This window comes from Kitasatospora sp. NPDC028055, assembly GCF_040637885.1.
Classification (GTDB): Bacteria; Actinomycetota; Actinomycetes; order Streptomycetales; family Streptomycetaceae; genus Kitasatospora.
The window spans coordinates 115,344-171,065 of the sequence record NZ_JBEZXE010000013.1 but is presented as its reverse complement, the minus strand read 5'-3'; the positions used below and the strand labels follow the sequence as shown (position 1 = coordinate 171,065).

Here is a 55,722-nt window from a genome sequence, read left to right as displayed (position 1 = left end):
AGCTTACGCATGTAACTTTACGGCCGTAGCCAGCGCCACCGTCATCACTGAGCCGAACGGAGCACACCGTGAACAACACCGTCGTCACCCACGCCACCGAGGTCGTCCTGCCGGGCGAGGTCGAGCCGAGCGGCCTTCGGCTGCGCACCCGCGACCTCCCGCCGCCGAGCGCCGGCCACGTTCTGCTCCGGATGGACGCCACCGGGGTCTCCTTCGCCGAGCAGCAGATGCGTCGCGGCAAGTACTACGACCAGCCGCCGTTCCCCTTCGTGCCCGGTTACGACGTGGTCGGCACCGTGGTCGCCGCAGGCCCGGGCACCGACCCCGCGATGGTCGGGCGCCGCTTCGCCGCCGTCACCAAGACCGGCGCCTGGGCCAGCCATCTGCTGCTCGACGCCGCCGACCTCGTCCCGGTGCCGGACGGCGTGACGGCCGCCGACGCGGAGACCGTCGTGGTCAACGGCGTGACGGCCTGGCAGATGCTGCACCGGACCGCGAAGGTGCGCCGGGGAGGCACGATCGTCGTACTCGGCGCCAACGGTGGTGTCGGCTCGACCCTGGTCCAACTCGCCCGGCACGCCGGGATCGCGGTGATCGGCACGGCCTCCGCGCGGCACCACGACACCGTTCGCGCCCTGGGGGCGACCCCGGTCGACTACCGCGACCCCGACCTCTACCGGCGCATCCGGGAGCTCGCGCCGGACGGCGTCGACGCGGTGTTCGACCACGTCGGCGGCGCGGGGCTGGAGCAGTCGTGGTCGCTGCTGCGCCGCGGCGGAGTCCTGGTGTCCTACGGAACCGCCGCCACCAAGGACGAGGCCGGCAACTCCCAGCTCCCGGTGTTGTAGCTGTTCGCCCGGCTGGCGCTGTGGAACGGCCTGCCCAACGGCCGGTCCGCGCACTTCTACAACTTCTGGGCGGGCCGGCGCCGCCCGGAGGCCTTCCGGGCCCGTCTGCGCGAGGACCTCACCCAGGTGCTGTCCCTGCTGGACGACGGCACGCTCAGCGCGCAGATCGCCGCCGAGTTCCCGCTCGACGAGGCCGCGGCCGCGCTCGCCCTGGCCGAGTCGCGCACCGTGGCGGGCAAGGTCGTCATCGTCCGCTGACCGGGCTCGGCTCTGCACCGGCCCGGCCAGGCCCGGCCAGGCCCGCCGTCGGTCAGGCGGTGTCGGCGGAGGCCGCCGCGATGCGGGCCTCGATCTCCGCCAGGATCGGCCGGTAGGCGTCCTCGTAGGTGCGCATCCGGTCCAGGCACTCGGCGAACAGCCGCCGGGAGCGGGACCTCCGGTGGGGCATCAGGTCGTAGCGGCGCAGGCGCACCGAGCGCATGTCGACCATGAACCCGGGCCGGCAGCGCACGCCGTGCGCGTGCCGGACGGTCTCCTCGGCCTCGCGCAGCAGGCTCAGGTAGGCGTCGTGGCCGGCCTTCCAGCGGGCGGCCTCCTCCGGGGTGCCGGGCACCTCGACGCCGCGCACGGGCGGCGCGACCGGGTCGACGACGTCGTAGAGGGTGAACTCCAGCCCCTCGGGGGCCTGGGCCCAGGACATCACCCGCCACGGCCACGGGATCAGGGTGTAGGTGCGCTGCTGTACGCGGATCACGCGGTTCCCCCCGGTGTCGGTGCGCATCGGTCCGGCGGCCCGGGCCTGCTGCCCGGGGCCTGGCATCAGCGTAGGGGAGAGAGCTTCGGCTTGAGGGCTACCACCGCCGGGCTGCGCTCCAGACCATCGGGGCCGCCGTGCTTGCCCCTGCCGGCGAGGTCCCGCCGACTCGCAGCCCCGAGGTGGTCAGCACTGTCCACCGCGCAGTCGCGGCCTTGAGCCCGGCCTCCTTCGAGGGGCTTGACCCCCAGACCCGGGACCGGCTCCGCCAGGAACTCCGGGAGACCCGTACGGCGTTGCTCGCGCTGGAGGACTCGCTGAGCTGACAGAGCGGTACCTCCGAGGCCCCGCCTTCCCTGTCCAGGGAGGGCGGGGCCTCTCTGCGTTCCCGGGTCCGTCGGCGCGGTTGTTAACCGGCGCGGCTCAACGGTTGCGAAGGAGTGAGGCGACCTTGAAGAACATCGCACTGATCGGCCGGGCGAGATCCGGCAAGGACACGACGGCCGGGGTCCTGGCCGAGTCCGCCGACTTCCGCACCCGAATCCGCGAAGCCCTGGAGGCCACCGAATGACCCTGCGCGAGCGCTTCGACGCGATCGACCGCACCTCTACCGCGATCGAGAACGTCCTCTTCATCTACGCCCCCGTGCCGGACCCGCTGACGCCGGACGAGCGCGAGGCCGACGAGCAGGCCGCGAACGCCCGCGTCGAGGCCGAGGTGCCCGGCTTCACGGACACCCTGCCCTCGCTCACCGCCGCAGGCTGACAACCCGCCACTTCCAGTGTGACTGTGCACCGTAGATGGCCAGGGTTTTCGCGCTACCCGGCCAGTTGAGGGCGGGAGGACCCGAGCTCCTGGCCGACCGCATCCTCCTCCTGTGGCAGCGGGTCAGCGCGGCCTCTCAGGATCTGCTCCCGGCCCAGGGCTTCACCGGGGTTCCTGGGCCGGGGTGCGCGGAGTGGGATGGGCTACTCGCCGAATTGGTCGAATGCGTTGTCGAGGTCGGCGGCGACGGCGTTGGCGTCGCGGCTCTCGATGCGGTACCTGGGCATGAAGTAGACGAGTTCGCCGTCCTTGAAGAGGGCGAAGGAGGGGTCGGAGGGCGGGAGGTCCTCGAGGTAGGAGCGCATCCGGGCCGTCGCCTCCGGATCCTGCTCGGCGAAGACCGTGAGCAACTGGTCGGGGCGGTGGTCGGGGTTCTCCAGGGCGAGGCGCACGCCGGGCCGGGCGATGGCCGCCGCACATCCACTCACGGAGTTGATGGCCACCAGGGTGACACCGGTCTCGGCCTTCTTCATCGCGCTGTCCACGGCTTCGGCGGTGACCAGGTCGGTGAAGCCGATCTTGGTCAGCTCCTCCTTGAACGCCTTGACCATCTGCGGTGGGTACGGCATGCCCACTCCTCACTGAGAGAGAACGTCTGGTGGCTCAGCGTATCGAGGTATGGCTCGGTTGGATGGACGGTCCGGAGACTGTGTCTGGCTGGTGGCGGGGGTGGCTCAGAGCGTCCGCCAGTAGGTCACCGGATGCGGGGGCTTCGAGGGCGAGTGTCCCAGCGGTAGCAGGTCCAGGCGCGTCGGATCAGGCAGCGGACAGTGATGATGACGCTGGCCAGGGCAATGAAGAACTCGACGGAGGCTCTTCGCCGCTCGGTGCAGCGGCGGAGCTTGCCGAAGTTGTTCATCCAGGAATTCGTGCGCTCAACCACCCAGCGCCCGCCGGCCTGGATCGGGGTCTTCGGGCCGAGCCTGGCGATCTTGCCGGTGATCCGCCGGGTGTCGAGGTCTTGGCGGACCATGCTGTAGTCGTAGCCTGCGTCCAGGCTCAGGCGTGGGTCCGCGGGCAGCGGCCCTAAAGCTGCTTCCAGGGCGGCGAAGCGGTCGAGGGTGGCGGGCAGCAGGGTGTGGTCGCGGGTATTGGCCGGTGCCGGGTCGGTGACCAGTGGTATGCCGTGTCTGTCCGTCAACTGCGAGCGTTTCATGCCGAGTTTGGCCCGGTCGGCGGGGATTTTGCCGGCGCACTCGCCGCCTGACGGCGCCTTGGTGATGCAGCCGTCGGCGGACAGGTGGCCGAGTTCGAGGCCGATCATCCGGTCGTAGCTGGCGAGGACGAGCAGGCGCAGGGTCTCCATCACGCCGGTGGCGATCCACTCGTCACGGCGGCGGCGCAGGGTGGTGGCGGAGCACAGGTGGTCGGCCACTCGTTCGTATCCGCAGCCGAAGACCAGGACCTGCACCAGGCGGTCGAAGACCAGGGCGTCGCTGATGCGCGGGTTGTGGCAGCCCAGCGGGTGCCGGTCCTCGCGGACAGGCAACAGGGCGAGGAATTGGCTGCGGATCGGGTCGAGAATGCGTGATGGGACGGCATGCACGGATCCCCCGGTGATCATGAAGCGTAGAGAACTCCATGATCGGGCAGGCCGTGCCTGCTCTGCTGCTACCGCCCACCACGCCTCCTGGCGGACGCCCTTGGCAAGAGCGATGATCGGTCGTGGCGACGGACCCGCGAGGGCGGTTTGCCGTCGGGGGGGCTGAGTAGTCCCCACGCGCTCGGCCGAGAATTGACAGTTCGCTACTTGCTACTACTGGGTTCTCTGGTACGTCTGACCGAAACGGTCGAAACCTGACAGGGCGCGCATGCCCCACGCCTCCGAATTTGCGTTAGAACGCACTCCAACTCCTAGGTTCCGAAGCATGCGATACATCAAACTCGGAACGACCGGTCTGGAAGTCTCCGCCATCGCCCTCGGCTGCATGAGCTTCGGCGAGCCGGACCGGGGCGGCGAGCCCTGGTCACTGGGCGCGGACGCCAGCCGGGAGATCATCAAGCAGGCCCTCGAGGGCGGCGTCAACTTCCTCGACACGGCCAATGGGTACAGCGCCGGAAGCAGCGAGGAGATCGTCGGTCAGGCGGTCAAGGACTTCACCCGGCGCGAGGAGGTCGTTCTCTCCACCAAGGTCTGGATGCGGATGCGCCCCGGCCCGAACGGCGCCGGGCTGTCCCGCAAGGCGATCTTCGCCGAGCTCGACGCCTCCCTGAAGCGGTTGGGGACCGACTACATCGACCTCTACCAGATCCACCGCTGGGACTACGACACCCCGATCGAGGAAACCCTCGAAGCGCTGCACGACGCGGTCAAGTCCGGGAAGGTCCGCTACATCGGAGCCTCTTCCATGTACGCCTGGCAGTTCGCCAAGGCCCTGTACCTGGCTGACCTGAACGGCTGGACCCGGTTCGTGTCGATGCAGGACCACTACAACCTCATCCACCGGGAAGCAGAGCGGGAGATGCTCCCGCTCTGCGCCGACCAGGGCATCGGCGTGATCCCGTGGAGCCCACTGGCGCGGGGCAGGCTGACGCGGGTCCGGGAGACCGCCACGGCGCGTGCCGAGACCGACGAGGGCGGCAGGATCCTCTACCGCGACGGGGACAAGGCAGTGGCCGAGCGCGTCCACGAGATCGCGGGCAAGCGGGGTCTGTCCCCGGCCCAGGTCGCCCTGGCCTGGGTCATGCGCAACCCGGCGGTGACCTCGCCCATCGTCGGGGTCACCAAGCCGGCCCAGCTGGCCGACGCGGTCGCCGCGGTGGACGTCGAACTCGACGAAGACGAGGCCGCCTACTTGGAGGAGCCCTACCAGCCGCACGAGGCCGCCTACTTGGAGGAGTCCTTCTACAAGTCGCGCCCTGTGGCGGGCTCCCGGTAGTCCGGGCTACCGTCAGGCCTTCGACGAGTCCTTGGCCTCGGCCTTCTGGGTCCGGCGGTGCTTGCGGGCGGTCGCGCGCAACTGCATAATCTGCCCGCAGCGCGGCGCCCCGCTCGCCGGGCCAGGGTGGCCGGGCGGGCGGGGCGCAGTGGTGGGCAGCGTCAGTGCCCGGTGCGGTGGTGGCGGATCTCGTCGAATCCTTCGTGGAGAAGGAGGGTGCGAGCGGAGCGGGCCATGCGGCCCTGCCTGCTGCCAGCACCCGCAGCACCTACTGGCGGACGCCCTTAGCGAAGTCCCGAGGGAACGGGTTTCACCGACCGTGGCGACCAGGCAGCCGGAGATTGCGGTTATCGGGACAATCGTGCCGCTCGTTGCCCCGGGAGCTGGGGCTCCTGAGCGACGCCCGGACTGGCCAACAAGCTGGGAAAGACTGGCCAGCTGGCCTGCCGAAGTGGCCAACTGCGAAGCAAAGTCACATCCAGGCCCGCCCCCGTCCGGGGTGGGCCTTGTGCATTCCCCGGAACAGAAACGAGAGCCCATGTCCGAATCCAGACCTGGGCGGTCGGCATGGCCGCCGAGGCCGCTGTCACCGACCTTGAGGTGGTCCAGCGCATCGCCGCCCGCGACCGCCAGGCCGCCGTTGACTTCCTGACCTACGCGGCAAAGCGCTGTACCAAGGTCCGCGCCGACGTCGGCTCGCTGGTGCACGACTACTTCGAGCTTCGGCTGCGCGGCGAAGAGGTGCCCTACCCGCACCACGACGTCGAGCCGTACGTGCCGCACATCGAGGCGTGGCTCGACCGGTACCAGCCGGAGCTGCTGTTCGCGGAGGACGTGGCCTGGTCGCGGGAGCACGAGTACGCGGGCAGCCTCGACTTCATGGTGAAGATCGGGGGGAAGACGGTCCTGGGCGACCTGAAGACCTCCAAGTCGGTGAACACCTCGGTCGCCGCGTAGCTCGCGGCCTACGCCCACGCGGACGACCTGATCACGGTGGACCGCAAGATCCAGGCGTTCCCGAAGGTGGATGCCGGGGCGGTGCTGCACATCACCCCGGCCCGAGCCGAGTTCCGCCCGGTGAAGATCGATCGCCCCGTGTTCGACCGGTTCCTGACCCTGCGCCGTCGCTCCACCGACGACCAGGCATCGGACGCCGGGATCATCGGCCGCGTCGCCCGGTCCAACGAGGCCGGCCGTCGGTGGGCCTGGCCTGCCGCGCAGGGTGCCGCTTCGAGGACATCGTCGCGGGGATGGACCTGCTGCCCCGAAACCTGTTCAACGTGGACCCGCAGGGCCTGGTCGCCGTCACCGTGGCCCGCCCGGAGCCCGTCTCCCCGTACCTGACGGCGTACGCCATCGACAGCCTGACCACCCCCTACGAGCCCGACCGGCCGTCGCTGACGCTGCCGCCGGGCGAGGCTGTGGCCGCCGGGCTGGGGATCGTCGATGAAACCTCCATAGGGATTGGGGGAGTTCGCGCTTCTGGGCGGTGTTGAGTGCTTGAATCGGCGCGAGGTGTGGTTCGTGGGCTCGGGCCTCTCGGTTGGCGGGCCCTTCGTAGGCGGATGCATAAACCGGCGCTTTCGTCGATCGATCCTGAGTGGGACGGCTCCTTCGGCCCAATCCGCTCCGTGCCAGGCTGTCAGCACCCCTCTTCCGCCAGGCGGCGGAACGTGAAACATCAGATTCTCGCCACATCAGTCATTCGGGCAGAAACTATCTCGCTTCGTCGGTTCGGCCGTTGGCCATGATGACTGTCAACACCACTCAACGAAAGGCTAGTTGGAAATGGCTGATTGGGTGAAGTTCGCTGGTGGCCTCTCCGCCATCTCGGCGGGGTCCCGCACCACGGTGTGGGGTGTGAACGGCGCGAGCGCCATCTTCCGGTACACCAACAACGACGCCAACCCGTGGATCAAGATCCCCGGAGCGCTGAGCGACATCGGCGCGGGCGCCGACGGCACCGTGTGGGGCGTCAACAGCGGCAACCAGGTCTTCCGGTACATCGGGGACCAGGACAGCTCGAACCCGTGGAGGAGCGTCAGCGGCAGCCTCAAGCGCATCGCGGTGGGCTCCCGGACGAACGTGTGGGGCGTCGACCCCGCCGGCAGCATCTACAGGTACACCAACAACGACGCCGGCGGCACCAACACCTGGGTCAAGATCGCCGGCACCGCCATCGACATCGCCGCCGGGGCCGATGGCAACGCGTGGCACATCAACGCTGCCGGCGAGATCTACCGCTACATCGGCGACCAGCCGAGCTGACCCATCCTGGCAAGGCCGCGCGTGTCCCTGACCGAGGTCGACCAGACACCCGCACCTCCCCGGCCAGGCTCCATGCGGACCACGCCGGAGTAACAGCACAACAACATCGCCCGCCCCGCACCGGCCTCGGTGCGGGGCGGGTTCGTCTTGATGTGAGCTCGTAGGAGGAACAGCACAGCACAAGTTGACAGAAGCGCCGCCTACAACGACCAAGGGAGCCGCACCGGTCGTGGTCGCGACCGGCGTGGTCGCCGTTCCCGGGCCCCGCCGGCCGGCTGCGTTGATTCAGCCTGTGGGGATGCCGACCTGCTCGCGTTCGAGGGCGGCGCGCAGGGTGGCCAGGGCCCCGGCCGCCGAGGACAGCGCGGCGGCGTCGAGGGTGTCCGAGAGCAGTTCGGCCAGGCCCTCGGTGACGGTCCGCTCCGCCGCCTCGACGAGCCGGGTGCCCTCCTCGGTCAGGACCAGCAGCGAGGACCGGCGGTCCGCCGGGTTCGGCCGGCGGGCGGCCCACCCCTGCTTCTCCAGGCGGTCGATGCCCTTGCTGGTCGCCCCGACCCCGATGGCGAACTCGGCGGCGAGGTCGGCCACCCGGCACCCTGGGTGGCGGTGCAGGTAGCCCAGGAACTCGTACTGCGAGGTGACGATCCCGTGCCGCTCGCGGAGCCGGTCGTTGAGGGCGTTGTACAGCCGCGTCTCGCACCGCACCAGGTCGGCGAAGAACCCGGCGAGGCCGGCTGCGGCGGGGGCGCCGTTCAATGTATCTTCCACGGCATATAGTGTACGGGAAGCTACTCAGGCAGGAGTGTGCCCATGAGCAGGGAGCAGCGCAGCCAGGTCGACGCGATGCTGCGGCAGTCGGCGTCGACCGGGCCGCGGTCGGTGGAGGAGATCCGGGCCGGCTTCCGGGCCCTGATGGCGGGAATGATCGTGCCCCACGACGCCATCCGCACCGAGCCGACCACCCTCGGCGGCCGGCCGGCCCTGCGGGTCCGGCCCAAAGGCCCGGAGGGAAGCGGTCCGGCGGGCGGCTCGGATCGTGCTTCCGAGGGCGGGACGGAGGGCGGGGCCGGGGACGGGACGCAGGGCGGGGACGGGACGCAGGGCGGGTCGGGGGCGACGATCCTGTACTTCCACGGCGGCGGCTGGGTCTTCGGCTCCCCCGAGACCGCCCTCTCGCTGACCGGGAACCTGGTGGCCAGGACCGGTGTCGGGGCGTACTCGCCGGACTACCGGCTGGCCCCCGAACACCCCTTCCCGGCCGCCGTCGAGGACTGCCTGAGCGCCTACCGGGCCCTCCTCGACCGGGGCGGGGACCCGGCCGCCATCGTCTTCGCGGGCGACTCCGCCGGCGGTGGACTCGCCGTCACCACCTGCCTCGCCGCCCGGGACGCGGGCCTGCCGCTGCCCGCCGCCCTGCTGCTCCTCTCCCCGGGCCTCGACGCCACCCGGAGCGGCGAGAGCATCCGGACCAAGGAGGGCATCGACCCGATCTTCACCCGCGCCGCCCTCGACCGCACCGGAGCCATGTACCTGGGCGGGGCCGACCCCCGGCAGCCGCTGCTCAGCCCCGTCCTGCACGCCGACCTGACCGGCTTCCCCCCGATGCTGATCCAGGTCGGCGCCAACGAACTGCTGCTGGACGACTCCACGCGCCTGGCCGCGCGGGCCCGCGAGGCGGGCGTGGACGTCATCCTCGACGTCACCGCCGACGCTCCGCACGTGTTCCAGTCCTTCGCCGGCGTCCTCGACGAGGCGGACGAGGCGCTCGACCGCGCCGCCCTCTTCCTGCGCCAGCGGCTCCGGGCCGGCCGGGCCGGAGGTGCCGCGCGGGCCTTGGCCGAGTAGGCGCTCCGGCCCCGGTCGAGCAGGCGCGGGTCGGGGCTGGGGTCAGACCGCGGCCCCGGCCCGTGACAGGCGCAGCAGGTAGGCGCCGGAGGCGGCGGCCAGCAGAGCCATGCAGGCGGCGAACACCAGGCCGGCGTGGGCCAGGCCGAGCGGCCCGGTGAGCAGCCCGACGCCGATCACCGGGATCGAGATGCCGAAGTAGCCGACCACGAAGAGGGCCGAGAGCGCCCCGCCGCGGTGCTCCGCCGGGCTCGCGGCGGCGACCTCGCCCACCGCGCCGCGCAGCCCCATGCCCTGCCCGACGCCGCCCACCAGCGCGGCCGACACCAGCAGCGCCAGGACGGCCCACGCCAGCGAACCCGCCAGCAGCGCCAGACCGGCGATCAGCACCAGGCAGCCCAGCGGCACGGCCCGTGCGGTGCCCAGTCGGGGGACGAGCAGCTGACCGAGGGTCGAGGCCAGGAAGGCGGACGAGACGATCAGGCCGACCAGTGCGCGGTTGTGCACGTCCAGCCCCTCGGCGAGGAAGGCCGGGGCGACGGAGGTGAACAGCCCCAGCAGGGAGAACCCGGCGAAGGCCGCGATCCCGGCCGCCAGGAAAACCCGCCGCACCTCCGGGGGCAGGCTGGGCCGGACCGGCCGGGCGGTGCGCAGCGGACGGGCGCCGACCACCGTCTCCGGCAGCCGCAGCAGCACGCCGAAGGCGGCGGCCAGCAGCACCAGGTGTGCTACGAAGGGCAGCACCAAGGGGTGCGGCGCGTACTGGGAGAGCAGCCCCGCCACCAGCGGGCCGCAGCCCAGGCCGCCCATGTTGGCGGCCGTCGCGACGAAGCCCGCGCGCCCCCGGCGCCCCGGCGGTGCCAGCTCCAGCACGTACGCCGTGGCGGTGCCGGTGAACACCCCCGCCGACAGCCCCGACAGCAGCCGCCCCAGGCAGAGCAGCAGCACGCTGTCCGCGGCCAGGAACACGACTGCGCTCAGGGCCGCGCTGACCAGTCCGCACAACAGCACGGGCCGGCGCCCGACGCTGTCGGACACGTTCCCGACCAGCAGCAGCACCCCGATCACCGCGAAGGCGTACACGGCGAACACCACCGTCACCGTCAGTTCGGAGAAGCCGATCCGCTCCTGGTAGAGCCCGTAGAGCGGGGTGGGCAGGGTGGTCCCGGTCATGCAGACCGCGAAGGCGAAGGCGGCGAGCAGGTAACCCGCCCCGCCGACGACGGGACCGGCAGTGCGATGATCAGTCACCAACCCACGATAGGCACCCGGACGGTACGGGCCCACGGCATGCGGGCGCACACTGGGCCGACCGGCCGTACGGCGTGGGTGCCGCTTCCGCTGCGGTCGCCTCCGGCGCCGCCGTTGACCCGCCGGCCCCGTGCGGGGCGGGCGACTGGTGTCGCGGTGAGGCGAGGGAGTGCTCAGAGCTTGTCGGCCGCGCGGACCCGGTGGAGGTGGATCAGCACGTCGTAGCTGCCGCCGAGGGCGAGGGTGGGCAGCGGGGTGCTGGTGAAGGTCGTGCCGGCGTCGTAGGTGGGGCGGGCGGTGTCGAGCCAGGTGCGGGCGGCGGGCGGGGCCTGGCGCAGGTCGAGGTAGTAGTCGCGGGGGCGGACCCGGTCGAGGAGGTACTCGTTCATGCCGAGGGTGGCCGGCGGCACGGTGGTGCTGCGCCAGTCGTCGGCGAAGGCGTCGGCCTCGGTGAGGAAGGAGCCGCTGCCGAAGGTGAAGCCGATGCCGACGTAGCCGGCGCCGAGCGCCTCGCGCAGGTGGGCGCCCTGCGGCGTGGGGTAGAGGACCGGGTCGCCGGACCGGTAACCGACGTGGCCGTTGTGCGCCGAGAGCAGCACCTTGCCGCCGTGGCGGCGCTGCCACCACAGGGTGTTGTCGGCCATCGCCCGGTCGCGGAGCACCTGGGCGGCGACGACGGAGGTGCTGTCGTCGACCTGCATGATGGTGAAGGCGAAGGTCCGGGCGATGTTGCGGGCGTGCTGGACGGCCCACTCGTAGTCCGCGTCGCCGTCCCGGCCGGCGGCGGTGACCAGGTCCAGCGCCTGCTGGGCCAGGTCCGCGTTGCGCCGTCGCTCGGGCAGCGGGGTGCGGCTGAGGTAGCCGATGGCGTCGGTGAACGGCCGCAGGGCGGCGTAGGACTGCTCGACGCTCGCCAGCGAGGCGGGGGCGGCCTTCCGCAGGTAGGCGGTGACCTCGGCGAAGGGCTGCTCGCCGATCGCGGGGAAGCCGAGGTCGGTGCCCACGAAGTGCACCGGGTGCTGCGGGCCGCTCCGGTTGTACGCCCGCATCCAGCTGATGAGGTCGGCGAACTCCCGCCGCTGCCAGGGCGATCCGGCCATCACCCGGCGCACCAGCGTACGGGCGTCGCCGTCGCCCTGGCCCTGCACGAACGCGTCGATCAGCAGGCCTGCCGACCAACTGGCCTCCAGGGCGAAGGTGGTGAAGCCCTTCTCCTCGACCAGGTAGCGGAACACCCGGTGCTTCATGGTGAAGAACTCGTGCGAGCCGTGGGTGGCCTCGCCCAGGCCGACCACCCGGGCGTCGCCGATCATCGCGCCCAGCGCCCGCAGCCCGGCGGCCGGGGCGTCGGGCTCGGTGGAGCGCAACGGGTGGGCGATCCGGTCGAGTTCGGCGGAGACCGCCGAGGTCTGCGGGACCGGCCGGGAGGCCGTCGGGCCGGCGGCTGCGGTGGTGGCCGCCGCAGCGGTAGCGGTGGTGGCCGTCGCCGGGATGAGCAGGGCGGCGGTCGCCGTCGCCGTGGTGGCGGTCAGCAGGGTCCGTCGGTCGATCGGGGTCCGGGTCACGGTCATGATGGCTACTCCACGGCTCGTCGGTTCAACTCGTCCGGCGGTGTGGGCCGGTGAGAGAATCCTCTGCCGAGGAGGGGGTGGGGCGCGCTGGGGAGGGCCGCCAGGTTCTCCGGGGGGCAGACCCCACCCGCCCAGGCCCCTTGGGGGCACCTGGACGGTTCCCCTGGGGCCACCTGGACGGACGGGCGGGCTGCTGGTAGGCGGGGGGGCGGGGGCGGCCCGCCCTGGTTCGGGTGCTCCGGGTGCGGGTGCGGGTGCGGGTGCGGGTGCTTCGGGTGCTTCGGGTGCGCCCGGTGCTCCGGGTCAGCCGAGCCGGTCGGCGCGGTGGGTGGGGCGGCCGTCCAGGAGGGTGAGCAGCACCGGGACCTCGGCCAGCTCGGTGGCGGGGGTGGCCAGGGGGTCGGCGGCGAGGACGGTGAGGTCGGCCCGGTGGCCGACCGCGATCCGGCCCGCGAGCTGTTCCTCGCCCGCCGCGAAGGCCGGGTTGACGGTCATCGCGCGCAGCGCCTCCAGGGCGGTGAGGGCCTGGCCGGGGTTGTGCGGGGGCTGGCCGAGGTCGCGGGTGGGGCGGCGGTGGCGGGCCCCCGCCATGACGCCCAGCGGGGGGTAGGGGGCGATCGGCCAGTCGGAGCCGAGGACGACGGTGGCGCCCGCGTCCCAGAGGTCGCGGCAGCGCCAGGCCCGGTCGGCGCGCTCCTCGCCCAGGCGGCGGGACCAGTTGTCGGTGTGGTCGGCGCGGGTGAAGTCGCAGCAGTGGGTGGGCTGCATGGAGGCGATCACGCCCAGCTCGGCGAAGCGGTGCAGCATCTCGTCCGGGACGGTCTCGATGTGTTCGATCCGGTGTCGGACGGGGATGGTGGTCGGGACGGTCGGCGTGGCGGTCGCGGTGGCCGTCGAGGTGGCCTGCTCGACGGAGTCGAGGGCGTGGCGGACGGCGGCGTCGCCGATGGCGTGGGTGGCCGTCGGCACGCCGGCGCGGTGCAGCTGCCCGATCACCTGGGTGTAGTGCGCCGGGTCGGGCCAGAAGGCGTGGGTGGACTCGCCGTGGCAGTCCGGGCGTTCCAGCCAGGCGGTGCCGTTGTCGATCGTGCCGTCCATGAACAGCTTGACGCCGTCCACCCGCCACAACTTTCCACTGCGGCCCTGGAGTTCGACCAGCGCGTCCAGCCCGTCCTGGTCCACGCCGGGCTGGCACCAGGGGGCGACCCGCAGGCGCAGCGGCAGGTCGCCCGCCTCGTCGAGCTCGGCGTAGAGGGCGAGGCTGTCGCCGCCCGCGTCCATCGCGTGGCCGCCGGTGAGGCCGTTCGCGGCCATGGCGCGCAGGGCGGCGGCCAGGCGCTCCCGGCGCTCGGCGCGGGTGGGTTGCGGGGCGGCGCGTTCGACCAGTTCGCAGGCCGCGTCCTCCAGCAGCAGGCCGGTGGGGCGGCCGGCGGCGTCGCAGACCACCTCGGCGGCCTGGGCGAAGGTGCGCGGACCGTCCACACCGGCCAGTTCCAGGGCGCGCGGGCTGGCGAGCATGGAGTGGGCGTCGAAGAGCTGGAGCAGTGCGGGGACGCCGTCGAGGACGGGGGCGAGGACGGCGGACCCGACCGGGCGGTCGCCGAAGGCGTTCGGGTCCAGGCCCCAGGCGTGCAGCCAGGCGCCCGGGGCGAGGCGCTCGACCTCGGCGGCGAGGGCAGCGCGGACGGACGGCAGGTCGGTGCAGCCGGAGAGGTCCAGGCTGTGGGTGAGTTCGGCGCCGGTGACCGGGTGGAGGTGGCCGTCGACCAGGCCGGGGGTGACCACGGCGCCCTTGAGGTCGATCACCGTCGTTGCGGCGTCGGCGAGTTCGCGGATCGTCTGGTCGTCGCCCAGCGCGGCGATCCGGCCGTCGACCACGGCGAGCGCGGTCTGCGGGAGGAAGCCGCCGGACGCGGGGTCGAGCAGTCGGGCGGAGAGGAGGACCAGGGAGGTTCGCACGTCGACTCCAGCGGTGGTGCGGGGTGGGGGAGGGGTGGAGCGTGGGAGGGGGAGGTGGGGTCAGGACTGCTCTTCGGTGCCGGATCCGGGCTCGGTGGTGGGGGATCCGGGTTCGGCGGTGGCGGGTTCCGGCTCGGTGGCGAGGGCCAGCGTGCCGTCCGCCAGGCCGAGTTCGCGTTCGGCGGTGGCGGCGGCCAGCCGGATGACGGCCGAGGGGTGGTTGCCCAGGCCGGTGTTGGCGTGGGAGGCGAGGCCGTCGATCACCACCAGGATGCGGATGGCCGTGAGGTCCGGGTCCTCGGTGCGGAACTCGCCCCGTTCGACGCCCGCCCGGACGGCGCCGGTGAGCCGACCCCGCCACAGCGACTCCTGGCCGAGTACGCGCTCGCGCAGGACGGGACGGTAGCGGCTGAGGTGGCGGGCGTTGAGCCAGAGGCGGCTCATGTCGTCGTACGCCGGGCCGGTGGTGCGGGCGAAGAAACGGGCGAGGTGGTTGAGCGAGGAGCCGTCCGGCGGGTCGGCGGGCAGCAGCGACTCCAGTTCGGCGGTGGCGGCGCTGCCGAAGGCCTCGGCGACCAAGTCCTCCACGGCCGGGAAGTAGTGGCTGATCAGGCCGGGTCTGACGTCGAGTTGCTCGGCGATCCGACGCAGGGTGATGCACTCCAGGCCCTCGGTGAGGGCGACGGTGGCTGCGGCCTCGACGATCTCCGCGCGGCGGTCGTCGGGGGACTTCCGGATCCGTTTGCGCTGAACGCTTGACGTCATGTGCCGGATGCTATTGAGTGTGCGACCAATAAGCAAGCAGGTGGGCACGACACCCCCACGGAGGGCCCCCAATGGCGTCCACGCTCCCGGACCACCCCCAGTCCGACTCCCCCACCGGACCACCGCTCCCCCAGTCCGCGCAGTCCGCGCAGTCCCCACAGGACCGGGCCGGGCGGGTCGAGGTCCACGGCATCGACCACATCCCCGAGACGGAACGGAGGGGTCGCGCCCGTGAACTCTTCGCGGTCTGGGCGGCGGCCAGCGTCAACTACCTCAACCTGGTGGTCGGCGGCGCCCTGGTGCTGAGCGGGCTCAGCCTCTGGGAGGCCTTCGCGGTGGTCGTGGTCGGCAACCTGTTCTGGCTGGGCACCGGACTGCTGGCCGTCTCCGGACCGGCCGCCGGCGCGCCCAGCGAGGTGATCACGCGGGCGTTGTACGGCGTCCGGGGCAACCGGGTGAACAACGCAGTCACCGGGTGGATGATCTCCGTCTGCTACTTCGCGCTGAACCTCGCGGCGGCCGCCGTCGCGGCGTTCTCCCTCGCCGAGCAGGTCGGGATCACCCCGAATACCCCGATAAAGATCGCCATCGTGATCGCGATCGTGGTGCTCACGCTGACCATCAGCGTGTACGGGCACGCCATGATCGTGCGGCTCTACCTGCCGATCACGCTGGTCCTCGCCGCCGCCTTCGCCGTCGTCGGATACGCGATCCTCCGGCATGCCGACTTCGGCTGGAGCCAGCCCCAGCCCCAGCCCCAGCCGCTCAGCGGCAGCGGGATGTGGGCGGCCGTCCTGGCCGGAGTCACCCTCATTGCCTCCGGGCCGCTCTCGTACACCACCAGCGCCGACTTCTCCCGCTACCTGCCGGCCGACACCTCCCCGCGTGCCGTGCTCGGCTGGACCGCCCTCGGCGGGTTCCTGCCCAGCGTCGTGGTCGGCGGCCTTGGCGTGGTCGGGGCAACCGCCGTCGACATGACCGACCCGCAGGCCGCGCTCCAGACGATCCTGCCCGGCTGGTTCAACCCGGTCTTCCTCCTCTCACTGGTCATCGGCACCGTCGCCGTCAACGCCCTCACTGCGTACAGCGCCGGCCTCGCCCTCCAGGCCGTGGGCATCCGCATCCGCCGCACGCTCAGCGTCCTGGTGGACGGCACGGTCGCGGTCGCGCTGACCCTCTACGCGCTGCTGGTCTCCAACTTCCTGGACACGGTCAGCAACGTGCTCCAACTGACCGTCGTCCTCCTCGGCCCCAGCACCGCCATCTACGCCGTGGACATCCTGCTGCGCCGCAACCGCTACGACGGGCGGGCGCTGACCGACGAGTCGCCCGGCAGCCCGTTCTGGTACCGCGCGGGCGTCAACCCGGCCGGTGCGCTTGCCCTGGTGGCGGGCGTGACGACCTCGGCCCTCTGCGTCGACACGCTCTACACCGGCCCGGTCGCGGCGCTGACCGGCGTCGACCTGGCCCTCCCGGTCGGGATCGCGGTCGCTGCCGTGGTCTACGCCCTGCTGATGCGGCGGGTGGTGTCGCGCGGGAAGGGCTGAGGCTCGGGGCAGTTGGCCCCGTCGGTCCGGCGGCGGGCCAACGGTGGCCGAGGGTGGGCAGCGCGCGGGAGGTCGGCCGGCCCGACGTCCCGCGTCGGCCCGCTCACCGGTCGTCCTCCACTTCCGGGTGGTCACGGTGGCGGCAGGGCAGTTCGCCTCGCTGGAAAAGGAGTTGGGTGGTGCCTCAGGGATCGACCGGGCGCCGGTCGGCCCGGCTCCATGCGAGGCGGGCCCGGAGCGGCTGCGGGTAGCGCAGCCACCGCAGCACACGTCGTCGTCGCGGAACGGTGCCACGTACTCGAGCGCGTAGGCCACGTCGCGCGGGAGGCGGGCGAAGGTGATCAGGCCCCGGTCGTCGACGACCTGGCCCAACCGCCCGGGCCGGATTCGCCGCGAATTCAGGTCAGGACCTCGCGGCCCTGCTCGTCGAGGCCGAGCGCGCGGCGGGCGTGTTCCTGACCGACGGCCTCCGGACGGCGGAGCAGGTTGTGAACCGCTGAGGTCCACGGGCCGACCGGCCGGCGCACCGTGTTGCGGATGCGCTTGACCCGAGCGAGGTCCGGTGTAGTCACCCGGCGGCTGGGGCGGGGGAACTGCCGTGGCGCAGGCGGTAGTCGTGCCCTCGCGTCGGCCGCAAGCGACCGCAGTCGGATCGCGGAGGCCGGGACGGTCGGCGGCGGGCGGAGGTGGTGCCGGGCGAACGGTTGTGCGCCCCAGGTGAGTTCCACTTCGGGGCCGCCCCTCCGCCCGGCCGTTCGCCGTTGGCTGTCGGCGATCTCGGTTAGGGTGCGGACCGGCTGCGCCTGGCCATTTCAGGGCCGGCGCGAGGGGAGGGGCGTCATGATCGACGTCATCGGTGACAGTTCGCGCGGGGCCGAGGAGCGGGGCGGTGAGGGCATCCAATGGTTGGCGGACGCCGATGGCGAGGTGGGCGGAGTGGTGTTCGCGCGCGGGATCCCGCCGGAGGAACTCGCCCGCCGGATGGGTGCCGACCCGGCTGCCGCCACCGGGCCGATCAGCGGGCGGGAGATCTGGGACCTGGACATCGAGGTCTACCGGCCCGGTGACGACGGCGACGGCGTGATCCGGGTCGGCGAGGCGGACGGCTGGTCCTTCGCGATCGAGTACGGGGACTCCACCGGCGGCGAACTGCTCACCGAGATAGCGCGCGAGGGCGTGGAGGTGGTGCACTTCCGGCCGATGCCGGAGCAGCCGCCCGCCCTGCTCGACTACGCCCGGGACGGCGCCGTGCTGTGCGGCTTCGGCCTGGGGCAGGAGCGGTGGCGCTGGGGCCGGCAGCCCGATCTGCTGGTGCCGGAGCTGATCGCCGCGAACGTCCTGGAAGCGGACGGCGTCACCTCCTGCACCCCTGGGCGTGCGCCCGCGGCCGGAGTCCGGCGGCGGACCCTCGGTGCGGTCGGGCGGCGCTTCGGGCTGTGCCTGCCCCGGGCCGTCCTGGGCGAGGTACGACTGCCGGCGTACGTGGTGCGTGGCAGGCCGGGGCTGGAACTGCACTGAGCCCGACGGCGGGGATGCGAGTAGGGGCGACGGCGGCGCGATGGGGACGGTGGGGGCGGTGGTGATGGCAGTCATAGCGGGGCTCCCTCCCGGGGCCCCACCGGCGGGGCCCCGATGACCGTCATCCTCGCCCGCCAGCAGGCGCCCGCACATGTGCCGATCGGGAGGTTCCGGCGAGCTCAACTCCCTTGCAGGGGTGCCGAATGGCCCACTCGCGGGTCGAGGCCGGTCCGGTCCGAGCCGGGCCGGACAGGACCGGTGCCCCCGCCCTCAGGCGGGGAGGTCCGCCGTGCGCACCCGAGTGGCGGCGCGGGACAGTCGGAGCGCGGCGATCGGGCTCGGGCAGAAGCCCAGGGCGCAGGCGAGGAGCAGGGCGCTGGGGGTGAGGCCCGTGGAGAACAGCGTGAACGCCACCGTGATCGCGGGCGTGAGCAGCAGTGGGGAGACCATGAGCACGGCGGCCTGCCGCTTCTCCCGGCGCGTCCACTGACGGGACCTGGTCACCCGGACGGCCGCGACGACGGCCGCGGCGAAGCCGAGCACGGGCCCGGCGAGCGGGACCAGCGAGACCGGCAGAGCGAGGACGGCCAGCGCGAGGGTGAGGTTGGTCCGGCGGGCCGACTCCGGGGCGGGCGGCGTCTGCCCCTCCTCGGCGAGGGCGGCCTCGGCGATCTGCCGGGGGGTGCCGAGCTGCGCCAGGACGGAGCGGACGGCGTCGTCGTCGAGCGGGACCTCGGTGAGCGAGACCTCGATGTGCTCGCGCAGGTCGGCCAGCAGCTCGCGGCGGCGCTCGGGCGGCAGTGTGGCGGTACCGCGGGCGACGGCGTCGAGGTGAGCGCGGACCAAGGGGTGGTCGACGGGGTTGTTCACGGGTGCTCTCCCGGGGCGAGGACGTGGTCGATGGTGGCGCGGAAGGCGGGCCAGAGCGCGGTGAACTCCGCCAGGGCGCTCCGCCCCGCCTCGGTGAGGGTGTAGTACCGGCGGGACGGGCCGCTGGCCGAGTCGCGCAGGAAGGTGTCGGCGAGCCCGGCGCGGCGCAGCCGGGACAGCAGCGGGTAGATGGTGCCCTGGCTGGTCGCCAGCATCGGGTGGCGGCCGAGCTCCTGGAGCAGCTCGACCCCGTAGCGCGGGCCGTCGCGCAGCAGGGCGAGGACGCAGTACTCCAGGACGCCCTTGCGCAGCTGGGTCGCGACCGGACCGTCGACCGCGCCGGGCTCGTCGCCGCCGTCGGTGCTTGCGATGCCAGGTACCATGCAATGCAAGATAGCAGGCGAAGCAAGGTACCGGCCAGGGGGCGCGCCCCGACGGCGGGGAGCGGCCGCCGGGAGGCAAAGCGACGCCGGTCGCGGGCGGACTACCCCTCCCGCCGCACCGGCCGCCAGCCGGCCAGGTGCTCGGCGAGGACGGCGCCCGGGTCCGCTGTGGTGTCCCGCAGCGCGACCATGGCCGCGGTGATCACGTCGCACAGCTCGCCCTGCAGCTCGGCCACGGTGTGGCTGACGCCCTTGCGCGGGTTGGCGCCGAGCACGCCGAGCAGGGCCTCGGCGACCTCCCCGGCCTCCTCCTGGATCTTCACCACCTGGAGGGGCAGTAACGGCAGTCCGCTGCCCGCCCGGTGCTCGGACAGGTGGCGGTGGATGTCGTCGACCACCGCCCACTCCGGCGTCCGCCCGACCGCCAGCCGCGCCTCCAGCTGCCGCAGGTACCCCTTGAGCGCAGGCGGCAGCTTCATCCGCTGGGCCTCGGTGAAGGGGACCAGCCGCAGTTCCCGGCCCTCCCCGAGGACCAGCTCCGCCGGGTCGACGTCGACCAGGGCGTGGAAGGCGCGGCGGCGCCGGCCCTCCGGGTCGGTGGCGGCCAGGACCGGGTGGAAGGGGAGCAGCCCGGGCACGTCCAGCCCGGTCTCCTCGCGCAGTTCGCGCACCGCCGTGCGGTACGGCGTCTCGCCGGGCTCGCGGTGGCCGCCGGGGACCACCCAGTGGTCGGGCCACGGGATGTCGGGCCTGTCGTCGCGCAGTTGGAGCAGGACCTCCTGCCGGCCGGTGGTGATGAAGACGTCCACGCTCTCGAAATCGCTGTCGGTGCTCAACGTGCCCTCCGTTTCGACGGTGCCCCGCGGTCCCCGCCGTGTCGCGGCGGCGGACTCCCGAACTGCCTGCGGCGTACCCGCGACGTACCCGCAGCGCACCCGACCCGGCCCCCGACCCCGGACGCGGCGCACCCAACCCCGCGCCCTCACCCGGTCGGCCGATGGCAGTCCGTCCGGCGCACGCCCTCCGTCCGGAGATTCCGACGGGCGTCGCCGCGCCCGGGCCCCTAGGGTCTGTGGTGCGCCGACGGTGCCGGGCGCCGGGGCGCGCACGCCTCCCCGACGCACCACGCGTACGCCAGGCGTACGCCGTCCTGCCACGCGCCGGTGCACCCGGCAGTACCGCCCGGCCAACCCGAGAGGTGGACCGCCCCATGCCCTCCGTCGTCCGCGGCGCCGCCGCGCTCGGCCTGGCCGCGCTGCTGCTCGCCCCCGTCTCCGGTTGCCAGGGCGGCAGCCCGTCCGCCGCCGAGCCCGCGCCCACCTCCCCGGTCAGCGGTGCGAGCGCCGGCGGCCTGGCCGCCCAGCGGCTGGACTGGCGGGCCTGCCCGGCCCCGAGCGCCGCGCAGGGCGGCGGCACCGCGCCCCCGAGCGACTGGGAGTGCACCACCCTCAAGGCCCCGCTGGACCATGCCAAGCCCGACGGGGGGACCATCGACCTGGCGCTGATCCGCACCAAGGCCAAGGACGAACAGCACCGGCTCGGCTCGCTGCTGTTCAACTTCGGCGGCCCCGGCGCCTCCGGGGTGGCCACCCTGCCCGCCCTGGCCGCCGCCTACGCCTCCCTCAACACCCGCTACGACCTGGTGAGTTTCGACCCGCGCGGGGTCGGTGACAGCGCCGGGGTGAAGTGCCTGGACGACCGGGCGATGGACGCCAACGCCGCCGTCGACAGCACTCCGGACACCCCCGCCGAGGTCAAGGCGCTGGACGAGAGCAACGCCCAGTTCGCCGCCGCCTGCGAGCACAATTCCGGCCCGGTGCTGCCCTACGTGGACACCGAGAGCGCGGCCCGGGACCTCGACCTGATGCGCCAGGTGCTCGGTGACCAGAAGCTCTCCTACTTCGGCATCAGCTACGGCACCGAGCTCGGCGGTGTCTACGCGCACCTGTTCCCGCAGGAGGTCGGCCGGGTCGTGCTGGACTCGGTGGTCGACCCGACGAAGGACCCGGAGCAGAGCGCGCTCGGCCAGGCCCAGGGCTTCCAGCTCGCCCTCGACGACTTCATGAAGGCCTGTGCCACCCAGGAGGCGGCCGCCTGCCCGACCGGCGGCGGCGGTGCCGAGGGCACCGCGCGGATCACCGACCTGCTGCAGAAGCTCGCCCAGTCGCCGCTGCCCACCAGCAGCGGCCGGAAGCTGACCGAGGGCCTGGCCGTCACCGGCATCGCCGGCGCCCTGTACAGCCAGCAGACCTGGCCCGCGCTGGCCTCCGGGCTCACCGAGGCGATGCAGGCGGGCACCGGCGACACCCTCCTCCAGCTCGCCGACTCGCTGAACGGACGCGACCCGCAGGGCCACTACAACAACCTCAACGCGGCCAACCGGGCGATCAGTTGCGTGGACGCGCGGCAGCGCTACTCCGACCAGGACGTGGCACAGCAGCTGCCGCAGTTCCGCGCCGCCTCCCCGGTCTTCGGCGCCTTCACCGCCTGGGGCCTCACCGGCTGCACGGGCTGGCCCGTCCCGGGCAAGGCCGACCACCCGGAGGTCGCCGCCCCCGGCGCCGCCCCGATCCTGGTGGTCGGCACCACCGGGGATCCGGCCACCCCGGTCGAGGGCGCCCGGACCATGGCCCAGCAGCTGGGCGCGGGCGTCGGCGTCACCGTCACGCTCAAGGGCGAGGGCCACGGTGGCTACAACACCGGAAACCCGTGCTTGAAGAAGACTGTCGACGCCTACCTGCTGGACGGTACGGTGCCTGCGGACGGGACCACCTGCAGCTGAGAAGTGGCCCACTGCGGCAGTATTCGATTGGTCCTGCGGAATGGTCCAATCGGCCCCTAGGATCATCCGTGTGAACACGCGAGCGAACGAGAACACCCCCAAGGTCGACTTCTACTTCGACCCCGTCTGCCCCTTCGCCTGGATCACCTCGCGGTGGATCCTGGAGGTCGCCCGTCAGCGCGAACTCGACCTCACCTTCCGGGTGATGAGCCTGTCCGTGCTCAACGAGGGCCGTACCGACCTGCCGGAGCGCTATCAGCGCCTGATGACCACCGGCTGGGGCCCGGTCCGGGTCTGCATCGCCGCCGCCGAACAGCACGGCGAGCACGTGCTGCGCGACCTGTACACCGAGCTCGGCACCCGCTTCCACGACCAGGACCGGGAGGTCGACGACACTGTCATCCGCGAGGCCCTGGTCGCCGCCGGGCTGCCCGAGGAGCTCGCCGAGGCGGCCAACAGCACCGCGTACGACATCGCGCTGCGCAAGAGCCACCACGAGGGCATGGACCCGGTCGGCGAGGAGGTCGGCACCCCGACCATCCACGTGGACGGCACGGCCTTCTTCGGCCCGGTGCTGACCGCGATCCCGCGCGGCGAGGACGCGCTGCGGGTCTTCGAGGGCGTCCGGCTGCTGGCCGGCTACCCGAAGTTCTTCGAGCTCAAGCGGACCAGGACGGGGTCGCTCGACTTCTCCTGAACGGCCCCGGCCTCTCCTGGCCGGCCCCGGCTTCTCCTGATCGGCCCCCGACCTCTCCTGGCCGCCCCCGCCGCCCCCGCCGCCCCCGCCGCCCCCGCCGCCCCGCCGGTACCGGCTCGGGCTCCCGTCCGGGGCCGCAGGGGTCGACCATGGAGGGGTGGGCGCCGAGCCGGGCCCGGCTGGGCCCGGCGGCGTCCGAGAGGCGGTGAGCGTGGATGATCCTCCGAATGCGCCCGGGTGCCGCCCGCCACGCCGCGACCCCGCCCGGCGGCGGCAAGGGCCCGGGCCCCGGCGGCTGGGGCGGCCCCGGCCGCGGACCGGGGCAGGGCCCCGGCGGCACCCCGCCCAAGCCGCCGCCGCCCGCGCTGCGCCGCTGGCTGCTGCCGGTCGCCGTGCTGCTGACCCTGCTGCTCCTGGTGCTGCTCGCCAAGCCCGCCGCGACCGGCCCCCGCTACGGCTACACCGACCTGCTCAACCGGGTCGACACCGGCCAGGTACAGACCGTGAACGTCAGCGACACCGGCGGCGTGTCCGGCACCCTCAAGGACGGCACCCGGTTCACCAGCCAGATCCCCACCGCCCTGGACACCTCCCAGCTCAGCAAGGCGCTCTCCGACCAGCACGTGAACGTCACCGGCAGCCGGTCCGGCGGCAGCTCGATCTGGTCGACCCTGCTGCTGTTCCTGCCGCTGCTGCTCTTCGGCGGGCTGTTCCTCTGGTCCGGACGGATGGCCGCGCGCTCGCTCGGCGGCGGCCTCAGCGCCATCGGCCGCTCCCGGGCGAAGATCATCGAGGCCGAGCGGCCCGCCACCGGCTTCGCCGACGTCGCCGGGTACGAGGGGGTGAAGCAGGAGGTCAGCGAGGTGGTCGACTACCTGCGCAGCCCCGAGCGCTACGCCGCCGCCGGGGCCAAGGGGCCGCGCGGAGTGATCATGGTCGGCCCGCCGGGCACCGGCAAGACGCTGCTCGCCCGGGCGGTCGCCGGCGAGGCCTCGGTGCCCTTCCTGTCCGTCACCGGCTCCGGCTTCGTCGAGATGTTCGTCGGCGTCGGCGCCTCCCGGGTCCGCGACCTGTTCGACGAGGCCCGCAAGCGGGCGCCGTCCATCGTCTTCATCGACGAGATCGACGCGGTCGGCGGGCGCCGCGCGGGCGGCACCCGGGTCGGCGGCAACGACGAACGCGAGCAGACCCTCAACCAGCTGCTCTCCGAGATGGACGGCTTCGACCAGAGCACCGGCATCGTCGTCATCGCCGCCACCAACCGGCCGGACGCCCTCGACCCCGCCCTGCTGCGCCCCGGCCGCTTCGACCGGCAGGTCGTCGTACCGCTGCCCAACCAGGCCGAGCGGGCGGCCATCCTGGCCGTGCACACCCGCGGCAAGACCCTCGCCCCGGACGCCGACCTGGACCGGATCGCCCGCGGCACCCCGGGCTTCTCCGGCGCCGACCTCGCCAACCTGGTCAACGAGGCCGCCATCAACGCCGTGCGTGCCGACCGGTCCACCCTCACCGCCGCCGACCTCGACGAGGCCCGCGACCGGGTGCTGCTCGGCCGCCGGGAGTCCTCCAACGCGCTGCTGCCCGAGGAGCGGCACTCCGTCGCCGTCCACGAGTCCGGGCACGCGCTGATGGCCGCGCTGTGCGAGCACGCCGACCCGGTCGCCAAGGTGACCATCCTCCCGGCCGGGGTCGCCCTCGGCGCCACCGAGCAACTCCCCGAGGCGGAACGGCACCTGTACAGCGAGAGCTACCTGAACGACCTGCTCGCCGTGCAGCTCGGCGGCCGCGCCGCCGAACTGGTGGTCTTCGGCGAGGGCTCCACCGGCGCCGCCAACGACCTCGCCAACGCCACCTCGGTGGCCACCCGGATGGTCCGCGAGTTCGGCCTCTCCCCGGACCTCGGCCCGGTCGGCTACTCCAGCGGCTCCCCGCAGTACCTCGGCGACCACCCCGACGACCTGCTGCGCCGCCCGTACTCCGAGCAGACCCAGCACGCGGTGGACGAGGCGGTGGCCGGGCTGCTGCGCGGCGCCGAGCGGCGGGCCCTCGGACTGCTGCGCGAACACCGGCACCACCTGGACGAGTTGGCGGCGCTGCTGGTCGCCCAGGAGACGGTGGACGGCAAGCTGGTGCTCGACATCCTGCGGCATCCGGCGCCCGGGACGGACGTGAGTGGGGGCGCCGGGACGGCACCCTGAGGCGGGGGGCGGCGCGGCCGGGGTGGATGATGGCGGGGTACCGACCCGAAGGAGCCCGACCATGACCGAAACCCTGCCCGCGGACGTCCAGCGCGAGATCGCCCTGGCCCTCGGAGTGGTGCCCGTCACCGACCCCGCGAAGGAGGCCGAGCGCCGGATCGCCTTCCTCGCCGACCAGCTGCGGGCCTCGGGCGCCCGCACCCTGGTGCTGGGGATCAGCGGCGGCGTGGACTCCACCACCACCGGGCGGCTCTGCCAGCTCGCCGTCGAGCGGCTGCGCGCCGAGGGGCACCAGGTGGCGTTCACCGCCATGCGGCTGCCGTACGGCGTCCAGGCGGACGAGGCGGACGCCCAGCGGGCCCTCGACTTCATCCGGGCCGACGAGGTGCTGACGGTCGACGTCAAGCCCGCGACCGACGCCGCCTTCGACGCCCTGCTGACGGCGGGCGTCAGCTTCCGCGACCACGCCCACGAGGACTTCGTGCGGGGCAACGTCAAGGCCCGCCAGCGGATGGTCGTCCAGTACGCGGTCGCGGGGGCGAGCGGCGGCCTGGTGGTCGGCACCGACCACGCGGCCGAGGCGGCCGTCGGCTTCTTCACCAAGTTCGGCGACGGCGCGGCCGACGTGATGCCGCTCTCCGGCCTGACGAAGCGTCAGGTCCGCGCGGTGGCGGCTCACTTGGGTGCGCCCGAGGAGCTGGTCGGCAAGGTCCCCACCGCGGACCTGGAGAACCTCGCCCCCGGCAAGCCCGACGAGGACGCCCTCGGCGTCGAGTACGGCGACCTGGACGACTTCCTGGAGGGCCGCCCGGTCAGCGAGCAGGTCTTCGACACCGTCCTCGGCCACTACCGCCGCACCGAGCACAAGCGCGCCCTGCCGGTCACCCCGGGCCAGGTGTGACCGAGCCGGATGCGCGGACGGGGCGCGCGGCCGGGGCGGTCCTCGGCGCGGCCGTGGGCGACGCCCTCGGCGCGCCGTACGAGTTCGGCCCGGCCGGCGCCCTGACCGCCCGCTTCCCGCTCGGCCGCGCGGAGCCGGTGGCGGGCGGCGGCTGGGAACGCGGCGAGGCCACCGACGACACCGGGGGCGTGTCTTGTGGATCAGGCCGGGCCCGCGACGCCAGGGCACGCACCTCGCCGCGTTGTCGTCGGTCGCCGATGCTCCGCATGGACTCCCTCCTCCGCCTTGCGATGCACGCACCCTGACGCCGCGGTCCGATCCGACCTGATCCACAAGACACGCCCCAAATGGCCGTCCTCGTCGCCGAATCCCTGCTCGAACAGGGCGAGTTGGACCTCCCGGACATCTTCGACCGGTTCCGCCGCTGGGCCGCCGCCGAGCCCAAGGACATCGGCATCCAGACCGAGTCCGTCCTCACCAGCGACTACGCCTGGGACCTCGCGGCCGCCGTCCACGCCGCCGTCGACCTCGGCGGCGACACCGACACCGTCGCGGCCGTCACCGGCGGCCTGGCCGGGGCCCGTTACGGGCTCGCGGCCATCCCGACCCGCTGGACCGAGCCGCTGCACGTGCCCCTGCCGGGCTCCGGCGGCCGGGTGCTGCGGGCGCCCGAGCTGATCGCGATGGCGGCGCGGCTGGCGGCCTGAGCCCCAGAACGTCGGACGGCCCCGGTGGGTGGCCGGCGCGGCGAACGGGGCCCGCCCAGGCTCTGCCCCCCTTGATCGTCCCCGTAGGCGGCTCGCTACCGTACCGGGGGAACGGATCGACGCCGAAGGGGGAGACGACATGGCGGACATGACGGTGCGTCCGGTGGCCCATGTGGTGGGTGGCCGGGAGGACGTGCGGGACGACGGGTGGGGCGGCGTCGCGGCGGTGATCCGGCTGGACGCCGGGCAGTTCACCGAGGAGGCGCTGTACGGGCTGGCGGACTTCTCGCACCTGGAGGTGGTCTACCGCTTCGACCGGGTCCCTGAGGAGAAGGTCGAGACCGGCGCCCGGCACCCGCGCGGCAACACCGACTGGCCGCTGGTGGGCATCTTCGCCCAGCGCGGGAAGAACCGGCCCAACCGGCTCGGGGTTTCGCGCTGCGAGCTGGTCCGGGTGGACGGACTGGACCTGCACGTCACCGGCCTGGACGCGGTGGACGGCACACCGGTGCTCGACATCAAGCCGTACCTGGCCGAGTTCGGCCCGCGCGGTGGGCTCCGGCAGCCCGCGTGGTCGACCGAGCTGATGCGCGCCTACTACGACGGGGAGGCCTGAGCGGTGACGGAGCGCCGGCAGCGGCTCGCGGTGGTGTCCGGCGGCGGGACGGGGATCGGGCGGGCGATCGCCGCCCGGCTGGCCGGGGACGGGTGCCGGGTGGTGGTCCTGGGGCGCCGGGCGGCCGTGCTGGAGGAGGCCCGGGCGGCGATCGAGCGCACGGCCGGGCCGGGGTCGGTGGTGCCGTTGGCGGGTGACCTGGCGGATCCGGCGGCGGTCGAGCGGGTGGCCGCCCGGATCGCCGAACTCGGCCCGGTGGACGTGCTGGTGAACAACGCGGGCGCGATCATCACCCCGCCCGAGGACGACGGTCTGGCCGCGCTGGCCGCCTCCTGGCGGCGGGACCTGGACACCAATCTGCTGACCGCCGTGCTGCTGACCACGGCGCTCCAGGGGGTGCTGCGCCGGCCCGGCGGCCGGCTGGTGGTGATCAGTTCGGCGGCCGCCCAGCGTGGTGGCGCGGGCCCGCACTCGGCCGGCTCGTACGCGGCCGCGAAAGCGGCGCTGCACGGCTGGGCGTTCGGCCTGGCGCGGCAGTTGGGGCCGGACGGGATCACGGTGAACGTGCTGGCGCCGGGCTACGTGGCGGACACCGAGATCTTCGGCGCGGACCGGAACGAGGAGTTCCACGCCCGGAAGGTCGCCGACACCCTGGTCGGCCGGGCCGGCACGCCCGAGGACGTGGCCGAGGCGGTCGCCTACATCGCCTCGCCGGCGGCCGGCTACCTCACCGGGCAGGTGATCGGGCTGAACGGGGGCGCGGTGCTGGGCAGATGAGCCGTTCATCGGACGTCTACCCCCACTGCCTACGGTGAGTCCCCGTACCGACCGGGCCCGACCACAGGAGTCTCCGCTGTCCAGGATCATCACCACAGCCCTGCCCGCGCACGGGCACGTCAGCCCGCTGCTGGCCATCTCCGCCGACCTCGCCGCGCGCGGCCACGAGGTGGTCTTCCTCGGCGGCTCGCGCTTCGCGGAGGCGGCCGGGCGGGCCGGGGTGCGCTTCGCCGCGCTGCCCGCCGAGGCCGACTGGGACGACCGCGACCTCGACGGGTCCTTCCCGGGCCGGGCGGAGCTGCCGCCCGGCCCGGAGCGGATCGCCTTCGACGTGCGGCACGTCTTCCTCGACCCGGTGCCGCACCAGTACCGCGCCCTGCTCGCGCTGCTGGCGCGGTTCCCGGCCGACGCCGTGGTCGCGGACGCCTTCGTCCAGGGCGTGCTGCCGCTGGCGCTGGCCCGCCCGAGGGCGGAGCGCCCGGCGCTGATCGGGGTCGGGATCACCCCGGCGATGCTGCCGAGCGCGGACACCGCGCCGTTCGGGCTGGCGCTGCCGCCGCTGCCGGGGGAGGAGGGCCGGATCCGCAACCGCTCCTTGCAGGAGGAGATGGACCGGCGCGGCGAGCCCTTGCAGCGGTACGCGGAGAAGGTGTTCGCGGAGGCGGGCGTCCAACTGCCGGCGGGGCCGCGCGGGCTGGCCCAGGTGACGGTGCCGGACGTGTACCTGCAGCTGACCGTGCCGGGCTTCGAGTACCCGCGCTCCGACGCGCCCGCCTCGTACCGCCTGATCGGCGCGCTGCCGGGGAACGTCGGCGAGGAGCAGCCGCTGCCCGGGTGGTGGGCGGAGGTCACCGGTGAGCGGCCGGTCGTGGTGGTGACCCAGGGGACGCTGGCCAACGGCGACCTGGGCGAGCTGGTCGCCCCGACGGTCCGCGCGCTGGCGGACCGGGACGTGCTGGTGGTGGCCGCCACCGCCCGCCCGGACGGGCCGCGGGCGCTGGCCGAACTGCTGGGCGGCCGGCTGCCGGAGAACGTCCGGGCCGCCGGGTACGTGCCGTTCGAGCGGCTGCTGCCGCACACCGACGTACTGGTGAGCAACGGCGGCTACGGCGGGGTGCAGACCGCGCTGCGGTACGGGGTGCCGGTCGTGGTGGCCGGCGCGAGCGAGGACAAGCCGGAGGTCGCGGCCCGGGTGCAGTGGGCCGGTGTCGGGCTGGACCTGCGCACCGGCCGCCCGGCCCCGGAGGCGGTCGGCCGGGCGGTGGAGCAGGTGCTCGCCGAGGGCCGGTTCCGCGCACGGGCCCGCGCGCTGGGCGCGGAGTTCGCGGCGTACCGGCCGTTCGACACCATCGCGGAGCTGGTCGGCTCGCTCTGAGCCGGACCGAACGGTTCCGGACCAAACGGTTCCGGCCCGGCACGGACCGAACGGTTCCGGACCGACGCGGACCGAACGGTTCCGGTCCGGGGAGGTCAGTCCCCGTCGGCGTCGGGCTCCGTGCTGGGCGTGGCGGCGGCCCCGCCCTTGCTGATGCCGAGCTTGGCCTCGGCCGTCGTCCAGTCGGTGGCGATCGCCTGCTGGGCGGCGGTCAGGGTGACCTGGCCCTTGCAGATCGCGGTGTGCAGGTGGGTCTCCACCGAGTCCTTGGGGTTGTTCGGGCCCTTGCCCGGGACGTGGCCGGGGGAGGGCGGCTGGATCCACAGGTTGCGCGGGTCGTTGGGGTCGCCGCCGAGCTGGAGGCTGATCAGGTGGTCGTACTCGGCGTCGCCCATCGGGCCGGTGTAGCCGTAGGACTTGGCGTTCTCGGCCTTCTCCTTGCCGGTGACGTTCACCGGCGGGCGGATGGTCGAGGTGTAGCCGCCCGGCTTGCAGATGGTGTCGTTGATGTTGCCCTGGTTGACCGCCGGGCTGATCGCGCCCGGGGTGCAGTTCGGGTCGGGCAGCGGCTGCTTGTCCGCCGTGTAGCGGTAGTGGCAGCTGCCCGCCGCGGGCTGCGGCTGGGCGTCGTAGGAGCTCTTCGGCCCGGGGCCGGTCACGATCGAGGCCGGGGCGGGGTGGGCGGCGTCGCCGGCGGCCGCCGGGGCGGAGCCGGGGGCGCTGCTGTGGGAGGAGGCCTTGCCGCCGGAGCTGTCCTTGGCGGTGTGGCCGCCGCCGGACGAGCAGCCTGCGGCGGCGGCGAGCAGGACGGCCGCGGCTATGGCGAGGGCGCCTCGGGCGGGTGCCGGCACGGAGTTCCTCCAGGTCGTTGCGGTGGCACGGGCGGCCGGTCGACGAAGGTGCCGGGGGCCGCGCCAGCGGACACTACCGTGTCGAGGGGGCCGAAGGGGTGACGCCACGTCCGGCGCGGGAGGACGGCGGCGGGCGCGCGGAATCGTTTTCGCACTCCTGACGCCTCGACGGGTGCGCCACGGCCTGGCCGGCACGGCCCCCGGCACCGTCCCCGGCACGGCATTCGGCCACGGCCCCCGGCGGCGGCGCCCGGAGGCGGTACCGGGACGGCACCGGGACCGGGACCGGTGGGAGCGTCAGACCGACCGCAGCGCCGTGATCCAGTCGCTGATCAGGTCCTCCAGCACGCCCAGCGGCAGGCTGCCGTGCCCGATCACCTCGTGGTGGAACTCACGTACGTCGAAGAGCCCGCCGAGCTCGGCCCGGGCCCGCTCGCGGTGCCGGACGATCTCCCGACGCCCGATCAGGTACGCGGTGGCCTGGCCCGGCCAGGCGATGTAGCGGTCGATCTCGTTGCGGACGTTGGCCTCCGGGGTGGCCGTGTTGTCCCGCAGGTAGTCCATCGCCCGCTGCCGGGACCAGCCGTAGTGGTGCAGCCCGGTGTCCACCACCAGGCGCACCGCGCGCAGCGCGTCCATCGACAGCATGCCGAAGCGGGACAGCTCCGAGCCGTACAGGCCCATCTCGTCGGCCAGCCGCTCGGTGTACAGGCCCCAGCCCTCGACGTGCGCGGTCAGCTGGCCGTTCGGCCGCTGCCGGAACTCCGGCAGGTGGTGCAGGGTGCGGGCGAGCGCGAGCTGGAGGTGGTGGCCGGGCACGCTCTCGTGGAAGGCGATCGCCTCGTACTCGTAGCTGAACCGGCTCCCCGGGTTCAGCGTGTTGATCCAGTGGGTGCCGGGCAGCCCGCCCGGGCCCGGCGGCTGGTAGTAGGCCAGCGGCGCGGTCTCCGCCTCCAGCGGGTCGATCTCCCGGGTCACGCAGTCGGCGATCGGGTACGGGCGGAACCAGTCGGTCGAGGCGCGCCGGGCCCGGTCCAGGGCGTCGTCCACCAGGGCGACGATCTCGGCCGCGCTGTTGAAGCGCAGCGAGCGGTCCTCGCGCAGCGCGGTCAGCACCTCGTCGGTGCCGCTGATGCCGAGCACCCGGGCGCCCAGCTCGCCGAACTCCTCGCGCAGCGCCGCCACCGTCTCCAGGCCGATCCGGTGCACCTCCTCCGGGCCGAGCCCCGGCCGGGTGAAGCGGGCGACGGCGTCCGCGTAGCCCTCGTCGCCGCCGGGCACGTAGCAGACTCCGGCTTCGGCGTCCGGGCGGGCGGCCGGTGCCAGCCGCTGGGCCAGCCCGGCCCGGTAGCGGGCGATGGCGGGGCGCACGCCCTCGCGGACGATGGCCCGGGCCCGCTCGAACTCCGGGCGGCCCTGGAGCGGGCGCAGCAGCTGGTCGGCGGTCGGGTCGGCGGCCAGGTAGCCGTCCAGCTGGGTGATCGCGGCGTCCACGCCGCTGCGCAACGGGTGGCGGCCCTCGGCGGCGGCGTCCAGGCTGCGGCGCAGGACACCGTCGAAGTAGCCGGGCAGGCCGGCCAGCCGCTCCAGATAGGCGTCGGTGCCCTCGTGGTCGACGGCGGTCATGGCGAGCGAGGCGAAGACCGTGTTGTGCGGGGCGACGATGGTCGCGGAGACGCTGAAATCGTCGAGGCCGTGGGTGATCCGGCCGTCGTTGTCGTCGATCAGCCGGGCGAGCACCCGGTGGGTGGTGCGGTCCTCGCCGGTGAGCCCGTCAAGCGGGATCGCCGCCAGCCGGGTGGCGAGGCCGCGGAGCACCTCGCGGTGGCGCAGGGCGGCCTCGCGGGACGGGTCGGGCACCCCGTGGGCGTAGCCCTCGGTGCCGGCGAGGGTGGCTTCGAAGGGGTCGTGGTCGTTCTCGGCGGTGAAGAACTCCTCCGCGAGGGCGGCCAGTTCGGTGTGGGAGGAGGGGGCGGCGCGGTGGGAGGTGTCGTTCGGCTGCTCGGTCATGGGGGCGCTCCCGGGTCCGGTGGGGGCAGTGCGACACGGGTTCCCTGGGGGCCCGATCGGGCCGATTATTCGGAGCGGCGACGGCGCGGTCAATACGCACCGGGGGGAGAGGAGTTCGGGCCGCCGACGGTGAACGCGCCGCCGCCGACGGCGTCTTCGGCGGGCCCGCAGGTACCGGGCGGGCGACCAAGGCAGCGGGCTCCGGGCTCCGGGCTCCGGGCTCCGGGCTCCGGGCTCCGGGCTCCGGGCACCGGGCTCCGGGCACGACGGTGCCGGCGTCCGTCCTCCCTGGACGAACGCCGGCACCGGTGGAGCGAGGGGGTCGGCGGCCGGCCCCCGAGGGGCTCAGTTGCCCTGGTTCTCCTTGGCGGCCTTCTCGGCGGCCTCCTTCTCGTGCTTCGCCTTGATCCGGGCGGTCTCCTTGCGGAGGTCCGCCTGGTTGGCGCGCTCGTGCTGGAGCCACAGCGGGTTCTCGGCCTTGATGGCGTCGACCTCGGCGGTGGTCAGCGCCTCGGTCACCCCGCCGCGGGCCAGGCCCGAGATGGAGATGCCGAGCTTGGCGGCGATCACCGGGCGCGGGTGCGGGCCGTTCTTGCGCAGCTCCTGGAGCCACTGCGGCGGCTCGGCCTGCAGCGCGTTGAGCTCCTCGCGGGAGACCACGCCCTCCTGGAAGTCGGTCGGCGCGGCTGCGAGGTAGATCCCCAGCTTCTTGGCCGCCGTGGCCGGCTTCATGGTCTGGCTGGTCTTCTGCTTGAGCGGTGTCATGGAACAAGGGTAAGGGAGCGTGCGGGCGCTTCCGGTCACGGTCGGTAGCCTTGCCCTGTGACAGACATGCAGGTGAACCCGCCGTTCCGGCTCGCGTACGTCCCGGGCGTGACCCCCGGCAAATGGGCCCGGGTCTGGGTCGAACGGCTTCCGGACGTGCCGCTCGACCTCGTCGCGGTGCCCTCCACCGACGGCGAGCGGGCCCTGCGCGAGGGCGCGGTGGACGCCGGACTGGTCCGGCTGCCGGTCGACAAGGACGTGCTGAGCGCGATCCCGCTGTACACCGAGACCACCGTGGTGGTCTTCCCCAAGGACCACTGGCTGGCCGCGGCCGAGGAGGTCGCCCTCGACGAGCTCGCCGACGAGGTGGTCTTCCACCCGCTGGACGACACCCTCGGCCTCACGGCCGGGACCCTGCCCGGGCGCCCGGCGATCGCCCGCCCGGACACCACGGCGGACGCGGTCGAGCTGGTGGCGGCCAACGTCGGCGTGCTGCTGGTGCCCCAGTCGCTGGCCCGGCTGCACCACCGGCGGGACCTCACCTACCGGACGGTGCCGGAGGCGCCGCAGTCGCAGGTCGCACTGGCCTGGCCGCAGGAGCGGACCACGGACCTGGTGGAGGAGTTCATCGGGATCGTCCGGGGGCGCACCGTCAACAGCTCGCGCGGCCGCGGGGCCGGACAGCCGGCCGAGGCCGAGCCGAAGAGCCAGCCGAAGAAGGCGGCGGCGCCGCGCAAGCCGCAGCAGCAGAAGGCCGGCGGCCAGAAGGCGGGTGCGCAGAAGGCGGGTGCCCAGAAGACGGGTGCGCAGAAGGCGGGCGGCCAGCGGACCGGCGCGCAGAAGGGCCGGGGCGGCCCGGCCGCGGCCCGGCGCGGGAAGCCGAAGCGGCGCTCCTGACGGCCGCCGGGGAGTAGCGTCGGCCCCGTTTCCGGACGGTCGCTCCGGAGCGTCCTGGTGGGAGGAGCGGGGCCGTGTGGCATGACCTGGTGGTCGTCCAGATTCCGATCGTGGAGAAGATCCTCCGGACGATCGCCGTCTACGTGCTGATCCTGGTGCTCTTCCGGCTGGCCGGGAAGCGCGGGCTGGCGGGGCTGAACACCTTCGACATCGTGGTCGTGTTCCTGCTCTCCAACGTGGTGCAGAACGCGATCATCGGCAACGACAACAGCCTGCTGGGCGGTGCGATCGGCGCCGTCACCCTGATCGCGGTGAACGCCGGGGTCACCCGCTGGCTGGCCCGGGACCCGCGGGCCGCGCGGATCCTGGAGGGGGTTCCCACCACGGTGGTCCGTGACGGCAGGCTGGTGCCCGGCGCGCTGCGCGAGCTGGCGCTGCGCCCGTCCGAGCTGGAGCACGCGATCCGGGTGCAGAACGGTGACAACGTGAGCGATGTGGCGCGGGCCCGGCTGGAACCGGACGGGCAGCTGCTGGTCACCCTCCGGGAGGCCGAGCGGAGTGCCACCAAGGGCGACGTCGACGAGCTGCGGGAGCGGCTGGCGGCGATCGAGCGGCTGCTGGCCACGCTCGCCGAGGAGCGCCGCCCGCCGCGCTGAACGCCCGCGTCGTTGAACGCCCGCGTCCCGACGGCCCCGCCGCGCGCCACCCGCCGGTCCCGCCCGGGGCGGTCAGCCGCCGGTACGGGCGGCGGCGGCCGGGGCGGCGGCGCGGCGCCGGCCGCGGGCGGTGGCGGCGGCCAGGGCGAAGCCGAGGGCGGCGGCGAGGAGGTGGCCGACGGTGGTGAACTCGGGCAGCGGGCCGGGCCACTCCTCGTCGCCGGTGAGCGGCCAGGCGAGCACGAAGGCGGCCCAGGGCAGTCGGGCCCAGCGGGGCAGGGCGAGGGTGGCGAAGGCGAGGGCGCCCTGGGCGCCGTAGCTGATGCCGTAGTCGGAGGCCGCCCGGACGCTCTCCGGGTACCAGCCCTGGTGCAGGGCGAGCAGGATCACCAGGGCGGTGATCAGGGTGGCTCCGACGTGCCCGGCCAGGAAGACGGCGGCGGCGCGGGGCGTGCCGAAGCGGCGTTCGGCCCAGGCCAGGCCGACGACGATGCCGAGGCCGAGGGTGATCAGGGTGCCGCCGAAGCCGGTGGAGGTGATGTCGGTGAGCGTGCCGTCGTACAGCAGGGCGCTGCCGACCAGGGCACGGAGCGGGTGGTCGTGCAGGTTGTCCAGGTTGGTGCTGATGTAGTTGCGCAGGTCGTCGGCCTGTTCCTCGGTCAGCCCGTACTCGACCCAGGCGTGCCCGAGGAGCAGCAGCCCGACGTAGACGAGGGTCAGCGGCGAGCGCCGCGGGTACGTGCGGACGACGCGCAGCAGCGTGCTGAGGAGCCCCAACGGGGGTCGAGCGTTCATGTTCTGATGGTGTCCCGGTCGAGCGGCTGGTCCGGCCGGTCCGGATGCGGCCGGCCACCTCGGGACAGTACCGAACCGCGCTGCCGGATGCCCGTGGCGGCTCAGCGGATCCGGCGGGCGAGCGTGGCGGTGAACGGGCGGGGGGAGAGCGAGGCGCTGCGCTGCGGGCGGACGGGCCTGCCGGGCGTGGGGGTGACGGTCCAGTGGGCGGCGATGCCGGCCAGGGCGAGGGCGGCCTCGGTGCTGCCGAAGGCCTCGCCGATGCAGCGTCGGGCGCCGAGGCCGAAGGGGGCGTAGGTGCCGGGGGCGGGGCGGGCGGTGGTGAGCCAGCGGTCGGGGTCGAAGCGGTCGGGGCAGGGGAAGAGGTCGGCCCGGCGGTGCAGCAGGTAGGGGCTGTACAGGACGGTGGCGCCGGCCGGGAGGGGGTGGCCGCCGAGCTCGGTGGCGGCGGTGGTGGTGCGGCTGAGGATCCAGGCCGGCGGGTGGAGCCGCAGGGTCTCGCTGACGATCCGGGCGGTGAGCGGCAGGGCGGGCAGGTCCTGGTGGCGGGCGGGGCGGCCGTCGAGGACGGTGTCGAGTTCGGTGTGCAGGCGCTCGCGGACGGCGGGGTTGGCGGCGAGCAGGGTCCAGGCCCAGGAGAGGGTGGCGGCGGTGGTCTCCATGCCGGCCAGCAGGAAGGTGACCACCTGGTCGTGGACCTCGTCGTCGGACAGGCCCCGGCCTTCCTCGTCGCGGGCGCCGAGCAGCATCGAGAGCAGGTCGTGGTGGTCGGTGCCGGCGGCGCGGTAGTCGCCGATCAGGCGGTCGGTGATCTCCCGGAGGTCCCGCCGGGCGCGGGCGAAGCGGCGGTTGCCGGGGGTGGGGATCCGGTCGGCGCCGGGCAGCGGCAGCATCATCCGCCGGGCGACCCCGCGGGCGACCTGGTCCATGGCGGCGTGGACGGGCAGCGAGCCGGCCCGTTCGTGGGCGGCGAACAGGCAGCGGGCGGTGACGGCGGTGGAGAGGCGGTACATCGCGGCGGGCACGTCGATCACGTCGCCGTCGCGCCAGCCCGCCGTCGCGCCGGAGATCTCCTCGGCCATCAGGGCGGCGTAGCCGGGCAGCCGGTCGCGGTGGAAGGCGGGCTGGAGCATCCGGCGCTGGCGCCGGTGGTCGGCGGCGGGGCAGGTGGCGAGGCCGTTGCCGAAGGCCTCGCGGGCCTTCTCGACGACGATGCCGCCCTTGTCGTAGGTGCGGTCCTCGGTGAGCAGGCGGCGCACCAGGTCGGGGTGGCAGACGACGTACGCGTCGAGCGGGCCGAGCCGGATCCGGACCAGGTCGCCGTGGGCGGCCAGGCCGGCCACGAAGTCGTGCGGGTTGCGGAGCAGGGCGGGGGCGTGGCCGAGCAGGGGGAGCGCACCGGGGGCGGTGGCCGAGGTGTAGCGGGCGGTGGGACGGTACTGGGTGGGCACGGGCGTCACCTCGGGGAGGGCGGGTCGGTGGGGCGTCGGTGATCTTTCCCGGCGGCCGCCGGTGAAACGGTCCGGGAACGGCGGGTGGGGTGAACGCGGGGGCGCAGGCCGAACGCCCGTGCGCCGGGGCGGCCTTGACACCCGGGCGGGGCCCGGCCCGGCGCCCGGAGCGCGGTCGCCGAAGGCCCTGCCTGGCGTCCGGAGCGGGTTCGCCGGGGGCCAGGGGGTGGGTTCGCCGGGGGCCCGGACGGCGGTTCCGGGGGCGGCCGCAGGGGGTTTCCGCGCGCGGTGCCGCGCGCCTAGACTGCGAGCTCCGCACCATTACCGGCCGGTACTACCGGCTGGTACCGCCAGTCAGTTCGGTACTACCGGTTGGGAGTTGGGATGGCCGACGAGCGGGCCCACGCGTTCACCGACGACGCCCTCGGCGCACACGACGCGGTGGCACTGGCCGCCCTGGTCCGGGCCGGTGAGGCCCACCCCCGGGAGCTGGTCGCGGCCGCCGTCGCCCGCGCCGGGCGGATCGACGCCGCGCTGCTGCCCGTCGCCCACGCCGCCTACGACCGGCCCCGGATCAGCCGGGCGGGCATCGACGGCCCGCTCTGGGGCGTGCCGACGTACCTCAAGGACAACGTCGACCTCCGCGGCCTGCCGACCGGCATGGGCAGCGAGGCCTTCCGCGCCCGCCCGGCCCGCCGCAACGCGCCCTTCACCGACCAACTGCTCTCCACCGGCCTGGCCGTGCTCGGCAAGACCCGGCTGCCCGAGTTCGGGCTGAACGCCTCCACCGAGTTCGCCACCGCCCAGCCGGTGCGCAACCCCTGGAAGACCTCCCACTCGCCCGGCGCCTCCTCCGGCGGCGCGGCCGCGCTGGTCGCCGCCGGGGTGGTGCCGATCGCCCACGCCAACGACGGCGGCGGCTCGATCCGCATCCCGGCGGCCTGCTGCGGCCTGGTCGGCCTCAAGCCCACCCGCGGCCGGCTGGTCACCAACGCCCAGGGCGGCAAACTGCCGATCGACCTGGTCACCGACGGGGTGGTGACCCGTACGGTGCGCGACACCGCCGCCTTCTTCGCCGCCGCCGAACGCCACCACCGCAACCCCGGGCTGCCCCCGCTCGGCCTGGTCGAGGGCCCGAGCGGGCGCCGGCTGCGGATCGGGCTGGTGGTCGACTCGCCCACCGCCAAGACCGACGAGGCGACCCGCCGGGTGGTCGAGGAGACCGCCGCCCGGCTGGAGGCGATGGGGCACCGGGTGGTGCCCACCACGCTGCCCTTCGGCGAGGAGTTCTCCCGCGACTTCCTGGCGTACTGGGGCTACATCGCCTGGGTGATCGCGCTCACCGGCCGGGTGCTGCTCGACCCGGGCTTCCGGGCCGGGAAGCTGGACGGGCTCACCACCGGGCTGCGCAACAGCTTCCGGGCGCAGTACCGGCGCACCCCGGGCGTGCTGCGCCGGCTGCGCCGGGCCGAGGCCGTGTACGCGGGGATCTTCCGCGAGCACGACGCGATCCTCTTCCCGGTGCTCGCCCACACCGCCCCGCCGATCGGCCACCTCAGCCCCAACGTGGCCTTCGACGAGCTGATCGAGCGGCTGCTGCGCTACGTCGCCTTCACCCCGGTCAACAACGTGACCGGCGGCCCCGGCATCGCGCTGCCCGCCGGGGCGGCGCCGGGCGGCCTGCCGATCGGGGTGCACCTGTCGGCCGCGCACGGCCAGGAGCGGCTGCTGCTGGAGCTGGCCTACGAGTTGGAGGCGGACCGGCCCTGGCGGCGGATCCAGGACTGACCGACGGTCCCCGGACGGGGCGGGTCGGTCAGGAGGCCGCGACCGCCCGGGCCGCGTGCACCTCGTGGTGCAGCCGGGCCAGCGCGCAGTCCGGCGCCGGCGGGTCCGGGTCTCCCGGGGGCACCGGCGCGCCGCTGCGCAGCGACTCGGCCAGGTCGGTCAGCTCCCGGGCGACGGCGCCCACCTCGGCCGGGGTCGGCACCGGGGCGCCGTGCTCGACCCGCACCCGGGTGGCGGTGGTGGTGTCGACGATCCGCTCCACCGCGATCACCAGCGGCCACCAGGCCTCCGCCCGGGCGCCGACCGGCGGCGGCTCGGTGAGCGCCCGCTGGAACTCGCTGCGCACCGCCGAGAGGTCCCGGTAGAGCCGGCGCCGGTAGCGGGCCCGGGCGGGCTCGTCATGGCCCGGCGCCGTGGTGAAGGCCAGCGAGACGTACGAGGCGGCGTCCTGCACGGCGTCGGCCAGCCGGTCGCCGATCCGGGTGTGCCAGGACTCCGGCCAGAGCAGGTACCCGGCCAGCAGGGCGATGGCGCAGCCGATCAGCGAGTCGTAGAGCCGGGGCAGCACCAGGTGGAAGCCCTGGTGGTTGAGCAGGTCGGAGAGCATCAGGATGACCGGGGTGATCGCGGCGGTCTGGAAGGCGTACCCCTTCACGGACAGCACCGGGATCAGCGTGGCGAGCGCCGCCATCACCGGCACGTCCCACCAGCCGTGCGGCACCTCGGCGAGCACCGGCACGGCGACCAGCAGCCCGGCGGCCGTCCCGAGCGCGCGCAGCACCGCGCGGGAGAACACCGAGCCGAAGTCCGGTTTCAGCACGAAGGTCACCGTCAGCGAGACCCAGTACGAACGCGGCACGGCGATCACCGACACCAGCACCTGGGCCAGCCCGATGCACAGCGCCAGCCGCAGCCCGTACCGCCAGGACGCGCCGGACAGCAGCAGCCCCCGGGCCGTCCGGCGGGCCCGTACCCGCAGGCCGGCGGGCCGGCCGAGCCGGTCGTCGGCGGCGTACGGGTCGGGCTCGGCCTCGTGCACCACGGTGGCGGCGTGCCCGATGGCCTGGGCCAGTGCGCGGGTGGACGGGCCGCGCGGCTCGGGCAGGTCGGGCAGGTCGAGGAGTCCGGGCGGGCCGGGCGGTGGGCCGGGGCCGGTCCGGCCGTGTTCGACGGCGGCGGCCAGCGCGCGCACCGCCGCCGGGTAGGCGGGCGGCAGCGGGCCCTCCCCGGGCGGGCGCAGCTGGGCCGCGGCCGCCCCCTCGACCACCGGGATCAGCGCGTTGAGCTGGGCGAGCAGCCGCACCAGGGTGGCCGAGCGGCCGTGCCGGCGGGCGCGGCGGGCCAGCAGCAGGTCGTAGGAGTGGTTGAGCGACTGGGTGAGCTCCCGGCGCCGGTCCTCGTAACCGGGTGAGCCGGCCGCCTCCAGCAGTCCGGCGACCGCCCGGTAGGTGTCGGCCACCGTCGCCCGCTCGGGTGTGCCGCCGCGGAAGGGCCAGGCGAGCAGGGTCAGCGCGAGCACCAGCAGGCCGCCGAGCAGCAGCAGGGCGGGCGGCAGCCACCACGGGGACGGCATCGGCAGGCCGGCCCCGACCACGGCGTTCAGCAGCAGGAGCAGGCCGGAGACGGAGGCGACCGCGCCGACCGAGGAGATCATGCCGGACACCAGGGCTACCACCGTCAGGGCCACCACGGCCGTCCAGCCGGTGCCGAACACCTGGGTGCCGACCAGCACGCCGAGGGCGCCGAACAGCTGCGGCACGGCGATGTTGAACACCCGCATCCGGTAGGCGTCGGCGGTGTCCCCGACCACCCCGGACAGCGCGCCCATCGACACCAGCGCGCCGTAGCCGGTCCGGCCGGTGGCGGTGCCGACGGCGAGCGGGGCGGCGAGCGCCACCGAGGCGCGGGCCGCCGCGGCCCAGGGGACCGGCGCGTCCCGGGGCCGCAGGCTCGCGGTCAGCCAGCCGGGCGGGGCCAGCCGGGGACGTACCGGTCCGGTGCGTGCCGGTCGGGGACGTGCCGGTCGGGGACGTGCCGGTCGGGGACGTGCCACAGACCCAACGTACGTGCGCAACGGATTCGGGGCGCGTGGGGTTCAACTCCGCGCGATTATGTCAATTCTCGAAACATACCCCGCCTTATGTCAGTTTCCGAAACATAAAGCGAACCTCCAGAACCGCCGTGAACTGCGCTGATTCCCAATCGGTAACCTGCGAGAAAGGGTTGACACCATTAGTTGGTCTAGTCCAACGTATGGGGAAGCGCGGTCCGGCGCAGGCTGATGTGGGGTGAGTGCCCTTGCCGGACGGGCGAGTTGGCCCCCTGACGTGGCGTTGTGCGCTGCTCGGGGGCCGAGGCGAGAAGGAGCGCATGCGGACGGGGAGCCGGTCCGCGCACCGAATTCCCCGTCCGGCCGACGATCGGCCATCGGCTCGCCGCGCCCGCACCGGGCGCCCGAGAACGCGCTGCATCGACCACGAACCACGGAGTGACCGCCCATGCCGAGCCCTGACGAACACCCCGAGGAATATCTGTACCGGGCCGCCTCCGCGCGCCCCTACTTCAGTGCCGACACCGAGAGCTACCTCGCCGCCACCGCCCTGCGCGAACTGCGCAAGAAGCACCCGCTGCGAGTGCTCTCCGAGGAGGACTTCGCGCACTGGCAGACCTACGGCTACGTCGTGGTCCGGCAGGCGATCCCGGCCGCGGCCGCGCAGCGACTGCTCGACTTCGCCTGGGAGTTCCAGGGCCTGTCGCCCGACCGCCCCGAGGACTGGTACCGCGAACGCGACCACCGCGACGAACTCGACCGGCACCTGCACATCTACGGCTTCGTCGAGGCCTACCACCACCAACTCATCTGGGACAGCCGCCAGTCGCAGCGCGTCTACGACGCCTTCGTGGACGTCTGGGACTGCGAGGAGCTCTGGGTCACCCTCGACCGGCTCAACCTCAACCCGCCGAACGTCCGCAACCGCGACCGCGCCCTGATCGAACCCACCGACAAGGGCTTCGACATCGAACTGCACTGGGACGTCGACACCACCCGCGCCATGCTGCCGCAGCGCGTCCAGGGCATCATCGCGCTCAACGACACCGCCACCGACCACGGTGGCTTCCAGTGCAACCCGGAACTGTTCCGCCGCCACAACGAGTGGCAGGCCGCCCAGCCCGCCGACCGCGACCCGATCCGCCCCGACATCGACCGCGCCGAGTTCCCCGTCGTCCGCCCCGAGTTGAAGGCCGGTGACCTGCTGATCTGGAACGGCCTGCTCGCCCACGGCGTCGCCCCCAACACCTCCGCGAACGGCGTGCGCTCCGTGCAGTACCTGTCCATGATGCCCGCCCTGGAGGAGGCCGAGCCGCTGCGCCGCTCCCGGGTCGAGTCCTGGCGCACCCTCGCCACCCCGGACTGGAACCGCACCCTGGTCGGGGACGCCGAGCGGCCCGAGGCGCTGCGCTACGGACCGGCCGAACTCACCGAACTGGGGGAGAAGTTGCTCGGCCTGCGGTCCTGGACCGGCCGGAGCTTCGAGGACTCGGGTGCCGAGCAGCCCACGGGGGAGCGGGAATGCACGCCATCTGCCTGACCCTGCCCACCAACCGCGCCTGCGCCGACACCGTCACCGCCGTCGGCGCCGAAGCCGCCCACGCCGCCCGGACCTTCGGCGTCCGGGTGCACCTCCTGGTGCTCGACTCCGCCGAACCGGCGGACCGCGCCCGGCACGCCGCCGCCCTCGCCGCACTGCCGCCCACCGAAGACGTGGTCGCCCACCACCTCGACGAGGACGCCCAACGCGCCTTCCTGCGCGGGGTGATCGAGCGCGCCGCCCTCCCCGACCCGGACCGGCTGCTCGACCTGATGCTGCCCGACGCCGTCTCCTACGGCGCCTGCACCAACCGGGCCTTCCTGCTGGCCGCCGCCCTCGGCTGCGCCTCTGTGCACCGCCGCGACTCCGACAGCCGCTACCAGTGGCACGACGGCGCCCCCGTCTTCCCGATCGACCACGAACTCGCCACCATCGGCCTCAAGGCCGCCGACGCGGCCGCCGCCGTCACCGAGCGCACCCTCGACCCGGCCGACGCCGACAAGCCCGTCGCCCTGGTCGGCGCCTCCTTCATCGGCGAACTCTCCGTCGACCTGGGCGAGATCCGCGACCTGGACTCGGACGTCTACCACGACCTGGTCGCGCTCTGGGCGCCCACCGGAGCCACCGAGCAGGAGCGGCGGGAACTCGTCGCCGACTCCTTCACCGGCGGCGGAACCGACCCGTTCACCGTCGACCGCGCCGTGCTCGGCCGGCCCGACATCTGGCGGATCGACATGTGCAACATCGCCCTCGACCGCGAGGTCTACGAACGCGTCCCGCTGCCGCCCGCCACCGACACCATCGGCAGCGACTACTTCCTGCACCACCTGGTGCACGACGCCACCCTGCCCGGGGTGACCCACAACCGGCACATCGTCAACTACTACACCCCGGAACGACGCACCGGCTCCGGCTTCACCGCCTACCAGGAGCGCTACGCCAAGTTCCTGCTCTCCATGCTCTACCTCCACCCCGTCTACTCCGAGCTGGAACGGGCCGGCGACACCCTGCTGGACGAGCACCACCACGTCCGCCCCGGGCTGATCGCCGACGCCGCCCGCCGCAGCGCCGCGACCGACCGCGCCGAGAACCACCGGCGGCTCGCCGAGCTCGACCGCTGCTACCGGCAACTCGGCGGCCGATACGCCGAGTTCGCCGACCACCTGGCGCCCCGACGGGCGCAGCTGCTCGACCGGGCGCAGGCCGACATCGAGGACTTCGCCCTGCTGATCGACGCGTGGGGCCCGCTCGTGCGGGCCGGTAAGGCCACGCCCGCCGACCGGCTGCCGGGTTAGGGCGTGTCTTGTGGATCAGGCCAGGCCCGCGACGCCAGGGCACGCACCTCGCCGCGTTGTCGTCGGTCGCCGATGCTCCGCATGGACTCCCTCCTCCGCCTTGCGATGCACGCACCCTGACGCCGCGGTCTGGTCCGACCTGATCCACAAGACGCGCCCTAGCCGCACCGGGAGTTCACACGTGATATCGCAATCCACCGAACCGCATCGCACCACCGAGCCGCGCCGTTCGACCGAGCCGCGCCGCTCGACCGAACCGCGCCACATCCCCGAGCAGCGCCATCCCGCCGGGGCGCAGCACGCCGCCGAACCGCATGACCGGGCCGACCGGGCCGAGCGGGCTGACCGGCCCGACCGGGGGAGGACCAACCACCGAGCCCCGACCGCCTCCGCCGCCGTGCACGCCGACCGCGCGCCCCGCCCCGACCAGCACGACCACACCGCCCTCCGTGCCGCGCTCGCCGCCGCCACCGAGGACACCGTCATCTACGACCTCGACGGCATCGGCCGCCAGTACGCCGCCCTGCGCGCCGAACTGCCCGGTGTCGCCGTCCGGTTCGCGATGAAGGCCTGCCCCGTCGACGAGGTGCTCGGCCACCTCGCCCGGCTCGGCTCCGGCTTCGACGCCGCCAGTCCGCAGGAGATCGCCCAGGCGCTGCGCACCGGGGCGGCCCCCGAACTGATCCACTACGGCAACACCATCAAGTCCGACCGCAACATCGTCGAGGCCTACCGGCTGGGCGTGCGCGAGTTCGCCACCGACAGCCTGGAGGACGTCGCCGCGATCGCCGAACACGCCCCCGGGTCACGGGTGTTCTGCCGGATCGCGACCACCGGCGAGGGCGCCCTGTGGGGGCTCAGCCACAAGTTCGGCTGCTCGCCCGAGGACGCCCTGCGGGTGCTCGGCGCCGCCCGCACCGCCGGGCTGGTGCCCTCCGGGCTGTCCGTGCACGTCGGCTCCCAGCAGATGACCGCCGAGGCCTGGACCGCGGCGATCGACTCGCTGGCCGCCGTCCTGGAGGCGCTCAACTGGCGTGGCATCACCCCGGACCGGATCAACCTCGGCGGCGGACTACCCGCCCTCGGCGTCCTCGACCGGGCCGGCCGCCCGCTCGAACCGCCGCTGGACAAGATGTTCACGGTCATCCGCGAGGGCATGGAACGGCTGCGCGCCGTCAACGCGGCCCCGCTGGACTTCGTCCTGGAACCCGGCCGCCACCTGGTCGCCGACCACGGTGCGATCCGCGCCCACGTCGCCCGGCTCTCCTCCCGCCACCGGCTCGACGGCACCCGCGAGGACTGGCTCTACCTGAGCTGCGGGAAGTTCAACGGCCTGTACGAGATGGACCAGTTGCAGTACCGCCTGGAGTTCCCCAGCCACCCCGGCGGGCAGTTCGTCAACGCCGTGGTGGCCGGCCCGACCTGCGACAGCGACGACGCGTACGCCCAGGAGGACGGCGCGGTGCGCGTCCCGTACGCGCTCGCCTCCGGCGACCCGGTGTGGATCCACTCCTGCGGCGCCTACGCCACCGCCTACGCCACCCGCGGCTTCAACGGCTTCCCGCCGCTGCCGTACACCTGCGTCGGCGGCGACCACCCCGAGGAGGTCCGCTGATGACCGACCCAGCGGCGACGGGCACAGCGACGACCGACCCAGCGACGGCGGACACCACGATGACCGATACGGCGACGACGGACACCCGGATCCGGCTGCTCCGCGAGGAGGACTGGCCGGAGGTGATCGCCGCCGAGGAGCGCGCCTACGCCGCCAGCGGCCTCTCCGAGGGCGGTGCGGCGCTGCGCTCCCGGCACCGCGCCTCGCCGTCGACCTGCTTCGTCCTGGAGGACGCGGACGGCTTCGCCGGCTACCTGCTCGCCCTGCCGTACCCGCTGTTCCGCTGCCCGGACCTCAGCCTGGCCTCCACCGGCGCCGCGGTGCGGCCCACGGAGAGCAACCTGCACGCCCACGACCTGGTGATCGCCGAGCGGGCGCGCGGCCGCGGCCTGGCCCCGCGGCTGCTGCGGCACCTGGAGGAGACCGGCCGGGCGGCCGGCCACCGCACCCTCTCGCTGGTCGCCGTGCGCGGCTCCGAGGTGCTGTGGGCCGGGCTGGGCTACCGCGCCCGGCCGGAGATCGGGCTGCCCGCGAGCTACGGCGCCGCGGCCGTCTACATGGCCAAGCCGTTGGACCGCGCCCCGAACCCCGCGGATCCGACTCCCGGTTCCGCACCCAGAGCCGAAGTGGGCTGATGCACATGACCTCCCCCGCGCGCGACGAGTTCCGCCGCTCCCAACTGGCCATCGGCGCACTGTTCTTCGCGCTCGGCTTCCAGTACGCGACCTGGGTGTCCCGGGTGCCCGCGCTCAAGGCCCGGCTCGACCTGGGCGAGGCCCAGATCGGCCTGCTGCTGATGACCTGCGGGATCGGCGCGGCGGTGTCGTTCCCGCTGGTGGCGGTGCTGATGCGGCGGTTCGGCTCCCGGCTGCTCTCGGTGCTGTCGGCGCTCGCCCTGGGCGTGGTCCTGCTCGCCCTGTCGGTGGTGCCGAACTACCCGCTCACCCTGCTGGTGCTGTTCTGCGACGGCGTCGCCGTCGGCTGTCTGAACGTGGCGATGAACGCCCAGGGCGCTGCCCTGGAGGCCCGCTTCGAGCGCACCACGATGTCCAGGCTGCACGCCACGTTCAGCGCCGGCTCGCTGCTGGCCGCCCTGCTGGCCTCCGGGGTCAACGCCGTCACCGGCAGCCTCGCCGTCCACTTCGGGCTGGCCGCCGCGCTGCTGGCGGTGCTGGTGCTGGCCGCCCGGCCCGGCCTGCTGGCCGAGCACCCGGACGGGGCCGAGAGCCAGGACGGGGCCGCGCGCCCGGACGGGGCCGCCGACCCGGCGGAGCAGGCCGGGAGGAAGTCCCGCCGCGGCTTCGCGCTGCCGGCCGCCGCCACCCTCTGGATGGGCCTGGCGATGGTCTTCGGCACCGTCACCGAGGGGGCGATGAACGACTGGTCGGCGCTCTACCTCAAGGACGTGGTGGACGCCGGGGCCGGACTCGCCCCGCTGGGCATCGCCGTCGTCTCGGTGATGATGGTCTGCGCCCGGATCTTCGCCGACGGCTGGCGCACCCGCTTCGGCGACGGCCGGATCGTCCGCACCGGCAGCCTGCTGGCCGGCCTCGGCCTCGCCGTCGCCCTGCTGACCGGCGGCGTGGTGCCCACCCTGCTCGGCTTCGCCTGCGTGGGCCTCGGCGTCGCCGCCGTCACGCCCTGCGTCTACGTCGCCGCCGCCCGCCAGGGCTCGGACGCGCTCTCCCTGGTGGCGGCCATGGGCACCACCGGCCTGCTGGCCGGCCCCGCCGTGATCGGCTTCATCGCCGGCGGCACCAGCCTGGTCTGGGGCATGGCCGCGGTCGCCGCCTCCGCCGCGGTGGTCTCGCTCTGCGCCACCCGGATCAGCTGGCCCCGGCCCGCCGCCCCCGCGCTGGAACCCCGGCTCGCCGCGCCCGAGGCCGGCTGAGCGCCCCTCAGGGCGCGCCAGGCGCGTCCCAGTCAGGCGCGTCCCAGTCCTCGCCCGGCACGTCGACGCCCCCCGTCGCGGCGTGCCGGGCGAGCCGCTCCCGCCGGGCGATGAGCCGGGCGATCTCCGCGTCCAGGGCGGCCAGCCGGGCGGCGATCACCGGGGCGAAGGTCTCCGGACCGGGGTCGGCCGTGCAGCGCCGGGGCGGGTCCTCGATGAGCAGGCCCAGCCGGTGCGGGCGGCTGGCCAGGTCGTCCACCGTGAGCCCGGTGGCCAGCAGTTGGCGGATCACCCGGACCCGGGCGACCTCTTCGGGCCCGTACTCGCGCTGGCCGGAGCCGGAGCGGGTGGGCGGGGGCAGCAGCCCGCGCTGCTCGTAGAACCGCAGGGCCCTGGGGGTGGTGCCCGTCGCGGCCGCCGCGTCGCCGATCCGCATCCCGCCTCCTCGGTGTCAGAGCTCCACGTCAGAGCTCCACGTCAGGGCTCCACGTCAGAGCTCCACGTCAGAGCTCCACGAGGGTCGCTCCGAAGGTGTCGCCGGTGAACACCCGGGTCAACGCCTGTGGGGCCCGTTCGATGCCCGCGACCGGCGTCCGGGGGAAGACGAGGTCCCCGCTGGACAGCCAACTGCCCAGGCGCTCGCGCCACTCGGCCTCCAGGTCGGGGTGGTCGAGCACGGTGAAGCCGCGCAGGCTCAGGCCGTGGGTGGTGACCCGGAAGCTGTCGATCACCGCGGGGGAGTCACCGCCCCGGCGGGCCGGGTCGAGCTGCCCGGACACCGCCCCGACCAGCGCGAACCGGGCGCCGCGCCGGGCGGCGTCCACGGCGGCGGTCAGCTGTTCGCCGCCGACCAGGTCCAGCACGACGTCCAGGCCCTCCGGTGCGGCCTCGGCCAGTTGCTCGGCGAACGGGCGCTCGCCGGGCACCAGGACGGTGTCGTAGCCGAGTTCGGCGGTGAGCCGCTCCGCCTTGGCGGGCGAGCGGGTGGTGCCGATCACCCGGGCGGCGCCGAGCAGCCGGGCGATCTGCCCGGCCAGGGTGCCGACCGCGCCCGCAGCTGCCGTCACCAGGACCACGTCGCCGGGGCGGACCGGGGCGCTGCGGGTCAGCGCGCCGTAGCCGGCGGAGGCGGCGGAGACCAGCGCCGTCGGGTCCGGGAAGCCAGTCGGGACCGGGGTGAACTGCCCAGCGTCCGCGACCAGTTGGTCCCGCCAGCCGTGCAGGTGGGTGACCAGGTCGCCCGGGCGCAGCGGCCCGTCCGCCGGGGCGGCCAGCACCTCGCCGAGGGCCGGGCCGAACAGGGCGTCGCCGGGGGCGATGTGGGGGAGCGGCAGGTCGGAGCCCTGGCCGCTGATCAGGATGCGCAGGCCGGGGAAGACCAGGAAGGCCCGGTTGCGGACCAGCGCCTCGCCCGGCCCGGGGGCCGGCAGCGGTTCCTCGGTGACGGTGAAGTGCTCGGGGCCGGGCAGGCCCTCGGGTCGGGCGGTCAGCCGGACGACGCGGGCGGTGGTGGGCAGGGGCACGGCGGCGCTCCTCGCGCTGGGAGGGGGAGTGGTGCGGCGGGACCGCCGCGGGACGACCGGACGCTAACCCCTGACGCACGGGTCAGGGGCAAGCCCCGGTACGGGAGGGGTGTCTGACGGGGCGTGGGGAGGGCGGTCTTCTAGAGTCACCTGCGGTACGACCGTATGACGGCGTGATCGAGAGCCGTACAAGCCGTGCGAGCGGTACGGGCTGTGCGAGCCGTACGAGCCGCGAGCGAAGGAAGAGAGCAGCATGACCGAGCAGGCGCCCGAGCCCTACCAGCCCGTCGACGAGGACTGGCGGACCGCCGTGGCGATCGTCGCCCACCCCGACGACATGGAGTACGGCGGCGCGGCGGCCGTCGCCCGCTGGACCGCCCAGGGCAAGCAGGTGGTCTACGTGATGGTCACCAGCGGCGAGGCCGGGATCGACGCGATGGACCCCGAGCGGTGCGGCCCGCTGCGCGAGGCCGAGCAGCGCGCCTCCGCGCGGGTGGTCGGGGTGGAGACCGTCGAGTTCCTCGGCCACCCGGACGGTGTGGTCGAGTACGGGCTGCCGCTGCGCCGCGACATCGCCCGGGTGGTCCGCCGGCACCGCCCGGACATCGTGATCACCAGCAACTTCCGGGAGACCTACGGCGGCACGTTCCTCAACCAGGCCGACCACATCGCGGTCGGCCGGGCCACCCTGGACGGCGTGCGCGACGCGGGCAACCGCTGGGTGTTCCGCGAACTGCTGGACGAGGGCCACCAGCCCTGGAACGGCGTCCGGCAGATCTGGGCGGCCGCCTCGCCCGAGGCCCGGCACGCGGTGGACACCACCGACACCTTCGACCTGGGCGTCGCCTCGCTGGAGGAGCACAAGGCGTACCTGGCTGGGCTGGGCGGGGCGATGGCGGACGCCCGGGAGTTCCTGGAGGGCTTCGGCCGGGGCGCGGGCAGCCGGCTGGGGACGCGCTTCGCGGTGCCGTTCGAGGTGTTCCCGCTGGGCTAACCGCTCCCGGGCCTCTCAGTTCCCTCAGGCCCCTCCGGTTCCTGCGTGGGATCCTCAGGTTCCAGCGTGCCGGTGCCGGCGTCGGCGTCCTCGCGGCGCCGGCGCCGGTAGCGCAACACCTGCCGCAGCAGGAACACCGCGACCAGGACGCCGAGTCCGATCGCGAACCAGAGCTGGTAGCGCAGCGCCGTCCGGTACACCGCCCCGATGTTGGCCCCGGCGACGTACCCGAAGGTGCCCCAGACGGCCGTCCACAGCACCGCGCCGAGCAGGTTGAAGACGGCGAAGCGGCGCCAGGGCATCTCGGTGGTCCCGGCGATGATGCCGTTGTACTGGCGCAGCCCGTCCACGAAGCGGGCGACCGTGACGACCTTGCCGCCCTGCCGGGCGAAGAAGCCGTCGGCGCGTTCCATCCGGGCCGGGGTGAGCAGCACGTAGCGGCCCCAGCGGTGGACGAGGGCGCGCCCGCCGGTGTGGCCGATCAGGTAGCCGAGCATGTTGCCGAGGGTGGCGGCGGCCGCCCCGATCAGCAGGACGGCGGCGAGGTCCAGGTGCCCGGTGCCCGCGTACACCGCGGCGAGCACCAGGACGGTCTGCCCGGGCACCGGGATGCCGCAGTTGTCCAGCAGCACGAGCAGCGCCACCGCCAGGTACCCGTAGTGGTCCAGCAGTGGCGCGAGCCCGGCGAGCGCTCCGGGCAGCGGGGTCGTGGGCGCGGACACCCCTCCTCACCACCTCGCCCGGGCCCGGCGCGAGGTGGCGGGGGAGTGGGTCAGCGTTCCGCCAGGCGGGGTTCGACGTTGCAGTCGGGGCCGGGGTAGATCAGGCCCTCGTGGCCGTCCTCGAAGCGGACCACGTAGGGCGGCTCACCGTCGGTGCCGCGCACCTCGATGATCTCGCCCTTCTGGTCCACCATGCCCACGGCTCTGCTGTGGATGTGGAGCTGGTCACCTACCGCTGCGTGCATGGTCTGCTCCTCGGATCGTGCGGGCTCTCCGCTATCCACTGTGCTGCGCGGGCGGCGGGCCCGCAACGCCTCGGGCCGACGGGAGCGATGGGAGCCGTGGGGGCGGCGGGACCCGCCGGGGCCGAGGGACGGCGGTCAGTGGGCGGGCAGTTGTTGCGCGAGGTAGCCGCGCACCAGCCGCTTGCACTCGGTGATCAGCGCCGGATCGCCCTGCGGATCCCCCCGGAAGGCCAGCTTGAGCACCGCGTCGGCCGCCTCCAGGGCGACCCGCAGGGCGAGCGTGGTGGCCGCCGGGTCGCCGGCCTCGAACAGTTCGCCGCCGAGTGCCTGCAGCCGCAGGGCGACGGCGGTGTTGTTGTCGACGCCGGAGTCCAGCAGGTGCTTCTCGTTCCGCACCCCGGAGGGCACCGCCGTACCGGCGAGCCCGAAGTCGACCTGGCCGAAACCGGGCACCGCGCGCTTCATCGCGACGAACTCCTCCACCGCGAGGTCGGTGAACCCGGCCGGGCCGACCGGGGCGGAGCCGGCCAGCCGGTCGTCCAGGCGCTGGAGGTAGTGGTCGAGGTTGCGGGTGGCGAGGGCGGCCAGCAGGTCCTCCTTGCCGGCGAAGAACTGGTACAGGGTGCCGATCGGCACCTGGGCGCGCTGGGCGACCTCCTTGGTGGTCAGGGCGGTCGCACCCACCTCGTCCAGCAGCCGGGCGCAGGCGTCCAGGATGCGGCCGTACCGCTCCTGGCTGCGCTGCTGGACCGGCCGCCGCCTGGCCGGTCCGGGGCTGTGCTGGAGACTCCGGGCGTCAACGCTCATGCCGCCAACTCTGCCGCATCCGCTGTTCCGACGGCGAATCATCGGGGCGGGGGAGCGCCGGAGTTTCCGTTGGGGTGCGAAGCGACTGGTGGCCGGAGCTGAACGGCACGGTGGCGGGAAGGTGGCCACGGGTTGGCTTTGGTCTTGTCGTGGACGCGAAGGCCGGTTCATACTCCTGGGGCGGATCACTTTGCGTGATCGACTCCTTTCGCTTCGTGGCGATCGTGGGCCCGGTAGATGGGCCCGGTCGCGATTCCGAACGCGCATCCAGCTGTCCGTGGCGACGACGGGCGACACCGCCGCCACCCGAAGTCAGGACGACCCGTGTGCCTCCATGCCCGAACCGCGTCCCGCCGTGCCCCGGCCCGCCGTACTCCGGACCGCTGTGCCGAGTTTCGCTGTGCCGAGTCCCGCTGTGGCCGGTCCCGCTGTGCGTCCCGTCGAACGGAAGGAGGGGGTCGGTACGGTGACCGTGTTCTCCACCGGGCGTGAGGCCCTCGACGTCGAGCGCCGTCGTCAGTTCCTGGAGTCCGGGTACCTGGTCCTGCCCGGGCTGCTCCCGGAAGCCCTGCGCGAACGCCTCGCCCCCGAGGTGGACCGCTGGGTGGACGAGGGCCTGCGGGCCCGCTCGATCGCCGCCTGCACCGACCCCCGCCGGCACGGGCCGCCCCCGCTGCTGGAACTGGAACTCCCCGCGCACGGCGAGCTGCTCACCCACCCACCGCTGCTGCGGGCGCTGACCGGACTGATCGGCCGGTCCTTCGTCTTCCACCACCTGCACAGCGACCGCCAGGCCCCCGACCTCCCCGGAAAGCCGTGGCACCACGACTGCGAGCCCAACGACCGCTCCGACCCGTCACTGCTGATGGTCCACGCGCTGCACTACCTCACCGGCCTGGACGAGCGGGTCGGCAGCCTGGCCGTGCTGCCCGGCTCGCACCGCCGCACCGCGGACAAGGGCGCCTACGCCCACCACGGCACCGGCGAACTGCCCGGCGAGGTGGTCCTCGACCGGCTGCCGCCCGGCACCACGGTGCTGCTCAACTCGGCGCTGTTCCACACCCGCAGGCCGGCGCCCGGCGGGCCGGGCCGGCCCCGGTACTTCATCGACGCCTCCTACTGCCAGGTCGGAGCGCGCTGGCGCCCGGTGAAGCCGCACTGGCGGCAGATGCTCTCCCGGGCCCGCGAACTCGACCTGGCCGACGGCCAGTGGCCCGACCTGTTCGCGGAACACCACTTCACCGAGTACACCGGAACCGTCTGAACCGCCTGAGGAGCACCGTCGTGGAGATCGTCAGCGCTGTCGCCTACTCCGAGGTCCACCGGGCCTACCTGCGGGACCATCCGGTGGAACGCGCCCACGAGGCCAACACCAACCTGTACGGCGAGGAGAACCTGGAACGCGCCGACGAAGAGATCCCCGGCTGCTGGTGGCGGGTCCGGCTGACCCGGGCCGACGTTCTCGGCGTCGTCCTGCCCTGGCACCTCAGCGAGGGCGGCGCGCGCGAACTCGTCCCGCGCACCGGGCTGACCGTCGCCCACGCGGCCGAACGCGTCCGCTCCGGCGGCGCCGACTGGGCGGCGGCCAACCCGCTCTGCGCGGCGAAGCTCCGGCTGCTCCGCCGGGCGCCGTTCACCGCGCTCTACCTCGCCACCGCGCCGGTCGACCACCCCGACTACCAGGGCCTGGTGGTCCGGCACGGGCTGATCCACGTCGACGGCCTGCACCGCATGCTGGCCTGGGAACTGGCCGGGCGGCTGCGCGCGGGCACCGTGCTGGACGGGTACCTGGCGGGGGATCCGGCGGGCCTGGACCTGCCCGGTCCGTACCCTGCGGTCCATGCGCACCGCGCGGCCGACCCGACCCGTACGACCGACCGGACCGACCCGACCCGTACGGCCGACCCGACCCGAACGGCCCGTACGGCCGACCCGGCCCGAACGACCCGAACGACCCGAACGGCCCGCGCGGTGCGGACGGGGGACGAGCCGGCGTGACCTCCGCGACCCAGCACCTCCGGGCCACCACGCCCGACACCGGCTCGCTCACCGCCCTGCTGTCCGAGCGTGCCCGCACCCATCCCGACCGGCCCGCCGTCAGCGACGGCTGCCGCAGCCTCGACCACCGCACCCTGGACGCCGCCGCCGGGCGGATCGCCGCCCGGCTGGCCGCCGGCGGCACCGGGCGCGGCGACCGGGTCGCCCTGCTCGGCCCCCGGGACGCCCGGATGCTGGTGCTGCTGCACGGAGTGCTGCGCTCCGGCGCGGCCGCCGTGCTGACCGACCCGGACTGGACGGCCCCCGACCTGGCCCGGCGGCTGGCCGCCGTCGGGGTGGGGCGGGTGCTCGCCACCGAGGGCGGGGGCGCCGCTCCGGGCGCCGAGGTCGTGGACGTGCTGGCGGACGTGCCGGCGACCGTGCCGGCGACCGGGCCGGTGGACGGACCGGCGGACGAGCCGGGGTGGCAGGGCGGTCGGCCCGGCGGGGAGGACCCGGCGTACCTGTCCTTCACCTCCGGATCCGGCGGCGAGCCCAAGGCCGTGACCGTCACCCACGCCAACGCCGTCCACTACGCCCACGCCCTGGCCGCCCGGCTCGGGCTCACCGAGGCCGACGCCCCCCGGCTCGCCCATGTCACCACCCTCGCCGCCGACCTCGGCCACACCGCCTGGCTGCTCGCCCTGGCCACCGGCGGCTCGGTGCACGTGGTGCCCGACCGGGAGACCCGCGACCCCACGGCGTTCTGGGCCACGCTGCACCGCGCCGGGGTCGACACCGTGAAGACCACCCCCTCCCACCTGGCCGCGCTGCTGGAGGGCCGCCCGGCGGGCACCCCGCCGCTGCGCACCCTGCTGCTCGGCGGCGAGGCCCTGCCCCGCCCGCTCGCGGCCGCCCTGCTCGACGACGGCGTCACCGAGCGGCTGGTCAACCACTACGGGCCGACCGAGACGACCGTCGGCGCGACCTGCTTCCTGGCCACCGCCGCCCGCCAACTCCCGTACGGGGAGGCGACCGTGCCGATCGGCAGTGGGATCGGCGAGGTGCTGCTCACGCTGGTGGACGGCGCGGGGCGGCCGGTGGCCGACGGCGCGGTGGGGGAGCTGCTGATCGGCGGGCGGGGCGTCAGCGCCGGGTACTTCGGACGGCCCGAGGAGACCGCCCGGGGCTTCGTCCGGCGGGACGGCCGTCGGACCTACCGGACCGGCGACCTGTGCCGCCGACGGGCCGACGGCGACCTGGTGTTCCTCGGCCGGGTGGACCGGCAGGTGAAGGTCCGGGGATACCGGGTCGACCTCGCCGAGGTCGAGCGGGCGATGGACGGCCACCCGGGCGTGGTGGGCTCGGCGGCGCTGTTGCGGGAGAGCTCCACCGGGAACCAACTGATCGGCGTGGTAAGGCTGTTGGATCCCTCCGTCGACCTGTCGGGGCTGGTCGACCGGCTGCGCTCCCGGCTGCCCGGCTACTCCGTGCCGCAGCCGGTCCTGGTGCTGCCCGACTTCCCGTTCGGGCCGAACGGCAAGCTGGACCGGGCCCGGCTGGCCGAGTTGGTGGACCGGCTGGTCGAGGCCCGGGCCGATCCGGCCGGCGGAGCGGACTTCGCGGATTCGGCGGATTCGGCGGACTCGGAAGGTGCGGCGGGCCCGGCGGGTTCGGTGAGTTCGGCGGATGCGGCCGGGGACGGCCTGGCCGGGGAGATCGCCCGGTTCTGGGCCGGCGCGCTCGGCCTCCCCCGGGTCGGAGCGCGGGCCGATGTGATCGGCCTCGGTGGGGACTCCATCCTCGCCATGCGCACCATCGCCCTGCTGCGGCGCTCCGGGCTGCGGGTCGCCCACGAGGACTTCTACCGGTACCCGACGGCGGCCGGGCTGGCCTCGGCGGCCGTGCCCGTCGGCGCCTCCGCACCGGCGCCGCGCCACCCGGGCGGCGGCCAACTCGCCCCCGCCCAGCGCTGGTTGTACCGGCAGGTGTCGGTCGACGACCTGCGGCACTGGAACCAGTCCGTACTGCTGCGCTGCCGCGCCGCCGTCGACCCGGCCGTGCTCTCGGCGGCACTCGCGGCCGTCCTGGAAGGCCACCCGGCGCTGCGCCGGCCGGTCGGCCCGGACGGTCCCGGCGAACCGCTCGCCGTCGCGGACCTCGACCCGCTCTCCCACTCCCGCATCCCGCGCGCCACGCGGGCGATCGCCGACACCGTCGCCGGGGTCTGCACCGAACTCCACCGCAGCCTCGACCCCTTGGCCGGCCGGCTGCTGCGCGCCCACCTGTTCACCGGCCCGCCCGGAACCGACCAGCGGCTGGCGCTGATCGCCCACCACCTGGTGGTCGACGGGCTGTCCTGGCGGATCCTGCTGGACGACCTCGCCCGGGCCTACCGGGCGGTGCTGGACGGCGAGCCGGCCGGGCTGCCGCCGACGGCCGACTTCTACCGGTGGGCGGCCGCTGCCTCGCCGGCTGTCGCCCCGCCCGCCGCCGCCCTGCCCACGGCGCCGG

Annotated in this window: 52 protein-coding genes and 2 pseudogenes (1 of these 54 cut by a window edge); 31 read left to right on the top strand and 23 right to left on the bottom strand. The window is 74.1% G+C overall.

Going from position 1 to position 55,722, the window contains the following annotated elements:
• The first annotated feature begins 68 nt into the window (after nucleotides 1–68).
• Nucleotides 69–1,106 (top strand): annotated as a pseudogene (locus tag AB0F71_RS16810) (medium chain dehydrogenase/reductase family protein).
• A 52-nt stretch (nucleotides 1,107–1,158) separates the two neighbouring features.
• On the opposite strand, the gene AB0F71_RS16805 reads toward AB0F71_RS16810, so the two are convergent.
• Nucleotides 1,159–1,668 carry a hypothetical protein gene (locus tag AB0F71_RS16805; protein WP_360234058.1) on the bottom strand — a complete coding sequence of 170 codons (510 nt, stop codon included), beginning with the start codon at nucleotides 1,666–1,668 and terminating at the stop codon, nucleotides 1,159–1,161.
• Between the two features lie 71 nt (nucleotides 1,669–1,739).
• Between AB0F71_RS16805 and AB0F71_RS16800 the strand changes: the two genes are divergently transcribed.
• Nucleotides 1,740–1,928, top strand: coding sequence for a hypothetical protein (locus AB0F71_RS16800; protein WP_360234055.1), 189 nt, complete (start codon nucleotides 1,740–1,742; stop codon nucleotides 1,926–1,928).
• A 241-nt stretch (nucleotides 1,929–2,169) separates the two neighbouring features.
• Complete coding sequence (locus tag AB0F71_RS16795) at nucleotides 2,170–2,367, top strand: hypothetical protein (protein ID WP_360234052.1); 198 nt, start codon at nucleotides 2,170–2,172, stop codon at nucleotides 2,365–2,367.
• A gap of 203 nt (nucleotides 2,368–2,570) precedes the next feature.
• Here the strand turns inward: AB0F71_RS16795 and AB0F71_RS16790 are convergent, their stop codons facing one another.
• On the bottom strand, nucleotides 2,571–2,996 hold the full coding sequence (locus AB0F71_RS16790; RefSeq protein ID WP_360234049.1) for a BrxA/BrxB family bacilliredoxin: 426 nt from the start codon (nucleotides 2,994–2,996) through the stop codon (nucleotides 2,571–2,573).
• A 125-nt stretch (nucleotides 2,997–3,121) separates the two neighbouring features.
• Complete coding sequence (locus tag AB0F71_RS16785; RefSeq protein ID WP_360234079.1) at nucleotides 3,122–3,973, bottom strand: IS5 family transposase; 852 nt, start codon at nucleotides 3,971–3,973, stop codon at nucleotides 3,122–3,124.
• Between the two features lie 322 nt (nucleotides 3,974–4,295).
• On the opposite strand from AB0F71_RS16785, the gene AB0F71_RS16780 reads away from it, so the two are divergent.
• The 4 genes from AB0F71_RS16780 to AB0F71_RS16765 all read left to right on the top strand — a co-directional run bounded on the left by AB0F71_RS16780 (nucleotide 4,296) and on the right by AB0F71_RS16765 (nucleotide 7,574).
• Nucleotides 4,296–5,306, top strand: a complete 1,011-nt coding sequence (locus AB0F71_RS16780; protein ID WP_360234046.1) for an aldo/keto reductase — start codon at nucleotides 4,296–4,298, stop codon at nucleotides 5,304–5,306.
• A gap of 567 nt (nucleotides 5,307–5,873) precedes the next feature.
• Entirely contained in the window at nucleotides 5,874–6,263 is a 390-nt protein-coding gene (locus AB0F71_RS16775) for a hypothetical protein (RefSeq protein WP_360234044.1), read from the top strand.
• Between the two features lie 293 nt (nucleotides 6,264–6,556).
• Nucleotides 6,557–6,802 carry a hypothetical protein gene (locus AB0F71_RS16770; RefSeq protein WP_360234041.1) on the top strand — a complete coding sequence of 82 codons (246 nt, stop codon included), beginning with the start codon at nucleotides 6,557–6,559 and terminating at the stop codon, nucleotides 6,800–6,802.
• Between the two features lie 292 nt (nucleotides 6,803–7,094).
• Nucleotides 7,095–7,574 carry a tectonin domain-containing protein gene (locus AB0F71_RS16765; RefSeq protein ID WP_360234038.1) on the top strand — a complete coding sequence of 160 codons (480 nt, stop codon included), beginning with the start codon at nucleotides 7,095–7,097 and terminating at the stop codon, nucleotides 7,572–7,574.
• 285 nt (nucleotides 7,575–7,859) lie between these two features.
• On the opposite strand, the gene AB0F71_RS16760 is transcribed toward AB0F71_RS16765, so the two are convergent.
• Complete coding sequence (locus tag AB0F71_RS16760; RefSeq protein ID WP_360234035.1) at nucleotides 7,860–8,342, bottom strand: MarR family transcriptional regulator; 483 nt, start codon at nucleotides 8,340–8,342, stop codon at nucleotides 7,860–7,862.
• A gap of 42 nt (nucleotides 8,343–8,384) precedes the next feature.
• Here AB0F71_RS16760 and AB0F71_RS16755 point away from each other — a divergent pair, with 42 nt between their 5' ends.
• Entirely contained in the window at nucleotides 8,385–9,419 is a 1,035-nt protein-coding gene (locus tag AB0F71_RS16755) for an alpha/beta hydrolase (protein ID WP_360234032.1), read from the top strand.
• 42 nt (nucleotides 9,420–9,461) lie between these two features.
• Here AB0F71_RS16755 and AB0F71_RS16750 read toward each other — a convergent pair whose 3' ends face one another.
• The 4 genes from AB0F71_RS16750 to AB0F71_RS16735 form a co-directional block, all read right to left on the bottom strand.
• Complete coding sequence (locus tag AB0F71_RS16750; RefSeq protein WP_360234076.1) at nucleotides 9,462–10,622, bottom strand: MFS transporter; 1,161 nt, start codon at nucleotides 10,620–10,622, stop codon at nucleotides 9,462–9,464.
• 221 nt (nucleotides 10,623–10,843) lie between these two features.
• On the bottom strand, nucleotides 10,844–12,241 hold the full coding sequence (locus AB0F71_RS16745; RefSeq protein ID WP_360234030.1) for an erythromycin esterase family protein: 1,398 nt from the start codon (nucleotides 12,239–12,241) through the stop codon (nucleotides 10,844–10,846).
• A 303-nt stretch (nucleotides 12,242–12,544) separates the two neighbouring features.
• Nucleotides 12,545–14,200: an amidohydrolase gene (locus AB0F71_RS16740; RefSeq protein WP_360234027.1), complete on the bottom strand. Its 1,656-nt coding sequence runs from the start codon at nucleotides 14,198–14,200 to the stop codon at nucleotides 12,545–12,547.
• Between the two features lie 60 nt (nucleotides 14,201–14,260).
• Nucleotides 14,261–14,965 (bottom strand): TetR family transcriptional regulator C-terminal domain-containing protein, encoded by a 705-nt coding sequence (locus AB0F71_RS16735; protein WP_360234024.1) that lies wholly within the window; start codon nucleotides 14,963–14,965, stop codon nucleotides 14,261–14,263.
• A 71-nt stretch (nucleotides 14,966–15,036) separates the two neighbouring features.
• Between AB0F71_RS16735 and AB0F71_RS16730 the strand changes: the two genes are divergently transcribed.
• Nucleotides 15,037–16,512, top strand: a complete 1,476-nt coding sequence (locus AB0F71_RS16730; protein WP_360234021.1) for a cytosine permease — start codon at nucleotides 15,037–15,039, stop codon at nucleotides 16,510–16,512.
• A 398-nt stretch (nucleotides 16,513–16,910) separates the two neighbouring features.
• Here AB0F71_RS16730 and AB0F71_RS16725 read toward each other — a convergent pair whose 3' ends face one another.
• Nucleotides 16,911–17,084 (bottom strand): hypothetical protein, encoded by a 174-nt coding sequence (locus tag AB0F71_RS16725; RefSeq protein ID WP_360234018.1) that lies wholly within the window; start codon nucleotides 17,082–17,084, stop codon nucleotides 16,911–16,913.
• A gap of 268 nt (nucleotides 17,085–17,352) precedes the next feature.
• Between AB0F71_RS16725 and AB0F71_RS16720 the strand changes: the two genes are divergently transcribed.
• A complete protein-coding gene (locus tag AB0F71_RS16720; RefSeq protein ID WP_360234015.1) occupies nucleotides 17,353–18,030 on the top strand; it encodes a DUF6461 domain-containing protein in 678 nt (225 codons plus the stop codon).
• Nucleotides 18,031–18,300: 270 nt separating this feature from the next.
• On the opposite strand, the gene AB0F71_RS16715 is transcribed toward AB0F71_RS16720, so the two are convergent.
• The 3 genes from AB0F71_RS16715 to AB0F71_RS16705 form a co-directional block, all read right to left on the bottom strand.
• Entirely contained in the window at nucleotides 18,301–18,900 is a 600-nt protein-coding gene (locus AB0F71_RS16715) for a hypothetical protein (RefSeq protein ID WP_360234012.1), read from the bottom strand.
• Nucleotides 18,897–19,283, bottom strand: a complete 387-nt coding sequence (locus tag AB0F71_RS16710; protein ID WP_360234009.1) for a PadR family transcriptional regulator — start codon at nucleotides 19,281–19,283, stop codon at nucleotides 18,897–18,899. The genes AB0F71_RS16715 and AB0F71_RS16710 overlap by 4 nt, the downstream gene beginning before the upstream one ends.
• 101 nt (nucleotides 19,284–19,384) lie before the next feature.
• Nucleotides 19,385–20,119 carry an NUDIX domain-containing protein gene (locus AB0F71_RS16705; protein ID WP_360234006.1) on the bottom strand — a complete coding sequence of 245 codons (735 nt, stop codon included), beginning with the start codon at nucleotides 20,117–20,119 and terminating at the stop codon, nucleotides 19,385–19,387.
• 374 nt (nucleotides 20,120–20,493) lie between these two features.
• Between AB0F71_RS16705 and AB0F71_RS16700 the strand changes: the two genes are divergently transcribed.
• From AB0F71_RS16700 to AB0F71_RS16660, 9 genes and pseudogenes are all read left to right on the top strand, one after another.
• Nucleotides 20,494–22,065, top strand: a complete 1,572-nt coding sequence (locus tag AB0F71_RS16700) for an alpha/beta hydrolase (RefSeq protein WP_360234003.1) — start codon at nucleotides 20,494–20,496, stop codon at nucleotides 22,063–22,065.
• A 40-nt stretch (nucleotides 22,066–22,105) separates the two neighbouring features.
• Complete coding sequence (locus AB0F71_RS16695; protein WP_360234000.1) at nucleotides 22,106–22,762, top strand: DsbA family protein; 657 nt, start codon at nucleotides 22,106–22,108, stop codon at nucleotides 22,760–22,762.
• Between the two features lie 215 nt (nucleotides 22,763–22,977).
• Entirely contained in the window at nucleotides 22,978–24,960 is a 1,983-nt protein-coding gene (gene ftsH / locus AB0F71_RS16690) for an ATP-dependent zinc metalloprotease FtsH (protein WP_360233997.1), read from the top strand.
• Nucleotides 24,961–25,021: 61 nt separating this feature from the next.
• Nucleotides 25,022–25,861: an ammonia-dependent NAD(+) synthetase gene (nadE, locus tag AB0F71_RS16685; protein ID WP_360233994.1), complete on the top strand. Its 840-nt coding sequence runs from the start codon at nucleotides 25,022–25,024 to the stop codon at nucleotides 25,859–25,861.
• Nucleotides 25,858–26,043, top strand: a pseudogene (locus AB0F71_RS16680) (ADP-ribosylglycohydrolase family protein); the annotation flags it as partial. The gene nadE and the pseudogene AB0F71_RS16680, both read left to right, overlap by 4 nt.
• A 165-nt stretch (nucleotides 26,044–26,208) precedes the next feature.
• Nucleotides 26,209–26,568, top strand: a complete 360-nt coding sequence (locus AB0F71_RS16675; RefSeq protein WP_360233991.1) for an ADP-ribosylglycohydrolase family protein — start codon at nucleotides 26,209–26,211, stop codon at nucleotides 26,566–26,568.
• Between the two features lie 139 nt (nucleotides 26,569–26,707).
• A complete protein-coding gene (locus tag AB0F71_RS16670) occupies nucleotides 26,708–27,184 on the top strand; it encodes an SAM-dependent methyltransferase (RefSeq protein WP_360233988.1) in 477 nt (158 codons plus the stop codon).
• 3 nt (nucleotides 27,185–27,187) lie between these two features.
• Nucleotides 27,188–27,961: an SDR family oxidoreductase gene (locus AB0F71_RS16665; protein WP_360233985.1), complete on the top strand. Its 774-nt coding sequence runs from the start codon at nucleotides 27,188–27,190 to the stop codon at nucleotides 27,959–27,961.
• A 34-nt stretch (nucleotides 27,962–27,995) separates the two neighbouring features.
• Nucleotides 27,996–29,336 carry a nucleotide disphospho-sugar-binding domain-containing protein gene (locus tag AB0F71_RS16660; protein WP_360233982.1) on the top strand — a complete coding sequence of 447 codons (1,341 nt, stop codon included), beginning with the start codon at nucleotides 27,996–27,998 and terminating at the stop codon, nucleotides 29,334–29,336.
• 95 nt (nucleotides 29,337–29,431) lie between these two features.
• On the opposite strand, the gene AB0F71_RS16655 is transcribed toward AB0F71_RS16660, so the two are convergent.
• From AB0F71_RS16655 to AB0F71_RS16645, 3 genes are all read right to left on the bottom strand, one after another.
• Entirely contained in the window at nucleotides 29,432–30,187 is a 756-nt protein-coding gene (locus AB0F71_RS16655; protein WP_360233979.1) for a hypothetical protein, read from the bottom strand.
• Nucleotides 30,188–30,484: 297 nt separating this feature from the next.
• Nucleotides 30,485–32,197 (bottom strand): DUF885 domain-containing protein, encoded by a 1,713-nt coding sequence (locus AB0F71_RS16650; RefSeq protein WP_360233976.1) that lies wholly within the window; start codon nucleotides 32,195–32,197, stop codon nucleotides 30,485–30,487.
• Nucleotides 32,198–32,542: 345 nt separating this feature from the next.
• Nucleotides 32,543–32,962 carry a DUF5997 family protein gene (locus tag AB0F71_RS16645; RefSeq protein ID WP_360233973.1) on the bottom strand — a complete coding sequence of 140 codons (420 nt, stop codon included), beginning with the start codon at nucleotides 32,960–32,962 and terminating at the stop codon, nucleotides 32,543–32,545.
• Between the two features lie 66 nt (nucleotides 32,963–33,028).
• Here AB0F71_RS16645 and AB0F71_RS16640 point away from each other — a divergent pair, with 66 nt between their 5' ends.
• Together AB0F71_RS16640 and AB0F71_RS16635 are read left to right on the top strand one after the other, a co-directional pair.
• On the top strand, nucleotides 33,029–33,859 hold the full coding sequence (locus AB0F71_RS16640) for a LysR substrate-binding domain-containing protein (protein ID WP_360234073.1): 831 nt from the start codon (nucleotides 33,029–33,031) through the stop codon (nucleotides 33,857–33,859).
• 74 nt (nucleotides 33,860–33,933) lie between these two features.
• Complete coding sequence (locus AB0F71_RS16635) at nucleotides 33,934–34,515, top strand: YetF domain-containing protein (RefSeq protein ID WP_360233970.1); 582 nt, start codon at nucleotides 33,934–33,936, stop codon at nucleotides 34,513–34,515.
• Nucleotides 34,516–34,587: 72 nt separating this feature from the next.
• Here AB0F71_RS16635 and AB0F71_RS16630 read toward each other — a convergent pair whose 3' ends face one another.
• Nucleotides 34,588–35,310, bottom strand: a complete 723-nt coding sequence (locus tag AB0F71_RS16630) for a rhomboid-like protein (protein WP_360233967.1) — start codon at nucleotides 35,308–35,310, stop codon at nucleotides 34,588–34,590.
• Between the two features lie 101 nt (nucleotides 35,311–35,411).
• Nucleotides 35,412–36,761, bottom strand: coding sequence for a cytochrome P450 (locus AB0F71_RS16625; RefSeq protein ID WP_360233964.1), 1,350 nt, complete (start codon nucleotides 36,759–36,761; stop codon nucleotides 35,412–35,414).
• Nucleotides 36,762–37,145: 384 nt separating this feature from the next.
• Here AB0F71_RS16625 and AB0F71_RS16620 point away from each other — a divergent pair, with 384 nt between their 5' ends.
• Nucleotides 37,146–38,549: an amidase gene (locus tag AB0F71_RS16620; RefSeq protein ID WP_360233961.1), complete on the top strand. Its 1,404-nt coding sequence runs from the start codon at nucleotides 37,146–37,148 to the stop codon at nucleotides 38,547–38,549.
• Nucleotides 38,550–38,577: 28 nt separating this feature from the next.
• On the opposite strand, the gene AB0F71_RS16615 is transcribed toward AB0F71_RS16620, so the two are convergent.
• Nucleotides 38,578–40,527, bottom strand: a complete 1,950-nt coding sequence (locus AB0F71_RS16615; protein ID WP_360234070.1) for an FUSC family protein — start codon at nucleotides 40,525–40,527, stop codon at nucleotides 38,578–38,580.
• Between the two features lie 520 nt (nucleotides 40,528–41,047).
• Between AB0F71_RS16615 and AB0F71_RS16610 the strand changes: the two genes are divergently transcribed.
• The 5 genes from AB0F71_RS16610 (at nucleotide 41,048) to AB0F71_RS16590 (ending at nucleotide 46,940) form a co-directional block, all read left to right on the top strand.
• A complete protein-coding gene (locus tag AB0F71_RS16610; RefSeq protein WP_360233958.1) occupies nucleotides 41,048–42,139 on the top strand; it encodes a YbiU family protein in 1,092 nt (363 codons plus the stop codon).
• A complete protein-coding gene (locus AB0F71_RS16605; RefSeq protein WP_360233955.1) occupies nucleotides 42,121–43,434 on the top strand; it encodes a DUF6271 family protein in 1,314 nt (437 codons plus the stop codon). The genes AB0F71_RS16610 and AB0F71_RS16605 overlap by 19 nt, the downstream gene beginning before the upstream one ends.
• A 397-nt stretch (nucleotides 43,435–43,831) precedes the next feature.
• Nucleotides 43,832–45,049, top strand: coding sequence for a type III PLP-dependent enzyme (locus tag AB0F71_RS16600; RefSeq protein WP_360234067.1), 1,218 nt, complete (start codon nucleotides 43,832–43,834; stop codon nucleotides 45,047–45,049).
• On the top strand, nucleotides 45,049–45,684 hold the full coding sequence (locus AB0F71_RS16595) for a GNAT family N-acetyltransferase (RefSeq protein ID WP_360233952.1): 636 nt from the start codon (nucleotides 45,049–45,051) through the stop codon (nucleotides 45,682–45,684). Before AB0F71_RS16600 ends, AB0F71_RS16595 begins: the two co-directional genes overlap by 1 nt.
• Nucleotides 45,684–46,940, top strand: coding sequence for an MFS transporter (locus AB0F71_RS16590; RefSeq protein WP_360233949.1), 1,257 nt, complete (start codon nucleotides 45,684–45,686; stop codon nucleotides 46,938–46,940). The genes AB0F71_RS16595 and AB0F71_RS16590 overlap by 1 nt, the downstream gene beginning before the upstream one ends.
• A gap of 7 nt (nucleotides 46,941–46,947) precedes the next feature.
• Here AB0F71_RS16590 and AB0F71_RS16585 read toward each other — a convergent pair whose 3' ends face one another.
• Entirely contained in the window at nucleotides 46,948–47,376 is a 429-nt protein-coding gene (locus AB0F71_RS16585; protein ID WP_360233946.1) for a MerR family transcriptional regulator, read from the bottom strand.
• Between the two features lie 67 nt (nucleotides 47,377–47,443).
• Nucleotides 47,444–48,457: an NADP-dependent oxidoreductase gene (locus AB0F71_RS16580; RefSeq protein ID WP_360234064.1), complete on the bottom strand. Its 1,014-nt coding sequence runs from the start codon at nucleotides 48,455–48,457 to the stop codon at nucleotides 47,444–47,446.
• Between the two features lie 259 nt (nucleotides 48,458–48,716).
• On the opposite strand from AB0F71_RS16580, the gene AB0F71_RS16575 reads away from it, so the two are divergent.
• Nucleotides 48,717–49,457, top strand: coding sequence for a PIG-L deacetylase family protein (locus tag AB0F71_RS16575; protein ID WP_360233943.1), 741 nt, complete (start codon nucleotides 48,717–48,719; stop codon nucleotides 49,455–49,457).
• On the opposite strand, the gene AB0F71_RS16570 is transcribed toward AB0F71_RS16575, so the two are convergent.
• From AB0F71_RS16570 to AB0F71_RS16560, 3 genes are all read right to left on the bottom strand, one after another.
• Nucleotides 49,454–50,179 (bottom strand): DedA family protein, encoded by a 726-nt coding sequence (locus AB0F71_RS16570; protein ID WP_360233940.1) that lies wholly within the window; start codon nucleotides 50,177–50,179, stop codon nucleotides 49,454–49,456. The two genes, AB0F71_RS16575 and AB0F71_RS16570, sit on opposite strands and share 4 nt — an antisense overlap.
• A 50-nt stretch (nucleotides 50,180–50,229) precedes the next feature.
• On the bottom strand, nucleotides 50,230–50,424 hold the full coding sequence (locus AB0F71_RS16565) for a DUF1918 domain-containing protein (RefSeq protein ID WP_360233937.1): 195 nt from the start codon (nucleotides 50,422–50,424) through the stop codon (nucleotides 50,230–50,232).
• 135 nt (nucleotides 50,425–50,559) lie between these two features.
• On the bottom strand, nucleotides 50,560–51,231 hold the full coding sequence (locus AB0F71_RS16560) for a TetR/AcrR family transcriptional regulator (RefSeq protein WP_360233934.1): 672 nt from the start codon (nucleotides 51,229–51,231) through the stop codon (nucleotides 50,560–50,562).
• Between the two features lie 466 nt (nucleotides 51,232–51,697).
• Here AB0F71_RS16560 and AB0F71_RS16555 point away from each other — a divergent pair, with 466 nt between their 5' ends.
• The 3 genes in view from AB0F71_RS16555 to AB0F71_RS16545 are tightly spaced (at most 20 nt apart) and all read left to right on the top strand, a layout consistent with a single transcriptional unit that may run on beyond the window.
• Nucleotides 51,698–52,495, top strand: coding sequence for a phytanoyl-CoA dioxygenase family protein (locus tag AB0F71_RS16555; RefSeq protein WP_360233931.1), 798 nt, complete (start codon nucleotides 51,698–51,700; stop codon nucleotides 52,493–52,495).
• Nucleotides 52,496–52,515: 20 nt separating this feature from the next.
• Nucleotides 52,516–53,229: a DUF6309 family protein gene (locus tag AB0F71_RS16550; protein ID WP_360233928.1), complete on the top strand. Its 714-nt coding sequence runs from the start codon at nucleotides 52,516–52,518 to the stop codon at nucleotides 53,227–53,229.
• Nucleotides 53,226–55,722, top strand: the 5' portion of a protein-coding gene (locus AB0F71_RS16545) for an AMP-binding protein (RefSeq protein WP_360233925.1). The gene runs 1,793 nt beyond the window's last position; only the first 2,497 of its 4,290 coding nucleotides appear in the window; the start codon lies at nucleotides 53,226–53,228; its stop codon lies beyond the right edge, outside the window. The genes AB0F71_RS16550 and AB0F71_RS16545 overlap by 4 nt, the downstream gene beginning before the upstream one ends.

Bases quoted from the DNA above. Each gene is read 5' to 3' on its own strand.
- AB0F71_RS16645 (WP_360233973.1), bottom strand. From the start codon at position 32,962: ATGACACCGCTCAAGCAGAAGACCAGCCAGACCATGAAGCCGGCCACG.
- AB0F71_RS16755 (WP_360234032.1), top strand. From the start codon at position 8,385: ATGAGCAGGGAGCAGCGCAGCCAGGTCGACGCGATGCTGCGGCAGTCG.
- AB0F71_RS16790 (WP_360234049.1), bottom strand. From the start codon at position 2,996: ATGCCGTACCCACCGCAGATGGTCAAGGCGTTCAAGGAGGAGCTGACC.
- AB0F71_RS16700 (WP_360234003.1), top strand. From the start codon at position 20,494: ATGCCCTCCGTCGTCCGCGGCGCCGCCGCGCTCGGCCTGGCCGCGCTG.
- AB0F71_RS16795 (WP_360234052.1), top strand. From the start codon at position 2,170: ATGACCCTGCGCGAGCGCTTCGACGCGATCGACCGCACCTCTACCGCG.
- AB0F71_RS16610 (WP_360233958.1), top strand. From the start codon at position 41,048: ATGCCGAGCCCTGACGAACACCCCGAGGAATATCTGTACCGGGCCGCC.
- nadE (WP_360233994.1), top strand. From the start codon at position 25,022: ATGACCGAAACCCTGCCCGCGGACGTCCAGCGCGAGATCGCCCTGGCC.
- AB0F71_RS16730 (WP_360234021.1), top strand. From the start codon at position 15,037: ATGGCGTCCACGCTCCCGGACCACCCCCAGTCCGACTCCCCCACCGGA.
- AB0F71_RS16575 (WP_360233943.1), top strand. From the start codon at position 48,717: ATGACCGAGCAGGCGCCCGAGCCCTACCAGCCCGTCGACGAGGACTGG.
- AB0F71_RS16765 (WP_360234038.1), top strand. From the start codon at position 7,095: ATGGCTGATTGGGTGAAGTTCGCTGGTGGCCTCTCCGCCATCTCGGCG.
- AB0F71_RS16620 (WP_360233961.1), top strand. From the start codon at position 37,146: ATGGCCGACGAGCGGGCCCACGCGTTCACCGACGACGCCCTCGGCGCA.
- AB0F71_RS16695 (WP_360234000.1), top strand. From the start codon at position 22,106: ATGGTCCAATCGGCCCCTAGGATCATCCGTGTGAACACGCGAGCGAAC.
- AB0F71_RS16735 (WP_360234024.1), bottom strand. From the start codon at position 14,965: ATGACGTCAAGCGTTCAGCGCAAACGGATCCGGAAGTCCCCCGACGAC.
- AB0F71_RS16630 (WP_360233967.1), bottom strand. From the start codon at position 35,310: ATGAACGCTCGACCCCCGTTGGGGCTCCTCAGCACGCTGCTGCGCGTC.
- AB0F71_RS16720 (WP_360234015.1), top strand. From the start codon at position 17,353: ATGATCGACGTCATCGGTGACAGTTCGCGCGGGGCCGAGGAGCGGGGC.
- AB0F71_RS16640 (WP_360234073.1), top strand. From the start codon at position 33,029: ATGCAGGTGAACCCGCCGTTCCGGCTCGCGTACGTCCCGGGCGTGACC.
- AB0F71_RS16605 (WP_360233955.1), top strand. From the start codon at position 42,121: ATGCACGCCATCTGCCTGACCCTGCCCACCAACCGCGCCTGCGCCGAC.
- AB0F71_RS16675 (WP_360233991.1), top strand. From the start codon at position 26,209: ATGGCCGTCCTCGTCGCCGAATCCCTGCTCGAACAGGGCGAGTTGGAC.
- AB0F71_RS16585 (WP_360233946.1), bottom strand. From the start codon at position 47,376: ATGCGGATCGGCGACGCGGCGGCCGCGACGGGCACCACCCCCAGGGCC.
- ftsH (WP_360233997.1), top strand. From the start codon at position 22,978: ATGATCCTCCGAATGCGCCCGGGTGCCGCCCGCCACGCCGCGACCCCG.
- AB0F71_RS16710 (WP_360234009.1), bottom strand. From the start codon at position 19,283: ATGGTACCTGGCATCGCAAGCACCGACGGCGGCGACGAGCCCGGCGCG.
- AB0F71_RS16650 (WP_360233976.1), bottom strand. From the start codon at position 32,197: ATGACCGAGCAGCCGAACGACACCTCCCACCGCGCCGCCCCCTCCTCC.
- AB0F71_RS16805 (WP_360234058.1), bottom strand. From the start codon at position 1,668: ATGCCAGGCCCCGGGCAGCAGGCCCGGGCCGCCGGACCGATGCGCACC.
- AB0F71_RS16745 (WP_360234030.1), bottom strand. From the start codon at position 12,241: ATGACCGTGACCCGGACCCCGATCGACCGACGGACCCTGCTGACCGCC.
- AB0F71_RS16590 (WP_360233949.1), top strand. From the start codon at position 45,684: ATGCACATGACCTCCCCCGCGCGCGACGAGTTCCGCCGCTCCCAACTG.
- AB0F71_RS16565 (WP_360233937.1), bottom strand. From the start codon at position 50,424: ATGCACGCAGCGGTAGGTGACCAGCTCCACATCCACAGCAGAGCCGTG.
- AB0F71_RS16770 (WP_360234041.1), top strand. From the start codon at position 6,557: ATGGACCTGCTGCCCCGAAACCTGTTCAACGTGGACCCGCAGGGCCTG.
- AB0F71_RS16780 (WP_360234046.1), top strand. From the start codon at position 4,296: ATGCGATACATCAAACTCGGAACGACCGGTCTGGAAGTCTCCGCCATC.
- AB0F71_RS16595 (WP_360233952.1), top strand. From the start codon at position 45,049: ATGACCGACCCAGCGGCGACGGGCACAGCGACGACCGACCCAGCGACG.
- AB0F71_RS16670 (WP_360233988.1), top strand. From the start codon at position 26,708: ATGGCGGACATGACGGTGCGTCCGGTGGCCCATGTGGTGGGTGGCCGG.
- AB0F71_RS16775 (WP_360234044.1), top strand. From the start codon at position 5,874: ATGGCCGCCGAGGCCGCTGTCACCGACCTTGAGGTGGTCCAGCGCATC.
- AB0F71_RS16560 (WP_360233934.1), bottom strand. From the start codon at position 51,231: ATGAGCGTTGACGCCCGGAGTCTCCAGCACAGCCCCGGACCGGCCAGG.